Annotated in this window: 48 protein-coding genes and 1 tRNA gene (1 of these 49 only partly in view); 38 read left to right on the top strand and 11 right to left on the bottom strand. The window is 52.8% G+C overall.

All coding sequences use genetic code 11. The features are described from left to right. Positions 1-76 (top strand) — tRNA-Gly (locus OGV74_RS23270). A gap of 269 nt (positions 77-345) precedes the next feature. Here the strand turns inward: OGV74_RS23270 and queG are convergent. Continuing rightward, positions 346-1,485, bottom strand: a complete 1,140-nt coding sequence (gene queG / locus OGV74_RS23265; protein ID WP_003025567.1) for a tRNA epoxyqueuosine(34) reductase QueG — start codon at positions 1,483-1,485, stop codon at positions 346-348. On the opposite strand from queG, the gene nnr reads away from it, so the two are divergent. From nnr to OGV74_RS23160, 21 genes are all read left to right on the top strand, one after another. After that, positions 1,484-3,031 (top strand): bifunctional ADP-dependent NAD(P)H-hydrate dehydratase/NAD(P)H-hydrate epimerase, encoded by a 1,548-nt coding sequence (gene nnr, locus OGV74_RS23260; protein WP_003025569.1) that lies wholly within the window; start codon positions 1,484-1,486, stop codon positions 3,029-3,031. The genes queG and nnr overlap by 2 nt on opposite strands. Further along, positions 3,003-3,464: a tRNA (adenosine(37)-N6)-threonylcarbamoyltransferase complex ATPase subunit type 1 TsaE gene (gene tsaE / locus OGV74_RS23255; RefSeq protein WP_003025570.1), complete on the top strand. Its 462-nt coding sequence runs from the start codon at positions 3,003-3,005 to the stop codon at positions 3,462-3,464. Before nnr ends, tsaE begins: the two co-directional genes overlap by 29 nt. Before the next feature lie 16 nt (positions 3,465-3,480). Further along, complete coding sequence (gene amiB / locus OGV74_RS23250; protein WP_016149446.1) at positions 3,481-4,812, top strand: N-acetylmuramoyl-L-alanine amidase AmiB; 1,332 nt, start codon at positions 3,481-3,483, stop codon at positions 4,810-4,812. A 9-nt stretch (positions 4,813-4,821) separates the two neighbouring features. Next, positions 4,822-6,693, top strand: coding sequence for a DNA mismatch repair endonuclease MutL (gene mutL / locus OGV74_RS23245; protein ID WP_134216341.1), 1,872 nt, complete (start codon positions 4,822-4,824; stop codon positions 6,691-6,693). After that, a complete protein-coding gene (gene miaA / locus OGV74_RS23240; protein WP_003839486.1) occupies positions 6,686-7,636 on the top strand; it encodes a tRNA (adenosine(37)-N6)-dimethylallyltransferase MiaA in 951 nt (316 codons plus the stop codon). The genes mutL and miaA overlap by 8 nt, the downstream gene beginning before the upstream one ends. A gap of 84 nt (positions 7,637-7,720) precedes the next feature. Next, positions 7,721-8,029 (top strand): RNA chaperone Hfq, encoded by a 309-nt coding sequence (gene hfq, locus OGV74_RS23235; RefSeq protein WP_003025584.1) that lies wholly within the window; start codon positions 7,721-7,723, stop codon positions 8,027-8,029. 74 nt (positions 8,030-8,103) lie between these two features. After that, positions 8,104-9,384, top strand: coding sequence for a ribosome rescue GTPase HflX (hflX, locus tag OGV74_RS23230; protein WP_003025589.1), 1,281 nt, complete (start codon positions 8,104-8,106; stop codon positions 9,382-9,384). 189 nt (positions 9,385-9,573) lie between these two features. Further along, on the top strand, positions 9,574-10,827 hold the full coding sequence (hflK, locus tag OGV74_RS23225; protein WP_003025593.1) for an FtsH protease activity modulator HflK: 1,254 nt from the start codon (positions 9,574-9,576) through the stop codon (positions 10,825-10,827). Positions 10,828-10,829: 2 nt separating this feature from the next. Next, positions 10,830-11,834, top strand: coding sequence for a protease modulator HflC (hflC, locus tag OGV74_RS23220; RefSeq protein WP_003025595.1), 1,005 nt, complete (start codon positions 10,830-10,832; stop codon positions 11,832-11,834). 82 nt (positions 11,835-11,916) lie between these two features. Continuing rightward, positions 11,917-12,114 (top strand): DUF2065 domain-containing protein, encoded by a 198-nt coding sequence (locus OGV74_RS23215; RefSeq protein WP_003025602.1) that lies wholly within the window; start codon positions 11,917-11,919, stop codon positions 12,112-12,114. Positions 12,115-12,216: 102 nt separating this feature from the next. After that, positions 12,217-13,515 (top strand): adenylosuccinate synthase, encoded by a 1,299-nt coding sequence (gene purA / locus OGV74_RS23210; protein WP_003025606.1) that lies wholly within the window; start codon positions 12,217-12,219, stop codon positions 13,513-13,515. A 216-nt stretch (positions 13,516-13,731) separates the two neighbouring features. Then, positions 13,732-14,157: a nitric oxide-sensing transcriptional repressor NsrR gene (gene nsrR / locus OGV74_RS23205; RefSeq protein WP_003025609.1), complete on the top strand. Its 426-nt coding sequence runs from the start codon at positions 13,732-13,734 to the stop codon at positions 14,155-14,157. A 156-nt stretch (positions 14,158-14,313) separates the two neighbouring features. Then, positions 14,314-16,776 carry a ribonuclease R gene (rnr, locus tag OGV74_RS23200; RefSeq protein WP_003025612.1) on the top strand — a complete coding sequence of 821 codons (2,463 nt, stop codon included), beginning with the start codon at positions 14,314-14,316 and terminating at the stop codon, positions 16,774-16,776. Between the two features lie 70 nt (positions 16,777-16,846). Further along, positions 16,847-17,578, top strand: coding sequence for a 23S rRNA (guanosine(2251)-2'-O)-methyltransferase RlmB (gene rlmB, locus OGV74_RS23195; protein ID WP_003025615.1), 732 nt, complete (start codon positions 16,847-16,849; stop codon positions 17,576-17,578). 115 nt (positions 17,579-17,693) lie between these two features. After that, positions 17,694-18,098 carry a YjfI family protein gene (locus OGV74_RS23190; RefSeq protein WP_003025618.1) on the top strand — a complete coding sequence of 135 codons (405 nt, stop codon included), beginning with the start codon at positions 17,694-17,696 and terminating at the stop codon, positions 18,096-18,098. A gap of 15 nt (positions 18,099-18,113) precedes the next feature. Continuing rightward, the gene (locus OGV74_RS23185; RefSeq protein WP_086504830.1) at positions 18,114-18,812 is read left to right on the top strand and encodes a PspA/IM30 family protein; all 699 of its coding nucleotides are present in this window, start codon (positions 18,114-18,116) and stop codon (positions 18,810-18,812) included. A gap of 58 nt (positions 18,813-18,870) precedes the next feature. After that, positions 18,871-19,530, top strand: coding sequence for a YjfK family protein (locus OGV74_RS23180; RefSeq protein WP_061547583.1), 660 nt, complete (start codon positions 18,871-18,873; stop codon positions 19,528-19,530). 17 nt (positions 19,531-19,547) lie between these two features. Further along, positions 19,548-19,946, top strand: coding sequence for a DUF350 domain-containing protein (locus OGV74_RS23175; protein ID WP_086504831.1), 399 nt, complete (start codon positions 19,548-19,550; stop codon positions 19,944-19,946). A 9-nt stretch (positions 19,947-19,955) separates the two neighbouring features. Then, positions 19,956-20,597 carry a DUF1190 domain-containing protein gene (locus OGV74_RS23170; RefSeq protein ID WP_086504832.1) on the top strand — a complete coding sequence of 214 codons (642 nt, stop codon included), beginning with the start codon at positions 19,956-19,958 and terminating at the stop codon, positions 20,595-20,597. 2 nt (positions 20,598-20,599) lie between these two features. Then, the gene (locus tag OGV74_RS23165; protein WP_286521626.1) at positions 20,600-21,766 is read left to right on the top strand and encodes a glutathionylspermidine synthase family protein; all 1,167 of its coding nucleotides are present in this window, start codon (positions 20,600-20,602) and stop codon (positions 21,764-21,766) included. Between the two features lie 84 nt (positions 21,767-21,850). Then, complete coding sequence (locus OGV74_RS23160) at positions 21,851-23,473, top strand: isovaleryl-CoA dehydrogenase (protein ID WP_086504834.1); 1,623 nt, start codon at positions 21,851-21,853, stop codon at positions 23,471-23,473. Between the two features lie 85 nt (positions 23,474-23,558). Here OGV74_RS23160 and yjfN read toward each other — a convergent pair whose 3' ends face one another. Both yjfN and bsmA read right to left on the bottom strand, forming a co-directional pair. Then, on the bottom strand, positions 23,559-23,834 hold the full coding sequence (yjfN, locus tag OGV74_RS23155) for a DUF1471 family protease activator YjfN (RefSeq protein ID WP_003839497.1): 276 nt from the start codon (positions 23,832-23,834) through the stop codon (positions 23,559-23,561). Positions 23,835-23,981: 147 nt separating this feature from the next. Beyond that, positions 23,982-24,311, bottom strand: coding sequence for a biofilm peroxide resistance protein BsmA (bsmA, locus tag OGV74_RS23150; RefSeq protein ID WP_003025640.1), 330 nt, complete (start codon positions 24,309-24,311; stop codon positions 23,982-23,984). 181 nt (positions 24,312-24,492) lie between these two features. On the opposite strand from bsmA, the gene yjfP reads away from it, so the two are divergent. Further along, positions 24,493-25,242 carry an esterase gene (gene yjfP, locus OGV74_RS23145; RefSeq protein ID WP_086504836.1) on the top strand — a complete coding sequence of 250 codons (750 nt, stop codon included), beginning with the start codon at positions 24,493-24,495 and terminating at the stop codon, positions 25,240-25,242. Here yjfP and ulaR read toward each other — a convergent pair. Together ulaR and ulaG are read right to left on the bottom strand one after the other, a co-directional pair. Further along, on the bottom strand, positions 25,239-25,994 hold the full coding sequence (ulaR, locus tag OGV74_RS23140; RefSeq protein ID WP_003839504.1) for an HTH-type transcriptional regulator UlaR: 756 nt from the start codon (positions 25,992-25,994) through the stop codon (positions 25,239-25,241). The genes yjfP and ulaR overlap by 4 nt on opposite strands. A gap of 107 nt (positions 25,995-26,101) precedes the next feature. Continuing rightward, positions 26,102-27,166 carry an L-ascorbate 6-phosphate lactonase gene (ulaG, locus tag OGV74_RS23135; protein WP_003025649.1) on the bottom strand — a complete coding sequence of 355 codons (1,065 nt, stop codon included), beginning with the start codon at positions 27,164-27,166 and terminating at the stop codon, positions 26,102-26,104. Between the two features lie 367 nt (positions 27,167-27,533). Here ulaG and ulaA point away from each other — a divergent pair, with 367 nt between their 5' ends. Genes ulaA through OGV74_RS23105 form a run of 6 tightly spaced genes read left to right on the top strand, consistent with a single transcriptional unit; the run spans position 27,534 to position 31,943 of the window. After that, the gene (ulaA, locus tag OGV74_RS23130; protein ID WP_003025652.1) at positions 27,534-28,931 is read left to right on the top strand and encodes a PTS ascorbate transporter subunit IIC; all 1,398 of its coding nucleotides are present in this window, start codon (positions 27,534-27,536) and stop codon (positions 28,929-28,931) included. Positions 28,932-28,946: 15 nt separating this feature from the next. Further along, entirely contained in the window at positions 28,947-29,252 is a 306-nt protein-coding gene (ulaB, locus tag OGV74_RS23125; protein WP_003025655.1) for a PTS ascorbate transporter subunit IIB, read from the top strand. A 10-nt stretch (positions 29,253-29,262) separates the two neighbouring features. Beyond that, on the top strand, positions 29,263-29,730 hold the full coding sequence (gene ulaC / locus OGV74_RS23120; RefSeq protein ID WP_003025658.1) for a PTS ascorbate transporter subunit IIA: 468 nt from the start codon (positions 29,263-29,265) through the stop codon (positions 29,728-29,730). 12 nt (positions 29,731-29,742) lie between these two features. Next, the gene (ulaD, locus tag OGV74_RS23115; protein ID WP_003025660.1) at positions 29,743-30,393 is read left to right on the top strand and encodes a 3-keto-L-gulonate-6-phosphate decarboxylase UlaD; all 651 of its coding nucleotides are present in this window, start codon (positions 29,743-29,745) and stop codon (positions 30,391-30,393) included. Between the two features lie 9 nt (positions 30,394-30,402). Continuing rightward, entirely contained in the window at positions 30,403-31,257 is an 855-nt protein-coding gene (locus OGV74_RS23110; RefSeq protein WP_003025663.1) for an L-ribulose-5-phosphate 3-epimerase, read from the top strand. Next, positions 31,257-31,943 (top strand): L-ribulose-5-phosphate 4-epimerase, encoded by a 687-nt coding sequence (locus tag OGV74_RS23105; RefSeq protein WP_286521622.1) that lies wholly within the window; start codon positions 31,257-31,259, stop codon positions 31,941-31,943. The genes OGV74_RS23110 and OGV74_RS23105 overlap by 1 nt, the downstream gene beginning before the upstream one ends. A gap of 132 nt (positions 31,944-32,075) precedes the next feature. Here OGV74_RS23105 and yjfY read toward each other — a convergent pair whose 3' ends face one another. Beyond that, a complete protein-coding gene (yjfY, locus tag OGV74_RS23100; protein WP_003025668.1) occupies positions 32,076-32,351 on the bottom strand; it encodes a DUF1471 family protein YjfY in 276 nt (91 codons plus the stop codon). 298 nt (positions 32,352-32,649) lie between these two features. Here yjfY and OGV74_RS23095 point away from each other — a divergent pair, with 298 nt between their 5' ends. The 6 genes from OGV74_RS23095 (at position 32,650) to OGV74_RS23070 (ending at position 36,078) form a co-directional block, all read left to right on the top strand. Then, positions 32,650-33,414: a TSUP family transporter gene (locus tag OGV74_RS23095; protein WP_003025670.1), complete on the top strand. Its 765-nt coding sequence runs from the start codon at positions 32,650-32,652 to the stop codon at positions 33,412-33,414. Positions 33,415-33,572: 158 nt separating this feature from the next. After that, positions 33,573-33,968: a 30S ribosomal protein S6 gene (gene rpsF / locus OGV74_RS23090; RefSeq protein ID WP_003025672.1), complete on the top strand. Its 396-nt coding sequence runs from the start codon at positions 33,573-33,575 to the stop codon at positions 33,966-33,968. Between the two features lie 6 nt (positions 33,969-33,974). After that, positions 33,975-34,289, top strand: a complete 315-nt coding sequence (gene priB, locus OGV74_RS23085; RefSeq protein WP_003025674.1) for a primosomal replication protein N — start codon at positions 33,975-33,977, stop codon at positions 34,287-34,289. A gap of 4 nt (positions 34,290-34,293) precedes the next feature. Then, positions 34,294-34,521, top strand: a complete 228-nt coding sequence (gene rpsR / locus OGV74_RS23080; RefSeq protein WP_000135199.1) for a 30S ribosomal protein S18 — start codon at positions 34,294-34,296, stop codon at positions 34,519-34,521. 41 nt (positions 34,522-34,562) lie between these two features. After that, a complete protein-coding gene (gene rplI / locus OGV74_RS23075) occupies positions 34,563-35,012 on the top strand; it encodes a 50S ribosomal protein L9 (protein WP_003025676.1) in 450 nt (149 codons plus the stop codon). Positions 35,013-35,154: 142 nt separating this feature from the next. Next, the gene (locus OGV74_RS23070) at positions 35,155-36,078 is read left to right on the top strand and encodes a DMT family transporter (protein ID WP_003839516.1); all 924 of its coding nucleotides are present in this window, start codon (positions 35,155-35,157) and stop codon (positions 36,076-36,078) included. Positions 36,079-36,107: 29 nt separating this feature from the next. On the opposite strand, the gene OGV74_RS23065 is transcribed toward OGV74_RS23070, so the two are convergent. Further along, complete coding sequence (locus OGV74_RS23065) at positions 36,108-36,758, bottom strand: LysM-like peptidoglycan-binding domain-containing protein (protein WP_003025681.1); 651 nt, start codon at positions 36,756-36,758, stop codon at positions 36,108-36,110. 219 nt (positions 36,759-36,977) lie between these two features. On the opposite strand from OGV74_RS23065, the gene bamJ reads away from it, so the two are divergent. Then, positions 36,978-37,598, top strand: a complete 621-nt coding sequence (gene bamJ, locus OGV74_RS23060) for a BamJ family beta-barrel-assembly machinery protein (RefSeq protein WP_003025685.1) — start codon at positions 36,978-36,980, stop codon at positions 37,596-37,598. 308 nt (positions 37,599-37,906) lie between these two features. Beyond that, positions 37,907-39,316 (top strand): D-serine/D-alanine/glycine transporter, encoded by a 1,410-nt coding sequence (gene cycA / locus OGV74_RS23055; protein ID WP_003025688.1) that lies wholly within the window; start codon positions 37,907-37,909, stop codon positions 39,314-39,316. An 83-nt stretch (positions 39,317-39,399) separates the two neighbouring features. Here the strand turns inward: cycA and ytfE are convergent, their stop codons facing one another. After that, positions 39,400-40,062 (bottom strand): iron-sulfur cluster repair protein YtfE, encoded by a 663-nt coding sequence (gene ytfE / locus OGV74_RS23050; RefSeq protein ID WP_003025690.1) that lies wholly within the window; start codon positions 40,060-40,062, stop codon positions 39,400-39,402. A 245-nt stretch (positions 40,063-40,307) separates the two neighbouring features. On the opposite strand from ytfE, the gene OGV74_RS23045 reads away from it, so the two are divergent. Then, positions 40,308-41,861, top strand: a complete 1,554-nt coding sequence (locus OGV74_RS23045; protein ID WP_003844953.1) for a methyl-accepting chemotaxis protein — start codon at positions 40,308-40,310, stop codon at positions 41,859-41,861. Between the two features lie 63 nt (positions 41,862-41,924). On the opposite strand, the gene OGV74_RS23040 is transcribed toward OGV74_RS23045, so the two are convergent. The 3 genes from OGV74_RS23040 to OGV74_RS23030 form a co-directional block, all read right to left on the bottom strand. Next, positions 41,925-42,890: a DMT family transporter gene (locus OGV74_RS23040; RefSeq protein ID WP_003025693.1), complete on the bottom strand. Its 966-nt coding sequence runs from the start codon at positions 42,888-42,890 to the stop codon at positions 41,925-41,927. Between the two features lie 76 nt (positions 42,891-42,966). Further along, positions 42,967-43,791, bottom strand: a complete 825-nt coding sequence (locus tag OGV74_RS23035) for an AraC family transcriptional regulator (protein WP_286521620.1) — start codon at positions 43,789-43,791, stop codon at positions 42,967-42,969. Positions 43,792-43,872: 81 nt separating this feature from the next. Then, positions 43,873-44,153 carry the 3' end of an SDR family oxidoreductase gene (locus OGV74_RS23030; protein WP_286521618.1) on the bottom strand. The gene runs 568 nt beyond the window's last position, so only the last 281 of its 849 coding nucleotides appear in the window; the start codon falls outside the window, past its right edge — the gene reads right to left on this strand; it ends in the stop codon at positions 43,873-43,875.

The following is a 44,153-nucleotide window of genomic DNA, read 5'->3' as shown; positions in this document are numbered from 1 at the left end:
GCGGGAATAGCTCAGTTGGTAGAGCACGACCTTGCCAAGGTCGGGGTCGCGAGTTCGAGTCTCGTTTCCCGCTCCAAATTCTTACCCCAATAAAAATATCCACAACGAATAATCGCGTTGGGGACGTTTTGTTTCGTCATTGACATACTCTTGTAAACAGACTTATCCACAGGTTCGGGTATTATTCCTGGAATGCAAAAAACTTCGCCGGGTGAATAGTATCATTTTAACTGATTGAAATTATTGGTTTAATTATCATTTCAAATTGTTAATGCGATCACTTGACGATTTTTTCCCTCTTGAATATCAATGTATTTTTATTTTTATACACAAGCTGTGGATGACTTAAGCGTCGCGCGGCAGACCCTTCTCAATGACCCTGACCAAACGTTGTTTCTTCGGTAGCTGCACCTCAACTACGCAGGCATTTCGCTTCTCGATTTGCTGAGCAACCGCCCAGTCTATGTGTTCGTCGAGAAGTGGGTGCTCACCTCTGCGACTTTCCAGCGCGTGAATAACTGCGTTATCCCAGGGGGCATTACCCAACGCAACGGCGATATTTCGCAGCCAGCGCAGGTGGCCAATACGACGAATGGCAGACCCCTCCGTGACTTTTAAAAACCACGCTTCGCTCCAGCTAAACAGCTCTATTAACTCCGGAGCATGAAGCTGCTTGCGCGGGTTGAAGTCATCCTCTGTCGTCAACTGTGAATAGCGGTTCCACGGGCAAATGAGCTGGCAATCGTCGCAGCCGTAAATTCGATTCCCCAACAATGGACGAAACTCTTCCGGGATCGGGCCTTCCAGTTCGATAGTGAGATAAGAGATACAGCGGCGCGCATCTACGGTGTAGGGTTCAACGATGGCCCCGGTGGGACAGATGGTCATGCAGGCGACGCATTTCCCGCATCCTTCTTCTGCTGGTTGGTCGACCGGCAAGGGTAAATCGATCAGTAATTCCCCGAGGAAGAAAAATGAACCGGCTTCGCGATTGAGGATTAATGAGTGCTTACCTGTCCAGCCAAGCCCGGCTTTTTCAGCCAAAGGACGCTCAAGAATGGGCGCAGAATCGACAAAAGGTCTAAAATTCAGCGAAGCGCAGTGCTGTTGAATCATCTCTCCCAGCTTTTTTAAGCGGTTACGTAACAGCTTATGGTAGTCGCGGCCAAGCGCGTAACGGCTGACGTAACCCAGAGAAGGGTTCTTCAACGTGCTGGCAAAGGCCGCTTTGGCAGGAAGATAGTTCATACGTACGCTGATGACGCGTAGCGTACCGGGCAATAATTCGTGGGGGCGGGCGCGCATCATGCCGTGACGGGCCATCCAGTCCATCTCGCCGTGGTATTGTTTATCCAGCCAGGCCTGCAGTTTGGGCTCTGCTTCGCTGAGGTCGGTATCGGCAATACCGACCTGCTGAAAGCCAAGCTCCAGCCCCCACTGCTTAATATTTTGCGCTAACTGATTGAGATCGAGGGGCTCTGACATGACGGACCATACAATGAAGAAAAACCCCGCAAGTATACCACACTCCATCTGGCACGCCGATGACATCAGGCGTATGGAGCGAGAGGCGGCAGACAGTTTAGGGCTGACGTTGTATGAGCTGATGCAACGGGCGGGAGAGGCGGCGTTTCAGGTCACCCGCGAGGCCTATCCGAACGCCCAACACTGGCTGGTGCTATGTGGTCACGGCAACAACGGCGGTGATGGTTACGTGGTGGCAAGACTTGCCAAAGCGCAGGGTTTTAATGTTACGTTGCTGGCGCACGAGGGTGATAAACCGCTCCCCGAGGAAGCGCAGCAGGCGCACGACGCCTGGCTTAACGCCGGTGGCGTTATTCATGCTGCTGATATTAACTGGCCAGACAGCGTGGACGTCATTATCGACGCGCTGTCAGGTACTGGCTTAAAAAACGCGCCGCGTGAACCTCTCCCGGCGTTGATCGAACGTGCCAATAGCCACCCAGCCCCTACAATTGCAATCGACATTCCCTCCGGCCTGCTGGCGCAGACGGGGGCGACGCCGGGGGCAGTCATCAACGCTGCGCATACCGTTACCTTTATTGCGCTCAAGCCAGGTCTGCTCACCGGTAAAGCACGCGATGTCACCGGACGTCTGCATGTTAATGCTCTTGGGCTGGACGACTGGCTGGCGGGGCAGAACGCGCCGCTGCAACGTTTTGATGCTCAACAGCTTGCGCACTGGCTAACGCCGCGTCGGCCCACCTCACACAAAGGCTCCCACGGTCGGCTGGTGATTATCGGCGGCGACTACGGCACGGCAGGTGCAATACGTATGGCCGGTGAAGCGGCGTTGCGTGCGGGAGCCGGGCTGGTCAAAGTATTGACTCGCAGTGAGAACATTGCGCCTGTTCTGACTGCCAGACCAGAACTGATGGTCGATGCGCTGACGCCGCAGACTCTGGAAGAGAGCCTGGCATGGGCGGATGTTGTGGTGATAGGACCAGGTCTTGGTCAGCAGGAGTGGGGCAAAAAAGCGCTGCAAAAAGTGGAGAATTTTCGCAAACCGATGCTCTGGGATGCGGATGCGCTGAACCTGCTGGCAATCAACCCCGATAAACGTCACAATCGCGTGATCACGCCGCATCCAGGTGAAGCCGCGCGACTGCTGGGCTGTTCCATTGCAGAAATTGAAGACGATCGCTTACTTTGTGCACAACGTCTGGTAAAACGGTACGGAGGCGTGGTAGTGCTGAAAGGCGCGGGTACGGTTGTTGCTGCTGAACAGGCTGAGTTAGGTATTATTGATACCGGCAATGCAGGGATGGCCAGCGGCGGAATGGGAGATGTGCTTTCCGGTATTATTGGCGCATTGCTCGGACAGAAGCTTACCCCGTATGATGCAGCATGTGCGGGATGTGTTGCGCACGGAGCGGCGGCGGATGTGCTGGCGGCGCGTTTTGGTACGCGCGGCATGCTGGCGACAGATCTCTTTACCACGCTACAGCGTATTGTTAACCCTGATGTGATTGACGTTTATCATGATGAATCGAGTAATTCCACTACCTGATGAGCAGGCAACTTTAGACCTGGGACTGCGGGTAGCCAAAGCCTGTGACGGCGCGACGGTTATATATTTGTACGGCGACCTGGGGGCGGGTAAAACCACTTTCAGCCGGGGATTTCTGCAGGCGTTAGGTCATAAAGGTAATGTAAAAAGCCCCACCTACACGCTGGTTGAACCCTATTCACTCGATAACTTGATGGTTTATCACTTCGATTTATACCGACTTGCGGACCCGGAGGAGCTGGAATTTATGGGGATCCGCGATTATTTTGCCAATGATGCCATCTGCCTGGTGGAATGGCCGCAACAAGGTAAAGGTGTACTGCCAGACCCGGACGTCGAAATACACATTGAATATCAGGCGCAAGGTCGGGAGGCGCGCGTAAGCGCAGTCTCCTCATCGGGTGAATTATTGCTGGCGCGTTTAGCCGAATAACCTTAAGGGTGGCGGGATGATTTATCGCATCAGAAACTGGCTGATGGCAACCCTGGTCCTGCTGTGCGCGCAGGCAGGGGCCGCCAGCCTCTCCGATCTTCAGGTTTCCAATGGCAATCAACAGGCGCGGATTACGCTGAGCTTTATTGGCGAGCCTGAATACGCCGTGAGCCAGGACGGGAAACGCACCGTCGCGCTGGATATAAAACAAACCGGAGTGATTCAGGGATTACCGCTGCTGTTTAGCGGCAATAATCTGGTGAAATCTATCCGCTCCGGCACGCCAAAAGATGCGCAGTCCTTGCGTCTGGTGGTGGATTTAACCGAGAACGGCAAGGCCGAAGCCGTTAAACGACAGAACGGCGGCAATTATACAGTTGTGTTTACCATCAAAGCTGATGCGCCACCGCCACCGCCTCCACCTCCAGTGGTTGTTAAGCGTGTTGAAACGCCGGTTGTCGCCCCTCGTCCTGCCGAGCCTGCGCGTAACCCGTTTAAAGCAGAGAACGATCGCACCACGATGGTGACCAACAGTAATACCTCCACACGACCTGCGGCGCGCGCCAGCACCGGCAGCGGTGAAAAAGTGGTTATTGCCATTGATGCCGGACACGGCGGGCAGGATCCGGGGGCGATTGGCCCTGGCGGCACGCGTGAGAAAAACGTCACGATTGCCGTGGCGCGTAAACTGCGCAGCTTGCTCAATGATGACCCAATGTTTAAAGGCGTACTCACCCGTGATGGCGATTACTTTATCTCGGTGATGGGGCGTTCAGACGTCGCACGTAAACAAAACGCCAATTTCCTGGTTTCTATTCACGCGGATGCCGCGCCAAACCGTGATGCCACAGGTGCTTCCGTTTGGGTGCTGTCGAACCGTCGGGCGAACAGTGAGATGGCCGGCTGGCTGGAACAGCACGAAAAACAATCGGAGCTGTTGGGCGGCGCGGGCGATGTGCTGGCAAACAGCCAGTCCGATCCTTATCTCAGCCAGGCCGTACTGGATCTGCAGTTCGGTCATTCGCAGCGCGTCGGGTATGATGTGGCGACCAGCATGATCGGCCAGTTAGAACGTATTGGTTCGATGCATAAGCGCCGTCCGGAACACGCCAGTCTTGGCGTACTGCGTTCGCCTGATATCCCGTCTGTGCTGGTTGAAACCGGCTTTATCAGTAACAACAGCGAAGAACGTCTGTTGGCGAGCGATGATTACCAGCAGCAACTGGCTGAGGCGATATACAAAGGATTGCGTAACTATTTCCAGGCGCACCCGATGCAAACCGGACCGCAGGGCGCGCCGGCGCAAACCGCCAGCGCCATATCGCCGGGTAACACGTTAACAAATTAAGGATTAGCCATGCCGATTCAGGTTCTACCGCCACAGCTGGCGAACCAGATTGCCGCAGGCGAGGTGGTAGAACGGCCTGCGTCAGTGGTGAAAGAGCTGGTGGAAAACAGCATCGATGCCGGTGCGACGCGCATTGATATCGATATTGAGCGCGGCGGCGCGAAGCTTATCCGTATTCGTGACAACGGCTGCGGGATTAAAAAAGACGAGCTGGCGCTGGCACTGGCGCGTCATGCCACCAGTAAAATAGCCTCGCTTGACGATCTTGAGGCCATCGTGAGCCTCGGATTTCGTGGCGAAGCGCTGGCAAGTATCAGCTCCGTGTCTCGTTTAACCCTGACATCGCGCACACAAGAGCAGCCTGAGGCCTGGCAAGCCTATGCTGAAGGGCGCGACATGGATGTGACGGTAAAACCTGCTGCGCATCCAGTGGGAACCACACTGGAGGTGTTAGATCTGTTCTACAACACCCCGGCGCGGCGCAAATTTATGCGCACCGAGAAAACTGAATTTAATCATATCGACGAGATTATTCGCCGCATTGCGCTGGCGCGTTTTGATGTGACGATTAATTTGTCTCACAACGGCAAAGTGGTGCGTCAGTACCGGGCAGTGGCCGCGGATGGGCAGAAAGAGCGCCGGCTGGGCGCGATTTGCGGCACGCCGTTTCTGGAGCATGCGCTGGCGATTGAATGGCAGCATGGTGATTTAACGCTGCGCGGCTGGGTGGCCGATCCTAACCACACAACGGCGGCACTGGCAGAAATCCAGTACTGTTATGTGAATGGTCGGATGATGCGAGATCGGCTGATCAACCACGCTATCCGCCAGGCCTGTGAAGATAAGCTGGGAGCCGATCAACAACCCGCTTTTGTGCTGTATCTGGAAATCGATCCGCATCAAGTGGATGTCAACGTACACCCAGCTAAACATGAGGTCCGTTTCCATCAATCCCGCCTGGTGCACGATTTTATTTACCAGGGCGTGTTGAGCGTCCTGCAACAGCAGCTTGAAACGCCGCTGCCGTTGGCTGATGAGGACGAACCTGCTCCAAGGCACATCCCGGAAAACCGTGTTGCTGCCGGACGTAACCATTTTGCCGAGCCTGCCCCCGCGCGTGAACCTGCAACACCGCGGTACTCAGCATCCGCTGGCGCTGGAAACGGCAGTAGTGGCGCAGGCCGTCAGGCGGGGGCCAGTTGGCCTCATGCCCAACCCGGATATCAAAAGCAGCAGGGCGAAATTTATCAGAAACTGATGCAGACGCCGGCTCCAACGCGTAAAACGCCGGTCTCTGAAACATCATCGGCACCTCTGAGTGGCAGCAGTCAGGGCTTTGGCCGGGTGCTAACGATTGTCGGTGCAGACTGTGCGTTACTCGAGTGCGATGGCCATATTCGGTTGCTGGCATTACCGGTGGCTGAGCGTTGGCTGCGTCAGGCGCAATTAACGCCGGACCAGGGGACCGTTTGCGCCCAGCCGTTGCTGATCCCTTTACGGTTAAAAGTCAACGCCGATGAAAAAGCGGCGCTGCAAAAAGGACAGAGCCAACTGGCTGAGCTGGGCATTGAATTTCAACTGGATGCGCAGCATGTGACCATCCGGGCGGTGCCTTTACCCTTACGCCAACAAAATTTACAAATCTTGATTCCTGAACTGATAGGCTACCTGGCGCAGCAATCCGTATTCGAGCCGGGCAATATTGCGCAGTGGATCGCACGTAACCTGATTAGCGAGCATCCACAGTGGAGTATGGCACAGGCGATTACGCTGTTAGCGGATGTTGAGCGGCTCTGCCCACAACTCGTGAAGGCACCGCCGGGTGGTCTGTTACAACCTGTTGATTTACATTCGGTAATGAATGCCCTGAAACATGAGTGATACCCGTAAGGCGAGCCTGCCAAAGGCGATTTTTTTGATGGGGCCAACGGCCTCCGGTAAAACGGCACTCGCAATTGAATTGCGTAAAGTTTTGCCCATAGAGTTGATAAGCGTTGATTCCGCCCTTATTTACAAGGGGATGGATATCGGTACAGCCAAGCCCGATGCAGATGAATTACAGGCCGCGCCGCACCGATTACTGGATATTCGCGATCCGTCGCAAGCGTACTCCGCTGCGGATTTTCGTCGCGATGCGTTAGCCGAGATGGCCGACATCACCGCCGCGGGGCGTATCCCGTTGCTGGTGGGCGGCACAATGTTATATTTCAAAGCCTTGCTTGAAGGGCTGTCGCCGTTACCGTCGGCGGACCCGGAAGTCAGGGCCAGAATTGAGCAGCAGGCGGCAGAGCAGGGTTGGGACGCGTTACACCGACAGCTTCAGGACATCGATCCGGTGGCTGCGGCGCGTATTCATCCAAATGATCCGCAAAGACTTTCCCGGGCACTGGAAGTTTTTTTCATTTCGGGTAAAACTTTAACGGAGCTGACGCAAACGTCAGGAGATGCTTTGCCGTATCAGGTGCATCAGTTTGCAATCGCCCCGGCGAGCCGTGAACTGCTCCATCAGCGAATTGAGCAGCGTTTTCATCAGATGTTAGCTTCAGGTTTTGAAGCAGAAGTCCGGGCGCTTTTTGCCCGTGGAGATTTGCATACGGATTTGCCTTCCATTCGTTGTGTAGGGTATCGCCAGATGTGGTCATACATTGAAGGTGAAATTTCATACGATGAAATGGTTTATAGAGGTGTTTGCGCCACGAGGCAGTTGGCGAAGCGACAGGTAACCTGGTTGCGTGGTTGGGAAGGGGTGCACTGGCTTGACAGTGAAAAGCCTGACCAGGCGCGAAACGAAGTATTACAGGTTGTTGGTGCTATCGCGAACTGAATGTGTACAATTGAAACGTATCGTGCGCAATTTTTCAGAATCGAAAGGTTCAAAGTACAAATAAGCATATAAGGAAAAGAGAGAATGGCTAAGGGGCAATCTTTACAAGATCCGTTCCTGAACGCACTGCGTCGGGAACGTGTTCCAGTTTCTATTTATTTGGTGAATGGTATTAAGCTGCAAGGTCAAATCGAGTCTTTTGATCAGTTCGTGATCCTGTTGAAAAACACGGTCAGCCAGATGGTTTATAAGCACGCGATTTCTACTGTTGTCCCGTCTCGTCCGGTTTCTCATCACAGCAATAATGCCACCGGCGGCACTGGCAGCAACTACCATCACGGTAGCAACGCGCAAGGTTCATCTGCGCAACAGGACAGCGAAGAAACCGAATAAGGTTATTAGCTGTTTTACATACGGGGAGCCAGCGATCCTGCGTTCCCCGTTGATTTATATTAAGGGGTTGACGCTTGTTTGACCGTTATGATGCCGGTGAGCAGGCGGTACTGGTACACATCTATTTTTCGCAAGACAAAGATATGGAAGACCTCCAGGAGTTTGAATCTCTGGTTTCTTCCGCCGGTGTCGAAGCAATGCAGGTGATTACCGGGAGCCGTAAAGCACCGCACCCGAAGTATTTTGTTGGTGAAGGTAAGGCCATCGAAATTGCCGAAGCCGTAAAAGCGACTGGCGCTGCGGTGGTGATTTTTGATCATGCTCTGAGCCCCGCCCAGGAACGTAACCTGGAACAGTTGTGCCAGTGTCTTGTAATCGACAGGACCGGTCTTATTTTAGATATTTTTGCCCAGCGTGCGCGCACCCATGAGGGTAAGTTGCAGGTTGAGCTGGCGCAGTTGCGCCATATGGCTACGCGTCTGGTCCGTGGCTGGACCCACCTTGAAAGGCAAAAGGGCGGGATTGGTTTGCGTGGTCCGGGTGAAACCCAGCTCGAAACCGACCGTCGTTTGCTGCGTAATCGCATTTTGCAAATACAGTCGCGCCTGGAAAAAGTTGAAAAGCAACGTGAGCAGGGGCGGCAGTCGCGCAAGAAAGCGGATGTCCCAACCGTATCACTGGTGGGATATACCAACGCCGGAAAATCCACCCTGTTCAACCAGATCACCGAAGCCCGGGTTTATGCAGCGGACCAGCTGTTTGCGACCCTGGACCCAACGTTGCGCCGCATAGACGTGGCGGACGTGGGTGAGACCGTGCTGGCGGATACCGTAGGGTTTATCCGCCATTTGCCGCACGACCTGGTGGCGGCATTTAAAGCCACCTTGCAGGAAACACGTCAGGCGACATTGCTGCTGCACGTTATTGATGCTGCAGATTTTCGTGTGCAGGAAAACATCGAGGCAGTCGACACGGTGCTCGAAGAGATCGATGCACATGAGATCCCGACCCTGCTGGTGATGAATAAAATCGATATGTTGGATGACTTTGAGCCGCGTATCGATAGAGATGAAGAGAATAAACCCATTCGCGTTTGGGTATCAGCGCAAACGGGGATTGGTATACCACAACTTTTTCAGGCTTTGACTGAGCGACTTTCCGGTGAGGTGGCGCAGCATACGTTGCGTTTGCCGCCGCAGGAAGGGCGTTTGAGAAGCCGGTTTTATCAACTTCAGGCAATAGAAAAAGAGTGGATGGAGGAAGACGGCAGCGTAGGTCTGCAGGTTCGTATGCCGATCGTAGACTGGCGTCGCCTCTGTAAACAAGAACCGGCACTGGAAGACTATGTTGTCTGATCTGACGGATATGGCCTGAAGATTTTTTCGCCTCTATACCTTGTGGATTTTGTGCGGCAGGAAGGCGGCAAGTCCTGAAATCTCCAGGAGCATAGTCAACTATGTGACTGGAGTTGAGGGACGCAGCCAACGCATCGGCAGCGCAAAAGACGCAGGTATAGCATCGCATAACAAATATGGAGCACAAAAATGGCGTGGAATCAGCCCGGTAATAACGGACAAGACCGCGACCCCTGGGGAAGCAGCAAACCTGGCGGCAACCCTGAGGGAAATGGAAACAAAGGTGGTCGCGAGCAGGGGCCTCCCGATCTGGACGATATCTTCCGCAAACTGAGTAAAAAGCTCGGTGGTCTGGGTGGCGGTAAAGGTACTGGTTCTGGCGGCGGTAGTTCATCGCAAGGCCCGCGTCCGCAACTGGGCGGGCGAGTCTTTACTATCGCAGCGGCCGCCATCGTCATTATCTGGGCGGCTAGCGGTTTCTATACCATTAAAGAAGCGGAACGTGGCGTGGTGACACGCTTCGGTAAATTCAGCCATTTGGTTGAACCGGGTCTGAACTGGAAACCGACCTTTATCGATGAAGTGACACCGGTCAACGTTGAAGCCGTGCGTGAACTTGCCGCATCCGGCGTTATGCTGACCTCTGACGAAAACGTCGTGCGCGTCGAAATGAACGTACAGTACCGCGTGACCGATCCGCAGCGTTACCTGTTTAGCGTAACCAGTGCGGATGACAGTCTGCGTCAGGCAACTGACAGCGCCCTGCGTGGGGTTATCGGTAAATACACCATGGACCGTATCCTGACCGAAGGGCGTACCGTTATTCGTAGCGATACCCAGCGGGAACTGGAAGAAACAATCCGTCCGTACAACATGGGTATCACCTTGCTGGACGTCAACTTCCAGGCAGCACGTCCGCCGGAAGAAGTAAAAGCCGCGTTTGACGATGCTATCGCAGCACGTGAAAACGAACAGCAGTACATTCGTGAAGCAGAAGCGTACACCAACGAAGTTCAGCCGCGTGCAAACGGTCAGGCTCAGCGTATTCTGGAAGAAGCGCGTGCGTATAAGACTCAGACCATCCTGGAAGCACAGGGTGAAGTGGCTCGCTTCGCAAAAATTCTGCCGGAATATAAAGCCGCACCGCAAATTACCCGCGAGCGTCTGTATATCGAAACCATGGAAAAAGTGCTGAGCAATACCCGCAAAGTCCTGGTTAACGATAAAGGCAGCAATCTGATGGTTCTGCCGCTGGATCAAATGCTGAAAGGTGGTAGTGCGCCAGCAGCAAAGACTGACAGCAGTTCAAACCTGTTGCGTCTGCCGCCAGCAACGACTTCCAGCACTGGAGCAAGCAATACATCGTCCACCAGTCAGGGCGATATTATGGACCAACGCCGCGCGAATGCGCAGCGTAACGACTACCAGCGTCAGGGGGAATAACGATGCGTAAGTCAGTTATTGCGATTATCATCATCGTTCTGGTAGTTCTGTTCATGTCTGTCTTTGTGGTCAAAGAAGGCGAGCGCGGTATTACTCTGCGCTTTGGTAAAGTTCTGCGTGACGATGAAAACAAGCCGCTGGTCGTTGCACCAGGCCTGCACTTCAAGATTCCGTTTATTGAATCTGTGAAGATGCTCGATGCGCGTATTCAGACCATGGACAACCAGGCCGATCGCTTTGTTACTAAAGAGAAGAAAGACCTGATTGTTGACTCCTACATCAAGTGGCGCATCAGTGACTTTAGCCGTTACTACCTTGCAACGGGCGGTGGCGATGTTTCTCAGGCGGAAGTCCTGCTGAAACGTAAGTTCTCTGACCGTCTGCGTTCTGAAATTGGTCGTCTGGACGTGAAGGACATCGTTACCGATTCCCGCGGTCGTCTGACCCTGGAAGTTCGTGACGCGCTGAACTCCGGGTCTGCTGGCACGGAAGATGAAGTGGCGACTCCGGCAGCAGATAGCGCGATTGCCGAAGCGGCTGAACGTGTTCAGGCTGAAACGAACGGTAAAGTACCGGTCATCAACCCGAACAGTATGGCGGCATTGGGCATCGAAGTGGTTGACGTGCGTATTAAGCAAATCAACCTGCCTGCTGAAGTGTCCGAGGCTATCTACAACCGTATGCGCGCTGAGCGTGAAGCGGTAGCGCGTCGCCATCGTTCACAAGGCCAGGAAGAGGCGGAAAAACTGCGTGCAACGGCGGACTATGAAGTCACTAAAACGCTGGCAGAATCTGAGCGTCAGGGCCGTATCATGCGCGGTGAAGGCGATGCAGAAGCCGCTAAGCTGTTTGCCGATGCATTTAGTCAGGATCCTGACTTCTACGCCTTCATCCGTAGCCTGCGTGCTTACGAGAAGAGCTTCGAAGGCAACCAGGACGTGATGGTCATGAGTCCGGACAGCGATTTCTTCCGCTACATGAAGACACCGAGTTCCGCGACACGCTAATCGCGTTCCAGCGGTTTTAAAGCAGCAAAACCACCGGCATCTCCAGGGATGCGGTGGTTTTCTTTTTATATAAGGGCGATGGATGAATTCAACAATTTTGCTGGCGCTCGCGCTGGTTTTGGTGCTGGAAGGGCTGGGTCCGATGCTTTATCCCAGCGCATGGAAGAAAATGATCTCTGCAATGGCGCAACTTCCCGAAAATATTTTGCGTCGTTTTGGTGGAGGTCTTGTGGTTGCGGGCGTAGTGGTCTACTACATGTTGAGGAAAACGATTGGCTGATTAATAAGTAGACTAATTTGCGGATTTTCGCATGCAAAAAGTGCTGTATATCTGAAAAAGCGGTGGTAGAATCCATTTTTAAGCAAACGGTGATTTTGAAAAATGGGTAACAACGTCGTCGTACTGGGCACCCAATGGGGTGACGAAGGTAAAGGGAAGATCGTCGATCTTCTGACTGAACGGGCTAAATATGTTGTGCGCTACCAGGGTGGTCACAACGCAGGCCATACTCTCGTAATCAACGGTGAAAAAACCGTCCTCCATCTTATTCCATCAGGTATTCTTCGCGAGAATGTCATCAGCATCATCGGTAACGGTGTTGTTCTGTCTCCGTCCGCGCTGATGAAAGAAATGAAAGGACTGGAAGATCGTGGTATCCCGGTTCGCGAGCGCCTGCTGCTGTCTGAAGCTTGTCCGCTGATCCTTGATTATCACGTTGCGTTGGATAACGCTCGTGAGAAAGCGCGTGGCGAGAAAGCGATCGGTACTACCGGTCGTGGTATCGGTCCGGCTTATGAAGACAAAGTAGCTCGTCGCGGTCTGCGTGTTGGCGATCTGTTTGATAAAGCAACCTTCGCTGAAAAACTGAAAGAAGTGATGGAATATCACAACTTCCAGCTGGTGAATTTCTATAAAGTTGAAGCAGTTGACTACCAGAAAGTGCTGGATGATGTGATGGCTATCGCCGACATCCTGACCTCGATGGTTGTTGATGTTTCCGATCTGCTGGACCAGGCGCGTAAGCGTGGCGATTTCGTCATGTTTGAAGGTGCGCAGGGTACGCTGCTGGATATCGACCACGGTACCTATCCGTACGTAACGTCCTCCAACACCACCGCAGGTGGCGTGGCAACCGGCTCCGGCCTGGGCCCACGTTATGTGGACTACGTTCTGGGTATCATCAAAGCTTACTCTACTCGTGTAGGTGCGGGTCCGTTCCCGACTGAACTGTTTGATGACGTTGGCGAGTTCCTGTGCAAACAAGGTAACGAGTATGGCGCGACCACCGGTCGTCGTCGTCGTACCGGCTGGCTGGACTCCGTTGCTGTACGCCGTGCAGTACAGATTAACTCCCTGTCTGGCTTCTGCCTGACCAAACTGGACGTACTGGACGGTTTGAAAGAAGTGAAAATCTGTGTCGCTTACCGTATGCCGGATGGCCGTGAAGTAACGACTACTCCGCTGGCAGCAGACGACTGGAAAGGTATCGAGCCGATTTACGAAACCATGCCGGGCTGGTCTGAATCTACCTTCGGCGTGAAGGAACGTAGCGGTCTGCCGCAGGCTGCACTGAACTACATCAAGCGTATTGAAGAACTGACTGGTGTGCCGATTGATATTATCTCAACTGGCCCAGACCGTACTGAAACCATGATCCTGCGCGACCCGTTCGACGCATAATTCTGGTTATAGCGTGGCGTCGAATGGCGCTGCGCTTGCAATATCTCAAGCCGGATAAGGTGCTTTGCATCAGAATCCGGCTTAAAATCACGTAAGTTCCTCGCTTTTTTCCTTCCTGAACTGAAATAAATTAGCGACCTGGCTGGTGGCTGGTTTATCATCAATATAATTAATACCACCAGGTTTATCCGTTTTATCCCTTTTCCTGAGGTTGATGTGCAGTTAACAAGTTTCACCGATTACGGATTACGTGCGCTAATCTACATGGCGTCACTTCCCGAAGGACGTATGACCAGTATTTCTGAGGTGACAGAAGTCTACGGCGTGTCCCGTAATCATATGGTCAAAATAATCAATCAACTTAGCCGGGCGGGCTTTGTTACTGCTATTCGAGGAAAAAATGGCGGTATCCGCTTGGGTAAACCCGCTAAGGATATTGGTATTGGTGATGTGGTTCGCGAGCTGGAACCCTTATCGTTGGTCAACTGTAGCAGCGAGTTTTGCCACATTACCCCGGCCTGTCGACTCAAACAGGCGCTTTCTAAGGCAGTGCAAAGTTTTCTCACGGAGCTGGACAACTACACACTTGCTGATTTGGTTGAAGAGAATCAACCGCTTTATAAATTATTGCTGGTGGAGTAATGAAGTCCAAAGTATTTCGCGTCGCATCGCGGCGGCAACTGAGCGAGTCGCCAGGAGCTTACAAAAGTAAGTGACTGGTGGGAGCAAAGGCAGCCAACAAAGAGGCGTCGTGAAAGACGAAGGAATTCCATCAGAGCTGACAATGGAGGAACCTCAATGTCACAAGATCCTTTCCAGGAACGCGAAGCTGAAAAATACGCGAATCCTATCCCAAGCCGGGAATTTATCCTCGAACATTTAACTAAACGTGAAAAACCGGCCAACCGCGATGAGCTGGCCGCTGAACTCAACATTGAAGGTGAAGAGCAGCAGGAAGCACTGCGCCGCCGTCTGCGCGCGATGGAGCGTGACGGACAACTGGTCTTCACTCGTCGTCAGTGCTATGCGCTGCCGGAGCGTCTCGACCTGCTGAAAGGTACCGTTATTGGCCACCGTGATGGCTACGGCTTTCTGCGCGTTGAAGGCCGCAAAGATGACCTGTACCTGTCCAGCGAGCAGATGAAAACCTGCATTCATGGCGATCAGGTGCTGGCGCAGCCGCTGGGCGCGGACCGTAAAGGTCGTCGCGAAGCGCGTATTGTGCGCGTACTGGTGCCAAAAACCAGCCAAATTGTCGGTCGCTACTTCACCGATGCTGGCGTTGGGTTTGTCGTCCCTGACGACAGCCGTCTGAGTTTCGATATCCTGATCCCGCCGGAAGAGGTGATGGGCGCTCGTATGGGCTTCGTGGTCGTCGTTGAACTGACCCAACGTCCGACTCGCCGCACCAAAGCGGTGGGTAAAATTGTAGAAGTGCTGGGTGACAACATGGGAACCAGCATGGCCGTTGATATGGCCCTGCGTACTCATGAAATCCCATATATCTGGCCGCAGGCTGTTGAGAAACAGGTCGCCGGGCTGAAAGAAGAAGTGCCGGAAGAGGCGAAAATAGGACGTGTCGATCTGCGCGACCTGCCGTTGGTGACTATCGATGGCGAAGATGCGCGTGACTTCGACGATGCGGTTTACTGCGAGAAGAAACGCGGCGGCGGCTGGCGTTTATGGGTGGCAATTGCCGACGTAAGCTATTACGTTCGCCCGCCGACTCCGCTGGACCAGGAAGCCCGCAGCCGTGGCACATCCGTTTACTTCCCGTCGCAGGTTGTTCCGATGCTGCCGGAAGTGCTGTCTAACGGATTGTGTTCGCTCAACCCGCAGGTGGACAGGTTGTGTATGGTCTGTGAAATGACCATTTCGTCGAAAGGCCGTTTAACCGGCTTTAAATTCTACGAAGCGGTCATGAGTTCCCATGCACGTCTGACCTACACCAAGGTCTGGCACATGCTGCAGGGCGACCAGGAGCTGCGTGAGCAGTACGCACCGCTGGTCAAACACATTGAAGAGCTGCATAACCTCTACAAAGTGCTGGATAAAGCCCGCGAAGAGCGCGGCGGTATCTCGTTTGAAAGTGAAGAGGCGAAGTTTATCTTCAATGCTGAACGCCGTATTGAGCGTATTGAGCAGACGCAGCGTAACGACGCGCACAAGCTGATTGAAGAGTGCATGATCATGGCGAACATCTCAGCGGCGCGATTCGTTGAGAAAGCCAAAGAGCCAGCGCTGTTCCGTATTCACGATAAGCCGACGACCGAAGCGATTAACTCGTTCCGTTCCGTCCTGGCAGAGCTGGGACTGGAGCTGCCAGGAGGCAACAAACCTGAGCCGCGCGATTACGCTGAACTGCTAGAGTCGATTGCTGACCGTCCTGACGCAGAAATGCTGCAAACCATGCTGCTGCGTTCGATGAAGCAGGCGATTTACGATCCGGAAAACCGTGGTCACTTCGGCCTGGCGCTGCAATCTTATGCACACTTTACTTCACCGATCCGTCGTTACCCGGACCTCTCCTTGCACCGGGCGATTAAGTATCTGCTGGCGCAGGAGCAGGGTCATAAAGGCAACACCACGGAAACGGGTGGCTACCATTATTCGATGGAAGAGATGCTGCAACTGGGTCAGCATTGTTCGATGGCCGAGCGCCGTGCTGACGAAGCCACACGCGATGTCTCTGACTGGCTGAAGTGCGACTTCATGCTGGATCAGGTGGGGAATGTCTTCAAAGGCGTGATTGCCAGCGTCACCGGATTTGGTTTCTTTGTCCGTCTTGATGAGCTGTTTATCGACGGTCTGGTGCATGTCTCCTCTCTGGATAACGACTACTATCGTTTCGACCAGGTTGGGCAGCGCCTGACGGGGGAATCCAGCGGTCAGATGTATCGCCTGGGCGATCGCGTGGAAGTTCGCGTGGAAGCAGTCAACATGGACGAGCGTAAGATCGACTTTAGCTTGATCTCCAGCGAACGTGCGCCGCGTAATGAAGGTAAAACTGCGCGCGAAAAAGCCAAAAAAAGCGATGCGGGTAAAAATACCGGTAAACGTCGTCAGATGGGCAAAAAGGTGAATTTCGAGCCGGACAGCGCCTTCCGCGGCGAGAAAAAAGGCAGAGCCAAACCTCAGGCGGAAAAGAATGCGGCTGAGAAGAAAGGCGACAAAAAAGCGAAAAAGCCATCGGCAAAAACGCTTAAAATCGCTGCCGCCACCAAAGCTAAACGTGCGGCGAAAAAGAAAGTCGCACAATAACTGCCATAAACAGTAAGTCGGGCAATCTCGTGTTGCCCGCGTTATGCATAAACTATTAACGAGTACATTCATGAGTGAAATGATTTACGGCATCCATGCGGTGCAGGCTCTGCTGGAACGTGCGCCTGAGCGCTTCCAGGACGTCTTTATTCTCAAAGGTCGTGAAGATAAACGCCTGCTGCCGCTGATCCACGCACTGGAAGCACAGGGTGTTGTCATTCAACTGGCTAACCGTCAGTTTCTGGATGAGAAAAGCGAGGGTGCGGTACATCAGGGGATTATTGCTCGCGTGAAGCCTGGGCGTCAGTATCAGGAAAACGATCTGCCGGATCTGATTGCTACGCTCGATCAGCCGTTCTTTTTGATCCTCGATGGCGTCACCGACCCGCATAACCTGGGGGCATGCCTGCGTAGCGCCGATGCCGCTGGCGTACATGCTGTAATCGTACCGAAGGATCGTTCCGCTCAGTTGAATGCGACGGCGAAAAAAGTGGCCTGCGGTGCGGCAGAAAGCGTACCGCTGATCCGCGTGACCAACCTGGCGCGCACCATGCGTATGCTGCAGGAAGAGAATATCTGGATCGTCGGAACCGCTGGTGAAGCCGACCATACTCTCTACCAGAGCAAAATGACCGGACGTCTGGCGTTGGTGATGGGCGCAGAAGGTGAAGGTATGCGCCGTTTGACCCGTGAACACTGTGACGAACTCATCAGCATCCCGATGGCAGGTAGCGTTTCGTCGCTGAACGTTTCAGTTGCGACGGGCATCTGCCTGTTTGAAGCAGTCCGTCAGCGCAGCTAAGCTTAATTTTCGGAAAAAGCCATCCTGATTCGGATGGCTTTTTTTTATCTTAAACAAGTATGATAAAGGCTGAAAAATGATATTTATTTCTAATTAACTAATATATGGGAAATATATGGCATGGAATCCGCAGGTGCTTGCTGAAGCACTACAAACTCTTCAAGAATTAAATATAGATATTGAAAATAATGAGCGGTCATTAATTATTAAAATGAATGATTATGGCGATTTGCCGCTCAGTGTGTTATTTACATCCCGCCAGATTATTATTGAAACCATTATTTGTCCTGTCAGCAGTATTCATCAGCAAGATGAGTTTAATGTTTTCTTATTGCGTAATCAGAAACTCCTTCCTCTGTCTTCCGTGGGGATTTCACGCGTTCAGCATGATGAATATTACGTCGCATTTGGGGCGCTTTCCCTGAACTCATCGTTGGATGATGTGGTCCTGGAGATGACGACGCTTGCGGATAACGCTCTGGATTTGGCTGAAATCACTGAAGAATACACTCACGAATAACAAGGAACGCTATTTATGGGAATTTTAAAAAGCCTGTTTACCCTCGGCAAGTCCGTACTTTCTCAGGCGGAAGAATCAATTGAAGAAGCGCAGGGTGTGCGGATGCTGGAACAGCATATTCGTGATGCGAAAGGTGAACTGGATAAAGCCGGAAAATCGCGGGTTGACCTGCTGGCACGCGTGAAGATGAGTAATGACAAGTTAAGCGATCTGCGGGCACGCAAATCCAGTCTGGAAACGCGAGTGCTGGAAGCACTGAGTAAAAACGCTAACCCGTCTCTGATTAACGAAGTTGCAGAAGAAATTGCCCGTCTGGAGAATGTCATTACCGCTGAAGAGCAAGTGCTTACTAACCTTGAGGCCTCTCGTGATGGCGTTGAGAAAGCGGTTAGTGCTACCGCTCAACGGATTGCACAGTTCGAGCAGCAACTGGAGGTGGTAAAGGCTACAGAAGCGATGCAGCGCGCCCAGCAGGCCGTGACCACGTCGACCGTGGGCGCGTCTTCCAGCGTGTCTACCGCCGCGGAGTCGCTCAAGCGTTTGCAAATGCGCCAGGCAGAGCGTCAGGCGCGTCTGGATGCTGCCGCACAGCTGGAAAAAGTTGCGGATGGGCGTGACCTTGACGAGAAGCTGGCCGAAGCAGGTATTGGCGCAAGCAATAAAAGTTCTGCTCAGGATGTGCTGGCACGATTGCAGCGCCAGCAAGGCGAGTAATCATACGGCGATATATGCCAGCATCGACCGGAGGCTGGCACATCATTAAGGATAAATGATGACGAGTTTTTTCCAGCGTTTATTTGGTAAAGCGGATGTTGCTGCGCCAGTTCGCGGGCCGTTGGGGTTACATCTGAATGCCGGGTTTACGCTCAATACATTGGCATTTCGCCTTTTAGAAGAGGCTTTATTGATCGAATTGCCCGGTGAGGAGTACACCGTTGCTGCAGTCAGCCACATTGATTTAGGCGGCGGAAGTCAGATTTTCCGCTACTACACGTCCGGAGAAGAGTTTCTGCAAATCAATACCACGGGCGGCGCAGACATGGATGATATCGACGATATCAAATTCTTTGTTTATGAAGAAAGCTACGGGATTTCGCAGAAAAAACACTGGCAGTCTGCGATTAGTCCGGCCGCAATAGGCACACCGACGCTCGCCTGGCAGGAAGCGCGCTGGCAGCGCTTTTTTAACGACGAAGAGCCGGGGAATATAGAGCCAGTTTATATGCTGGAAAAAGTGGAAAACCAGCAGCACGCCACGTGGGAAGTGCATAATTTTACCATGGGCTATCAGCGACAGGTTGCTGATGATACCTGGGAATACCTGCTGTTAAACGGTGAAGAGTCGTTCAATGAGCAGGGCGAGCCTGAGTGGGTATTCTCACGGGCGCTGGGCGTGGATATCCCATTGACGTCACTTAATATTATTGGTTAATTTCAGGGAAGGTTTTAATGCACATACTGAGTTCATTACTGGCTTTTGGCGCCTATTTTTTTATTGGCGCAGCCATGGTGATTGTTTTTCTGGTCATCTACTCAAAAATTACGCCGCACAATGAATGGCAGCTGATTAAAAATAACAATATGGCGGCGTCGCTGGCGTTTAGCGGCACGTTGCTGGGTTACGTCATTCCGTTATCCAGCGCGGCAATTAACGCCGTCAGCATCCCGGATTATTTTGCCTGGGGCGGCATCGCGCTAGTGATACAACTGATCATTTACGGCGGCGTGCGTTTATATATGCCGGCACTGAGTGAAAAAATTATTAATCACAACACCGCAGCGGGACTATCTATGGGAACCGCCGCGCTGGCGGGAGGCATTTTTAACGCCGCCTGCATGACATGGTAATGGACGATCATGGCAAGAAAACGTAAATCCGGAAACAAAAACAGAACATCAGGGCATTCTGCTATCACGCGAATCGATCGCCCGGTTAACCCCTTTGTAAGAAAACGCAGTCGTTACAGCGGAAAGTATCTGACGCTGGCTATTATGGGCGGAGCGGCATTTTTTATCCTCAAGGGGTGTAGTGATGACGCAGGGGCAGACAACGATGGCGACGGTACCTTTTACTCAGCGGTGAGCGATTGTATTGATGATGGCAATAGCGCCGCCGTGTGTGCCGATGGCTGGAACAGCGCTAAATCAGAGTTCTACTCCAACCTGCCTATGCAAATGAGCAGCGAAAGCTGTCAGAAACAGTTTGGTAACTGTTATCTCGACAGTACCGATCACAGCTGGGTGCCGGTGTTTGCAGGATTTTTACTCAGCCGCGTCGTTCGTAAAGATCGCGACGAACAGTATGTTTACCACAGCGGCGGTTCATCCTATGTTTCGCGTCCGGTCTGGCGTACGACTTCCGGGGATTACAGCTGGCGCTCCGGTAGCGGAAAAAACGATACCGCTACCACCCATAGCTATACGACGAAGAAAGCCTCGACGGTTTCTCGTGGCGGCTATGGGCGTTCGTCCAGCGCGCGCGGGCACTGGGGAGGTTAACGATGCTGCGACATGATGTTCCTGTTCGGCAAGATTTGGACAGGATCGCTTACGATCACGGTTTCGATTTTCATATTATCGATAACGAAATCTACTGGGATGAGAGTCGGGCTTACCGCTTTACGCTCAGACAAGTGGAAGAGCAGATCGAAAAACCTACTGCGGAACTGCACCAGATGTGTCTGGATGTCGTCGAACGAGCAGTTAACGACGAACAGATTATGCAGCAACTGGCGATCCCGCCGCTGTACTGGGACGTTATTGCCGAAAGCTGGCGCAATCGCGATCCCTCTCTGTACGGCCGTATGGATTTTGTCTGGTGCGGAAATAAATCGCCGGTCAAGCTGCTGGAGTACAACGCGGATACGCCAACGTCGCTCTATGAGTCAGCGTATTTCCAGTGGTTATGGCTGGAAGATGCGCGTCGCAACGGGGTGATTCCACGCGATGCCGATCAGTACAACGCTATTCAGGAGCGGTTGATCTCCCGTTTTGCTGAGCTTTATAGCCCGGATCCCTTCTATTTCTGCTGCTGTGAAGATACCGATGAAGACCGTACCACGGTGCTGTATTTACAGGATTGCGCACAGCAGGCCGGGCAAGAATCGCGATTTATTTACGTTGAGGATCTGGGGCTTGGCGTTGGCGGCGTTCTCACAGACCTTGACGATAACGTCATTCGTCGCGCCTTTAAGCTCTATCCCCTGGAGTGGATGATGCGAGATGAGAATGGCCCCTTGCTGCGCCATCGCCGCGAACAGTGGGTTGAACCGTTGTGGAAGAGCGTGCTCAGCAATAAAGGGTTGATGCCGTTACTGTGGCGTTTATTTCCCAACCATCCCAACCTGCTGCCCGCCTGGTTTGACGGTGAAACGCCACAAATTGCGCCAGGTGAAAGCTATGTGCGCAAACCGATATTCTCCCGCGAGGGAGGAAACGTCACCATTTTTGATGGTCAGCAGCAGGTCGTTGAGCATGCTGAGGGTGATTACGCCGAAGAGCCGATGATCTATCAGGCATTTCAGCCGTTACCGCACTTTGGCGACAGCTACACGCTGATCGGCAGTTGGATCGTAGATGATGGAGCATGTGGTATGGGGATCCGCGAAGATAATACGTTGATCACTAAAGATACGTCTCGTTTTATTCCTCATTATATTGCGGGCTAACCGTGCTTTTGTGATCTCCTTCCGTCGCGAATTCTGGGGTTCTGACCATACTTAAAGCGACGGCCATTGACGGAGGGAGACACAATGCACTGGCAAACGCATACCGTTTTTAACCAACCTGTACCGCTCAATAACAGTAACTTATATTTGTCCGACGGCGCGCTGTGCGAAGCGGTTATCCGTGAAGGCGCTGGCTGGGATAGCGATCTTCTCGCCAGTATTGGTCAGCAGCTAGGGACTGCCGAGTCGCTCGAACTTGGTCGTCTGGCCAATGCTTTTCCACCTGAACTATTGCGCTACGACCCGCAGGGGCAGCGGCTGGATGATGTGCGTTTTCATCCTGCCTGGCATTTGCTGATGCAGGGATTGTGCGCCAACCGCGTACATAATCTGGCCTGGGAAGAAGACGCGAGGCAGGGAACATTTGTTGCCCGGGCGGCGCGTTTCATGCTGCATGCGCAGGTTGAAGCAGGCACGTTGTGTCCGGTGACCATGACGTTTGCCGCCACGCCGCTGTTACTTCAAATGTTACCCGCCCCCTTTCACGACTGGCTGACGCCGCTGCTAAGCGACCGTTATGACTCGCATTTACTGCCCGGAGGGCAAAAGCGCGGGCTACTGATTGGTATGGGTATGACCGAAAAACAGGGTGGTTCAGATGTGCTGAGCAATACCACTCAGGCAGAACGTCTTGTCGACGGCTCGTATCGGCTGGTGGGACATAAGTGGTTTTTCTCCGTACCGCAAAGCGATGCCCATTTGGTGCTGGCCCAGGCAAAGGGCGGCTTATCCTGCTTTTTTGTACCGCGATTTTTACCTGACGGGCAGCGTAATGCCATCCGTCTTGAACGACTGAAAGATAAGTTAGGCAACCGCTCCAACGCCAGCTGCGAGGTTGAATTCCACGATGCGATTGGCTGGCTATTGGGCGAAGAAGGGGAGGGTATCCGCCATATCCTGAAGATGGGCGGGATGACGCGTTTTGACTGCGCGCTCGGCAGTCACGGCATGATGCGACGTGCTTTTTCCGTCGCGATTTATCATGCGCACCAGCGACAAGTTTTTGGCAAACCATTGATTGAACAGCCGATGATGCGTCAGGTATTAGGCCGGATGGCGCTCCAACTGGAAGGTCAAACGGCGCTACTGTTTCGACTGGCGCGGGCCTGGGACCGTCGTGCTGATGCCAAAGAGGCGCTGTGGGCCAGGTTGTTCACGCCAGCAGCGAAATTCTCCGTTTGCAAGGTCGGTATGCCGTTTGTGGCTGAAGCGATGGAAGTGCTGGGCGGGATTGGCTATTGCGAGGAGAGTGAGCTGCCGCGCCTGTATCGTGAGATGCCGGTAAACAGTATCTGGGAAGGCTCCGGCAACATTATGTGCCTTGATGTATTGCGGGTACTGACAAAACAACCCGGCATCTACGATATGCTCAGCGAAGCCTTTGCGGAGGTGAAGGGGCAAGATCGGCATTACGATCGGATGGTGCGTCAGCTACAGCAGCGTTTACGTAAACCCAGTGAGGCATTGGGACGAGAGATTACGCAGCAGCTTTTCCTGCTCGGTTGCGGGGCGCAGATGTTGCGTTATTCTTCTCCGCCAGTGGCGCAGGCCTGGTGCCAAATGATGCTTGATACGCGGGGTGGACTACGATTGTCTGAACAGGTGCTGAACGATTTGCTCCTGCGGGCAACGGGGGGGTTACGGTAATAACTTGCCTGATGGCGACGCGGGTGCGTCTTATCATGCCTACGCTCAGTCCAGGTCAGATAAGTTTACGCCATCCGGCAATCTGTTACGCATAAAGTATGGCCTGTACGCGCCAGTTGTCGGGCTGCTGGTCTTCGTACATCTGAATGATCCGATACCATGAGGCACCTTGTTCATCCGCTTTTAACGCGATTACACGTTCTACATCCTGCGGATTCCCTGCAATGTTACTGACAGAGATCAGGCCAATTTCGTTCAGGCCAGTAACGCAGTCAGCACTGGCGAATTCGGCAGACTGCGCCGTAGTGCCTGCCAGTCCGGCAGAAAGCAGCAGTGAGGATAAGGCAAGAGATTGTTTCATCGTCAGCTCCATTATTCGTACCCCTACACACGGCAGGGCATTCCATCGCGATAATAAACCTCAAGCTTCCTGCTGTTGGTTTATTGTGCACAGGTAAACGCATAGAGGCGCAAAGCAATGTAAAGCTGACTAAATTTCAACCCAATGTTATTTACGATACAAAATTGCCTGTGAATACCATTGGCCTGTCACGATGGTTTCATCTACTAATAAAACCACGTAGTAATCAGCTTTAGCCGCGACGGCTTTGGCACGGATCTCTGCCAGCGCATCATCCGGAGAGCCTCTAACCAGCGCGCTAACCGTCCCTAATCGCTGTAACCCATTACTCTGGTCACGGCGGATCTCCTGCGGGTGGTCGGCAACGGGCGGTGCGGGTTGCGGCGTTCCCTGTAGCACGCTACAGGCGCTTAAAAACATAACCAGCAACAAAGAGGCAAACCGACGCATAACTCTATCTCGTTTCCTGATAGCCATAGTGTAGTGCCTTATTAATTTCCCTTTAGGGGAATGTTCCCGAATTGTTATCTCTCACGCGATTTTCGAATGAAAATGTTGCGAAAGCGTAACCCAGTTCTCAACATTATGAATCATTACCGAACACATTCGCTTGCGTTAAGTATTGCTGCATGGCATACCAGAAAAAAAGGGGCAACAAATGATAGAAATTGAGACACGACAGTTAGCTGGTATCCCTGTCCTGCATGCCGTTCCGGCTGGTAAACGCGAATGTTCACTCCCTTGTATTCTCTTTTATCACGGGTTTACATCTTCAAGTCTGGTCTACAGTTATTTTGCCGTTGCGCTGGCTCAGGCCGGATTTCGCGTCGTCATGCCAGATGCACCCGATCATGGCGCCCGATTTAACGGTAATGCTCAGGAGCGAATGTTCCGCTTCTGGCATATATTGCAGCAAAACATGCAGGAGTTTACGACGTTACGTGCGGCTCTGGTGGCAGAAAATTGGCTTTCAGATGAGCGGCTTGCCGTCGGTGGGGCATCGATGGGGGGAATGACTGCATTGGGCATAATGGCGCGCCATCCTGAGGTTAAATGTGTAGCCAGCCTGATGGGCTCAGGCTATTTTACCCGGCTTGCGCAGACGCTTTTTCCTCCTTTACAGGTTCAGACCCCAGAGCAACAGGCGGAGTTTGATGCCGTTATCGCCCCGCTTGCCGAATGGGATGTTACGCATCAGTTGCCACGCCTCGCCGACAGGCCGTTGTTGCTGTGGCATGGACAGGATGATGATGTTGTACCGGCAGTTGAAACCTTCCGCTTACAGCAAGCGCTGATTCAGGCAGGTTTGGACAACAATCTGACCTGCCTGTGGGAAGCGGGCGTACGACATCGCATCACGCCAGAAGCGTTGGCCGCAACAGTGACGTTTTTCCGCCAGCACCTTTAAACACGCATAATGCTCACGCCCTGAGCTTCAAGCTGTTGCAGAATCTCAGGGTTTGCATTTTTGCCGGTAATGAGCATATCGATTTGATCGGCGCGACTGAACAGCATTCCCGCACGTTCACCGACTTTACTGCTATCGACCAGCACCACCAGTTTACCCACCACGTTAAGCATCTTCTGCTCGGCCATCGCGGTCAGCATATCGGTTTTATACAGTCCGTCCGCGGTCAACCCTTTGCCGCTGGTAAACATCCAGTGTCCGGCATACAGGCTATTTTCACTGCCTTGCGGGCTAAGCGTGATGGATTGGCTTTTGTTATATTGCCCTCCCATGATGATCACGCTGTCATGTTCCTGGTCGATCAGATAGTTCGCCAGCGGCAAATAATTGGTGATGATCTGCACCGGCTTGCCGCACATTTCGCGACCCAGCAGGAAAGCGGTCGATCCGCAGTTGATCACTACGCTTTCACCCGCATTCACAAGCTGGGATGCTGCCTTGGCAATGCGAACTTTTTCATCGTGGTTCTGCGCCTGGTGCAGATTCATTGGCGTCCAGCGCGGCCGCTGCTGGGTAATAGCTTCTGCGCCGTTGCGTACTTTTTTGAGTTTGCCGCTTTCGTCGAGCTTGTTGATGTCCCGGCGCGCAGTGGCGGGTGAAATCCCCAGACGCTCAACTACGTTCTCAACGGTAACAAAGCCCAACTGCGCCAGCATATCCAGCAATATTTGATGTCTTTGTGCTTCAGTCATGAGCTATTCCGATACAAATTGATTTGAAAAGATGATATTTGAAATAGCCTGGAAATACTAAAGTAAATGGGAAAAAAATGCCGGGATGGCCCGGCATTTTGTGTGGATCACAAGAATGATTTAAACGGTAAATCCGGTTCAATGGTGAAGCAGTCATCAAAGCCGCGCGGATAGTGATATTCAAAGTTATCTTTGTCCAGCGGCCAGGTGAACTTGCCACCTACCTGCCAGATGAATGGCTTAAAGCCATACTTAAGGCGATCTTTTTTCATCTCCCACAGTACGCGGATCTCCTGCGGATCGGCCTGAAAGTTTGACCAGATATCATGATGGAAAGGGATCACCACTTTTGTATTCAGGGCCTCCGCCATACGCAGCATGTCAGAACTGGTCATTTTGTCCGTAATACCCCGTGGGTTCTCACCGTAGGATCCGAGTGCGACGTCGATCTGGTGCTCGTTGCCATGCTTTGCATAGTAGTTGGAGTAGTGTGAGTCGCCGCTATGATAAAGCGTACCGCCCGGCGTTTTGAACAGATAGTTTACGGCGCGGGCATCCATACCATCCGGCAGCACGCCAGCGGCTTTTTGATCGGCGGGCAGGGTGATTAACGCAGTACGATCGAACGCATCAAGCGCATGAATTTCAATATCTTTCACTTTCACCACATCGCCTGGTTTTACCACGATGCAGCGCTCTTTTGGTACACCCCAACCGATCCACAGATCCACACAAGTCTGCGGTCCAATAAACGGCACGTCGTCGGCACAGTTCTGCATGACGGCTGCCGCAACATTTACGTCGATGTGATCGTTATGATCGTGTGTGGCCAGCACCGCATCGATCTGACGAATGGCAAACGGATCAAGAACAAACGGCGTGGTGCGCAGGTTTGGCTGCAGCTTCTTCACCCCTGCCATGCGTTGCATCTGGTGACCGGTTTTCATCAGCGGGTTACCGTGACTCTGTTTGCCCGTGCCGCACCAGAAATCGACGCAGACGTTAGTCCCGCCTTCCGATTTCAGCCAAATTCCGGTACAGCCGAGCCACCACATCGCGAAAGTACCTGGTGCGACCTGTTCCTGCTCGATCTCCTCATTCAGCCAGCTTCCCCACTCCGGGAATGTGCTCAGGATCCATGATTCACGCGTGATGCTTTTTACTTTACTCATCGCAATTACCTTCATGTTTGTTCAAGTTGAATCAAATTTTGATTTGTTTTGATTGATACTGACATCATTTTCTCAAGAAGGCAATGCGTTGATTTTTGGTGTTGAATGAAAAACAGTTAACAAATTACAACATGACAAGATGGTTTATATGAAATGTATTTTTGTATTTTATTGTTTTAAATGGTTTTATTTTGAAGTGAATGAATTCGAAGTAAATCCACTCTGCAAGTAAGAGAATTATTTGCGTACTGCATCACATTTAATCAAATTCAATCTTGTTGTGATTACTTTTGAAAATTAGAGTGAGGGCACAACATCCTGGGCATCTGTAATGAATGTTCAGCAACTTCGTCTACTGGAGATCGTTATGGAGATCCTCTACAACATCTTTACCGTCTTTTTTAATCAGGTCATGACCAATGCACCGTTGCTGTTGGGTATTGTGACCTGCCTCGGCTACATCCTGTTGCGTAAAAGTGTCAGCGTCATTATCAAAGGCACGATCAAAACGATTATCGGTTTTATGTTATTGCAGGCAGGGTCGGGCATTCTGACCAGCACGTTTAAACCGGTAGTGGCGAAGATGTCCGAGGTTTACGGTATCAACGGTGCGATTTCCGATACCTATGCCTCCATGATGGCAACCATCGAACGTATGGGGGATGCCTATAGCTGGGTAGGGTACGCGGTACTGTTGGCGCTGGCGCTAAACATTTGTTACGTGCTGCTACGGCGGATTACCGGTATTCGTACCATCATGCTGACCGGGCACATCATGTTCCAGCAGGCGGGCCTGATCGCCGTCTCTTTCTACATCTTTGGCTATTCCATGTGGACCACCATCATCTGTACCGCGGTGCTGGTGTCGCTCTACTGGGGCATTACCTCCAATATGATGTACAAGCCGACCCAGGAAGTGACCGACGGCTGTGGTTTTTCCATCGGTCACCAGCAGCAGTTCGCCTCCTGGATTGCTTACAAAGTCGCGCCGTATCTGGGTAAGAAAGAGGAGAGCGTAGAAGATCTCAAGCTGCCAGGCTGGCTGAATATCTTCCATGACAATATCGTTTCTACCGCGATTGTGATGACCATCTTCTTCGGGGCGATCCTGCTCTCTTTCGGCATTGATGTGGTTCAGGCGATGGCGGGTAAAACCCACTGGACCGTGTATATCCTGCAAACCGGTTTTTCGTTTGCTGTCGCTATCTTCATCATCACCCAGGGCGTACGTATGTTCGTTGCTGAACTTTCAGAAGCGTTCAACGGTATCTCTCAACGTCTGATCCCGGGCGCGGTACTGGCCATCGACTGCGCGGCGATTTATAGCTTTGCTCCTAATGCGGTGGTCTGGGGCTTTATGTGGGGGACCATCGGACAACTGATTGCGGTGGGCATCCTTGTGGCCTGCGGCTCTTCCATTCTGATTATCCCAGGCTTTATCCCGATGTTCTTCTCGAACGCCACTATCGGCGTATTTGCTAACCACTTTGGCGGTTGGCGCGCAGCGCTCAAGATTTGCCTGGTGATGGGGATGATCGAAATCTTCGGCTGCGTCTGGGCGGTGAAGCTCACCGGTATGAGCGCCTGGATGGGCATGGCGGACTGGTCAATTCTGGCACCGCCGATGATGCAAGGCTTTGCCTCCATCGGCATCGTGTTTATGGCCGTCATTATTCTGATTGCACTGGCTTATATGTTTTTCGCAGGACGCACGTTGCGTGCTGAGGAAGATGCAGAAAAACAACTGGCAGAACACTCTGCTTAATAAGGAGTTCCAATTATGACCGTACGTATTCTGGCTGTGTGTGGCAATGGGCAGGGCAGTTCCATGATCATGAAAATGAAGGTGGACCAGTTTTTAACCCAGTCAAATATTGACCATACGGTAAACAGCTGCGCCGTGGGTGAATACAAAAGTGAACTGAGCGGCGCGGATATTATCATCGCCTCTACGCATATCGCCGGTGAGATTACCGTTTCTGGCAATAAATATGTCGTTGGCGTACGCAACATGCTGTCTCCTGCCGATTTTGGACCAAAACTGCTGGAAGTGATCAAAGCGCATTTTCCGCAGGACGTGAAGTAAGGGGCGGCATATGAAATTACGTGACTCGCTGGCAGACAATAGTTCCATCCTTTTGCAAGCCGAGGCCAGTACCTGGCAGGAAGCGGTAAAGCTTGGCGTGGATCTGCTGGTTAAGGCTGATGTGGTTGAACCACGCTACTACCAGGCCATCCTTGATGGCGTTGAGCAGTTTGGCCCGTACTTTGTGATTGCGCCAGGCCTGGCGATGCCGCACGGCCGTCCGGAGGAAGGGGTCAAGAAAACCGGTTTTGCGCTGGTGACGCTGAAAACGCCGCTGGTGTTTAACCACGAAGATAACGACCCGGTCGATATTCTGATAACGATGGCGGCAGTTGATGCCAACACACATCAGGAAGTGGGCATCATGCAGATCGTGAATCTCTTTGATGACGAAGCCAATTTCGACCGTTTACGCGCCTGCCGCACCGCGCAGGAAGTGTTGGATTTAATTGATAACGCCACTGCGGCGGCTGTTTAAAAGGATACCAAAATGTCATTACCTATGTTGCAGGTTGCGCTGGATAACCAATCAATGTCTTCCGCGTATGAAACGACGCGTCTGATTGCCGAAGAGGTCGATATCATTGAGGTGGGCACTATTCTTTGCGTGGCAGAGGGCGTGCGCGCCGTTCGCGATCTGAAAGCGCTTTACCCACATAAAATTGTACTGGCGGACGCCAAAATTGCCGATGCGGGGAAAATCCTCTCCCGCATGTGTTTCGAAGCCAACGCTGACTGGGTCACCGTCATCTGTTGTGCCGATATCAACACCACCAAGGGTGCGCTGGAGGTGGCGAAAGAATTTAACGGTGATGTACAGATTGAACTGACTGGTTACTGGACCTGGGAGCAGGCGCAAGAGTGGCGTGACGCAGGGATTGGGCAAGTTGTATATCACCGCAGTCGTGATGCGCAGGCGGCGGGCGTGGCGTGGGGAGAAGCGGATATCAGCGCGATCAAGCGTCTGTCCGAGATGGGCTTTAAAGTCACCGTCACCGGCGGTCTGGCGCTGGAAGATCTGCCGCTGTTCCAGGGAATTCCGATTCACGTCTTTATTGCCGGCCGCAGTATTCGCGATGCCGCCTCTCCGGTGGAAGCGGCCCGTCAGTTCAAACGTTCTATCGCCCAACTGTGGGGATAAGGAGCGACTATGTTGTCGAAACAGGTCCCGCTCGGTATTTATGAAAAAGCACTCCCCGGCGGGGAGTGCTGGCTGGAACGCTTGCAACTGGCGAAGGAACTGGGCTTCGACTTTGTCGAAATGTCGGTTGATGAAACCGACACTCGCCTGGCGCGTCTTGACTGGAACCGGGAGCAGCGACTGGCGTTGGTGGCCGCTATCGCCGACACCGGGATACGGGTACCGTCCATGTGCCTGAGCGCTCATCGTCGTTTTCCGCTTGGTAGTGAAGATGATGCGGTACGCGAACAGGGGCTGGAGATCATGCGTAAAGCCATTCAGTTTGCGCAGGATATCGGTATTCGCGTTATTCAACTGGCGGGTTACGACGTTTATTACCAGCAGGCCAATAACGAAACGCGTCGTCGGTTTCGCGATGGGCTGAAAGAGAGCGTAGAGATGGCGAGCCGTGCACAGGTGACGCTGGCGATGGAAATCATGGATTATCCACTGATGAATTCGATCAGTAAGGCGCTGGGATACGCCCACTATCTCAACAATCCGTGGTTCCAGCTGTATCCCGATATTGGCAATTTATCGGCGTGGGATAACGACGTGCAGATGGAGCTGCAGGCGGGAATGGGCCATATAGTTGCCGTACACGTGAAAGATACCAAACCCGGCGTATTCAAAAATGTGCCGTTTGGTGAAGGGGTTGTCGATTTCGAACGTTGTTTTGCGACTCTCAAACAGAGTGGGTATTGCGGGCCATACTTGATTGAGATGTGGAGCGAAACGTCGGACGACCCGGCACGTGAAGTGGCGAAGGCGCGCGACTGGGTGAAAGCGCGTATGGCCAGCGCGGGCCTGGTGGAGGCAGTGTAATGCAAAAACGTAAACAGCAGGTTTTTGAGGCCAACATGGATCTGCAGCGCTACGGTCTGGTGACGTTTACCTGGGGTAACGTCAGCGCCATCGACCGCAAACGCGGGCTGGTGGTGATTAAGCCCAGCGGCGTCGACTACCAAACAATGACAGTGGATGACATGGTGGTTGTGGATCTGCACGGTAATGTGGTGGAGGGACGCTATCGTCCTTCTTCCGATACCGCCACCCATCTGGCGCTGTATCGCCGTTATTCCTCTCTCGGCGGCGTGGTGCATACCCACTCAACCCACGCGACGGCATGGGCGCAGGCAGGTCTGGCAATTCCTGCGCTCGGCACGACGCATGCTGACTACTTCTTTGGCGATATTCCCTGTACCCGGGCTTTAACTGAAGCTGAAGTTCAGGAGGAGTATGAACTTAATACCGGTAGGGTGATTATTGAAACGCTCGGGGAGGTGGAACCTTTACATACGCCTGGCGTAGTGGTGTACCAACATGGCCCGTTTGCCTGGGGCAAAGATGCTCACGACGCGGTACATAACGCTGTGGTGATGGAAGAGGTGGCAAAAATGGCATGGATTGCGCGTGGCATTAATCCGGCGCTCAGCCCCATCGACAGTTACCTGATGAATAAGCACTTCATGCGTAAGCACGGCCCAAATGCCTATTACGGCCAGAAGTAAGAAAAAACGTTCCGGAGCCAACTCTTCATGGGGATGAGATCGGTCTGGCTTCGGGATTGTTTTGCAAAAAAAAGCCCCCAGTGAAGGGGGCAAGTCAAACTGTGGCAATGTTCTCGTTGGTTGTTTCTGGTGCTAGCGATAAATATCTGCACTGGCGTGCATATTTCCGTTACTACCGGGTTCCCTGGTGAGGATCACGTGATAGTAGGTTGCGCCTTGCGCATCGGTTTCTTCATTCAGGGCCTGAGTGGCTTCACTTTCAGTGGCGAAGTTATGATTTATGTAAATAACGCCTAAGCTCTGCACATCATCCATATTCCTGGCCTGATGATTGTCAATTTTGATGGCTGCCGTTGCATTTGCACTGAGCAAAAGTACAGCCAGAAGGGTCAAAACACGGGCTCGCATATGTACCTCCTCGACTGCGGTCTCTGGTTAGCTCTCTCCTGTGAGTGGATAACTTCTGATTTAATTTTAACCGCTGCCGGCGCAGTCGATAGCGACCATTTCTGATGCAGTTGTTCAAAAAATTACCGCAAAGCCATCTTTTCTTTAATTAACAATCAGCTGATGCCTTCCGCTACGGTTAAAAATACCTGCCTTACGCGCATAAGCTCTTACCAAATAGTCAATTTAATCGGGTGAGTACGCCGTTTATAGTGAGCCAGATAATTAATATAACTTTATGATAATTAGGCAAAAACTTATGGATACTTCATTCATGGATTTCAGCTATTTCGTGATTATGTTTATGGTCGCGCTGGTGGCTGGCTTTATTAACGTGGTGTCGGGCGGCGGTGGTTTTCTCTCTATTGGCGCTCTCTTAATTTCTGGTTTACCCCCGGCTAATGCGCTGGCAACCAATAAAATTCAGGCACTGGGTAGCTCGCTAACCTCCGGAATTTACTTTTTACGCCGGGGACATATTAATGTGCAGGAGCACAAATATGTCTTTTTATCTGCCTTTATCGGTTCTGCGATGGGCACAACGCTTATCCAGTTTATTGAACCGGACGTGTTGAAGAAACTGCTGCCGATCCTGATTATCGCGGTCGCTATCTACTTTATTTCTGCGCCTAATCTTAGCGAACCGAAAAGGAAGCAGCAGGTATCCCTGTTTCTCTTCTCGTTGATCTGCGGGGGAGGTATTGGGTTTTATGATGGTTTTCTCGGTGCCGGGGCCGGCTCCTTTTATACGCTCTGCTATATCCTGCTGTGGGGGTACAGTATCGATAAAGCGCAAATTCACTCGAATTTTATCAACCTGGCGTCGAATATTGCCTCGATTCTGTTCTTCATTTTCGGCGGTAAAATGATCTGGTCGCTGGGGCTGGTGATGTTTGCCGGGCAATCCCTTGGCGCACGTCTGGGTGCGACAGTCGTACTGACGCGCGGCAAGAAAGTCATCCGACCCATGATTGTCATCGTCTCTATTTGTATCAGCGTCAAAATGCTGCTGGATATGTATTAATGGCGACATGATAAATAATCGTACAAGCACCTTGAGTTTAACTGCTGACCCCAGTATTATGACGCGTCATTTTTCAGCCGACCTTTAACACGTTCCTTGCCTCCATGGGCCTCGGCTGACCCAGACAGGAGGCTGAATAATCCGTAAGGAGCAATTCGATGCGTCATTACGAAATCGTTTTTATGGTCCATCCTGACCAGAGCGAACAGGTTCCGGGTATGATCGAACGCTACACTGCTGCCATCACTGGTGCAGAAGGCACGATCCACCGTCTGGAAGACTGGGGCCGCCGTCAGCTGGCTTACCCGATCAACAAACTGCACAAAGCTCACTACGTTCTGATGAACGTTGAAGCGCCGCAGGAAGTGATCGATGAGCTGGAAACTACCTTCCGCTTCAACGATGCCGTTATCCGCAGCATGGTTATGCGTACTAAACACGCTGTTACCGAAGCATCTCCGATGGTTAAAGCGAAAGACGAGCGCCGTGAGCGTCGCGATGATTTCGCTAACGAAACCGCAGATGATGCTGAAGCTGGGGATTCTGAAGAGTAATTTCTGATGACCAACCGTCTGGCGTTGTCCGGCACCGTGTGCAGGGCTCCCCTTCGAAAGGTCAGTCCATCAGGAATTCCTCATTGCCAGTTCGTGCTTGAGCATCGTTCTGTGCAGGAGGAAGCCGGGTTTCACCGGCAGGCGTGGTGCCAAATGCCCGTTATTATTAGCGGACACGAAAACCAGGCCATTACTCACAGTATAACGGTCGGTAGCGCAGTGACCGTTCAGGGGTTCATCTCTTGCCACAAGGCAAAGAACGGCCTGAGCAAAATGGTTCTGCATGCCGAGCAGATTGAATTGATAGATTCTGGAGACTAGCCATATGGCACGTTATTTCCGTCGTCGCAAGTTCTGCCGTTTCACCGCGGAAGGCGTTCAAGAGATCGACTATAAAGATATCGCTACGCTGAAAAACTACATCACCGAAAGCGGTAAGATTGTCCCAAGCCGTATCACCGGTACCCGTGCAAAATACCAGCGTCAGCTGGCTCGCGCTATCAAACGCGCTCGCTACCTGTCTCTGCTGCCGTACACTGATCGTCATCAGTAATCGGTCACGGTCCATTAATACGACTTTGAGAGGATAAGGTAATGCAAGTTATTCTGCTTGATAAAGTAGCAAACCTGGGTAGCCTGGGTGATCAGGTTAACGTTAAAGCGGGCTATGCTCGTAACTTCCTGGTACCACAGGGTAAAGCTGTTCCTGCTACCAAGAAAAACGTTGAATTTTTCGAAGCGCGTCGCGCTGAGCTGGAAGCTAAACTGGCTGACGTTCTGTCCGCTGCTGAAGCTCGTGCTGAGAAAATCAACGCACTGGAAACCGTAACCATCGCGTCTAAAGCTGGCGACGAAGGTAAACTGTTCGGTTCCATCGGTACTCGCGACATCGCTGACGCTGTAACTGCAGCTGGCGTTGAAGTAGCTAAGAGCGAAGTTCGTCTGCCGAACGGCGTTCTGCGTACCACTGGTGAGCACGAAGTGAGCTTCCAGGTTCACAGCGAAGTGTTTGCTAAGCTGACTGTAAACGTAGTTGCAGAATAAGTTTTTATTCTGATGACCGCGTAAAAGCGCCGGCCCTGTGCCGGCGTTTTGCTTTTCTGTTCCCCCGCTTTTCTCTCTGGCTATTCTTTATCCTTTTCGGGATAATCACAAAAATAAAACATTATTTCAAAGTGGTGATGGAATGGAACCAACGCACCAACCTCTGTTTGCGCGTAAAAATGTTGTCTATCTGAGCGCGGCGTTCTGCTGCCTGCTGTGGGGGAGCGCCTATCCGGCGATCAAAAGCGGATATGAGATCTTCCAGATTGCCACGGATGACATTCCCTCAAAGATTGTCTTTGCCGGATATCGCTTTCTGTTTGCGGGAATATTGCTGCTAATGCTGGCGCTGGCACAGCGAAAACCGATTGGCCGGTTAAGCCCGCGTCAGTACGGCCAACTCACGCTGTTGGGGCTGACGCAAACCTCGCTGCAATACATCTTCTTCTATATCGGCCTGGCGTTCACCACGGGGGTGAAAGGGTCCATCATGAATGCGACCGGGACCTTCTTCAGCGTGCTGCTGGCCCATTTTATCTACCATAATGACAAATTGAGCTACAACAAAGCGCTGGGCTGTATCCTCGGCTTTGCTGGGGTGATGGTAGTGAACTTTAGCAGCGGAATGGATTTTAGTTTCAGCCTGTTAGGAGACGGTTCAGTAGTGATGGCGGCCTTTATTCTTTCTGCTGCCACGCTATATGGAAAACGTATTTCTCAGACGGTGGATCCGACGGTAATGACAGGGTACCAGTTGGGCGGTGGCGGTCTGGCGTTGGTTATCGGTGGCTACGCTTTTGGCGGCACGCTGACCGTACACGGTGCGTCTTCGGTGGCAATTCTGGGCTACCTGACGTTACTCTCTTCTGTCGCCTTTGCCTTGTGGAGTATTCTGCTCAAGCATAATCGTGTGGGAATGATTGCGCCGTTTAACTTCCTGATCCCGGTTTCGGGGGCGCTGCTGTCGGCGATATTCCTCGGCGAAAACATTCTCGAATGGAAATACGCACTGGCACTGGTGCTGGTCTGTTCGGGGATCTGGTGGGTGAATAAGGTGAAGCGCTGACGCTTCACCTTGATGCCTGATGGCGTCGCTTAACGGGCGCGAATAAAACTGCCGTTTGGCTGGCGGGTGAACAGAACCTGCTGGCCATTCCCGGTATCAATGGTTAATCCCGTCACCACGCCATTGGCATTCTGCCTGATCTGCACCATCTGACCGTCTTTCAGGTTGCTTAGCGGTTTTCCCGCGCCTTCAACCTGCGCCATTGCATACACATCGGTTGGCGGGAGGTTATGGTCACGGAAGACCTGGGCCAGCGTTTTGCCCGAGTCTACGCGATAAGAGCGCCACTGTTGCTCAATTCCGCTATCCTGTTGGAAAGGTTGCGTCTGCGGCTGAGATTGCTGAGCCTGCGGCTGCGCATCAGGTTCTCCTTCCTGGATTGGCTCTGGAGCAACCGGAGCGACCTGGCCGGGATCGTTTTGCGGGGCGACTAACTGTGCCTGTAGCTGAGCCTCGGTTGGTGGCTGCGACTGTGACTGTAAATCCAGCTGGGCAGTACGCGTCACCACAGGGGCATCGCTGGTGTCACTGGAAGGAAGCAGGAAACCTATCACCAGCACGATAGCAGCAATAATAATGCCGCGGCGGTGCATAGGCGGTAGCGGATCCATAATGCGAAAATTGTCCGGTGCATGCCAGATTTTCGCCAGGGTTGGTTTTAATTCAAAGCGCCCGGGCATGGCTTTCCTCCTGCTCCGCGTCTCGTTCCTCGATCATAGAGTATAGATGGCTAACGCTATGATGTTCGTCATATTACCCGCTTTCGTGACGTCAACGCGGGATATTCCTATTGTTTATGTTTCCTCGCGATTTGTCATCTGTTCCCGAGACAAAGTTTTACCGGATGCGGCATGGCTGATATGCTGCCCGCTACTTTACATCCGATGAAAGGAAATATGATGGCTAACCCGACTTTTGACACTATCGAAGCGCAAGCAAGCTACGGCATTGGTTTGCAGGTAGGACAACAGCTGAGCGAATCCGGACTGGAAGGACTGTTGCCTGAAGCGCTGGTAGCGGGTATCGCTGACGCGCTGGAAGGTAAGCACCCGGCAGTACCGGTTGATGTTGTGCATCGCGCGCTGCGTGAAATCCATGAACGCGCTGATGCAGTACGTCGCGAACGCTTCCAGGCTATGGCGGCTGATGGCGTCAAATATCTGGAAGAAAACCGTGAGAAAGAGGGTGTGAACAGCACTGAATCCGGTTTGCAGTTCCGTGTTCTGACTCAGGGCGAAGGGGCTATTCCGGCGCGTACTGACCGCGTTCGCGTGCATTATACCGGTAAACTGATCGACGGTACCGTGTTTGACAGCTCTGTCGCACGTGGCGAACCGGCTGAATTCCCGGTTAACGGCGTAATCCCTGGCTGGATTGAAGCACTGACCCTGATGCCGGTAGGTTCGAAATGGGAACTGACTATTCCTCAGGAACTGGCTTACGGCGAGCGTGGTGCTGGCGCGTCCATTCCTCCGTTCAGCACGCTGGTGTTCGACGTTGAGCTGCTTGAGATCCTGTAAGCAGTGACTTCTGTTCCCCCCGAGGCCGGGGGGAGCAAAAAAATAGCGTGAAAAGCTATAGTTACGTCGTTGTCGATATTTTATCTTGCAAATGCCGCATCAGCGTGTATTTTTGTGAGCTGATTCGCGCTATCAGAGTGATATGACACTCACTTTAAACATTAAATTAACATTATATCTAAATCTTAGTATTCATCCCGCCAATTCTTACCTAATATCGATGAGTCCTGATAACAGGATCGTCGTATCATAGACACACTAAAGGCCGTAGAGCCTGAACAACACAGACAGGTACAGGAAGAAAAAACATGGTAGATCAGGTAAAAGTCGACACCGCTGAAGAGGCGTCGTCTGAACAGTCGCTACGGCGCAATCTCACAAACCGTCATATTCAACTTATTGCTATTGGTGGTGCTATCGGTACTGGCCTGTTTATGGGCTCCGGTAAAACCATCAGTCTCGCCGGACCGTCGATCATCTTTGTATATATGATCATCGGTTTTATGCTGTTTTTCGTGATGCGGGCAATGGGTGAATTGCTGCTCTCGAATCTGGAGTACAAATCGTTTAGTGATTTCGCCTCCGACCTGCTCGGGCCGTGGGCCGGGTATTTTACCGGCTGGACCTACTGGTTCTGCTGGGTCGTTACTGGGATGGCAGACGTTGTCGCGATTACCGCGTATGCGCAATTCTGGTTCCCCGAACTGTCAGACTGGGTCGCCTCGCTGGCGGTGATTGTGCTGCTGCTGAGCCTCAACCTCGCCACCGTAAAAATGTTCGGTGAGATGGAGTTCTGGTTTGCGATGATCAAAATCGTCGCCATCATCGGCCTGATTGTCGTCGGTCTGGTGATGGTGCTGACGCATTTCCAGTCGCCAACCGGCGTTCAGGCATCGTTCACGCATCTGTGGAATGACGGTGGCTGGTTCCCGAAAGGTCTGAGCGGCTTCTTTGCCGGCTTCCAGATAGCGGTGTTCGCGTTTGTGGGTATTGAGCTGGTGGGAACGACCGCTGCGGAAACCAAGGATCCTGAGAAATCTCTGCCGCGCGCCATTAACTCGATTCCAATCCGTATTATCATGTTCTACGTGTTCGCGCTGATCGTGATTATGTCCGTAACGCCGTGGAGCTCGGTAGTACCAACCAAGAGCCCATTCGTTGAACTGTTTGTGCTGGTTGGTCTGCCTGCTGCGGCGAGCCTGATCAACTTTGTGGTTCTGACTTCAGCTGCCTCTTCCGCAAACAGCGGCGTGTTCTCTACCAGCCGTATGCTGTTCGGCCTGGCGCAGGAAGGCGTTGCACCGAAAGCATTTGCCAAGCTGTCTAAACGCGCAGTTCCGGCGAAGGGGTTAACCTTCTCCTGTATCTGTCTGTTGGGCGGCGTGGTGATGCTGTACGTGAACCCGAGCGTGATTGGCGCGTTCACCATGATCACCACCGTGTCGGCGATTCTGTTCATGTTCGTCTGGACCATCATTCTTTGCTCGTACCTGGTGTACCGCAAGCAACGTCCTCACCTGCATGAAAAATCAATCTACAAGATGCCGTTAGGCAAGCTGATGTGCTGGGTATGTATGGCGTTCTTCGTCTTCGTACTGGTACTGCTGACGCTGGAAGATGATACCCGTCAGGCGTTGATGGTGACGCCGCTGTGGTTCATCGCGTTGGGTCTGGGCTGGTTGTTTATCGGTAAGAAACGTATGGCGGGTATGCGTTAAGCGTTGTCATATCGGACACAAAAAAGGCCACATAAGCAGTGGCCGAATTCGGACTTCAGGAAGGCGCTCTCGGGCGCCTTTTTTTATTCACCTGCGAGGGCACGCGGGAACAACACATTGTTTTCCAGGCTGATGTGTTCCATCAGGTCATCGATCATTTCGTTAATGCCGTTATACATGGCTTTCCAGGTGGTGCAGGCTTCTGGCGGCGGCGTCACGTTGTGGGTGATGTGTTTGATCACTTCCACCAGTTCACCCGCATCGTCATGTTCGCTTTCCATCACGCTGATTGGCCCCATCGCCTGACTACCCATGCCCTGTTTGATCATCGGGAACAGGATCTGCTCTTCTTTCATCATGTGGCTGGACAGCTCTTCATGCAGCATGGTCAGGTTTTTCGCCAGACCGCGCGGTACGTTCGGTTTGTCTGCGTGAACGCGTTCAACTTTTGTGGCCTGCAGGATCAGCTCCGGCAGCTGTTCGCGGTGTCTGTCGTGATAACGCACGATGATATGGTCGATGATTTCAGCCAGAGCCACGGTACGCCAGTCTTTCTCCAGCGGCTGTTCAGCCAGCTGCGCAAGCTGCGCCTCAATAACGTCTAAATCCAGCTCTTTACGCGCGGCAGCGCGTGCCAGCGTTTGCTTACCGCCGCAGCAGTAATCCATATCGTATTTACGAAACAGGGCCGAAGCGCGAGGAATAGAGAGCGCCAGTTCACCTAAAGGTTGATCGCGATAAGACATTGCCGTTACCTCATTCTCAATAATATAAGATGTATTTTAAATACAACTTATGGCGAAGGATATAACCCTTTCGGGGTGGGGTGATTTGTGATGAACGTCACGAAAATTTCTTATTTCGTTAAGGTGCTGAATCTTATTGGAAAGGTGAGGGGCGGCGAAAAAAGCGGCACGACAGGATTAAATAAGCGCACGCCGCTGCCGATAGTTAGACCTCAGACAATACCTGCATAATAAAAAGGCTACAGATGTTCAAACGAATCAAAGTGATAACCTTACTTATCACCGTGTTACTCGCCCTGGGCGCAATGCAGCTCATCTCCGCGGGCGTTTTTATTGGCGCACTCAATAACGATAAGCAGAACTTTAACGTGTCTCAACTTTCCAGCCAGAACGTGGCCGAGTTTACCGATGCGTGGATTAGCCTGAACCAGGCTCGCGTCACGCTCAACCGGGGCATGCTGCGTTTACAGGGAACGATGGCCAGCGAGATTAACGGCGGTCAGTTGAAGGAGCTGGTGAACACAGCAAATCGCCTGTTGGCCGAATCGAAAGAGCATTACGATAAATACTACGCTCTACCGGAAACGCCGGGGCTGGATGAGCATCTGGCCGATCGACTGGAAGAACAGTACGGCATCTATTCTGCGACGCTGGCAAAAATGAACGCGCTGCTGGCTGAAGGAAAGCTGGAAGAGATGTTCAAGCAGAATGCCGAGCAAAAGCAAACGGCCATGCAGGAAGTTTATCGGGAATGGCGTAGCGCGCAAACGGCGCTGGCCACTGCCGGAGTGCAGGACAATGAGAGTGACTACCAGAAGATAATCTGGCTGCTGTCCGCGGTGATGTTGATTGTCGTCACCGTGATTATCGCCAGTTGGCTGGCGATGCAGCGAGTGCTGCTCAAGCCGCTCCACGAGGTGATGGGACATATTCGCCATATTGCCGCAGGTGATTTGACTCACCGCATCAACGCCGATGGCAGTAATGAAATGGCGCTGCTGGCAGGCAACGTCCGCGACATGCAGCAGGCGCTGGCGAACACGGTCAGCGTGGTGCGTGACGGGGCTGACACCATCTATACCGGCGCGGGTGAAATTGCCGCTGGCAGTAACGATCTCTCGTCACGTACCGAACAGCAGGCCGCCTCTCTGGAGGAGACCGCAGCCAGCATGGAACAACTTACCGCAACCGTGAGACAGAACGCAGATAACGCGCGTCAGGCGACCAGCCTGGCAAAAAATGCTTCACAGACGGCGCAGAAAGGCGGAACCGTGGTTGATGGCGTGGTGCGTACGATGGATGAAATCGCCACCAGTTCCAGCAAAATTGCGCAAATTACCACTGTTATCGACGGCATTGCTTTCCAGACCAACATCCTGGCGCTGAACGCGGCGGTAGAAGCGGCGCGGGCTGGCGAACAGGGGCGTGGCTTTGCTGTAGTCGCAGGTGAGGTGCGCACGCTGGCGCAGCGTAGCGCTCAGGCGGCAAAAGAAATTAAGGCGTTGATTGATGACTCAGGGAATCGGGTCAATGCCGGTACGGCGCTGGTGCATGAAGCGGGTGAGACGATGGCGGAAATTGTCAGTGCCGTCACCCAGGTAACCGATATTATGGGAGAAATTGCGTCGGCCTCTGATGAACAGAGCCGGGGTATCGATCAGGTCGGTCAGGCGGTGGCTGAGATGGATCGCGTCACGCAGCAAAACGCCTCGCTGGTGGAGGAATCCGCTTCCGCCGCAGCCGCGCTCGAAGAGCAGGCCGCACGGTTGAACCAGACGGTGGCGGTGTTTAAAGTTTAACGTCTGCTCCGGCCTACAAGATATTATCCAGTAGGCCGGATAAGCGGAGCACCATCCGGCACATTATGATTGTGAAACCACCATGACGCTGGGTTTCTGCGGCTTGGCTCTGACGGCTATCACTACCCCAACCATCAGCAGCGTAATACCGCTTACCGTCAGCAACGGTGGAAATTCCTGGCGCAGTATAAAGGTGTACAGCAGGCCAGCCAGCGTTTCGAAGACAATCAACGGGCCGAGGATCACCGTCGGCAGCTTCTGGCTGGCGACGTTCCAGCACAGTGCGCCAACCCAAGAACACAATACCGCAATGGCTATCATCAGGCCGATAAACACGGCTGGACGCGGACCGAAGGGCAGAGCGAAGTCCGGCGTTTGCCCGTTCAGCCACAGGCAGGCGGCAATATAGCCGAGCAGAGAAACAGGCAGCGTTACCAGAGCCTGAGCCGTCGCCCACATCATCGGGTGCTTATCCGGATTCTCGCGCAGCCAGCGGGCATTACGCAGCGCATACCACGCCCAACACACCACCGAAATCAGCGCCAGTGCGATTCCAGAGCCATATCGCCAGCCGCTAAAGTCAGGGAGTCCCTGATTCAGCTCCGAGATATTCACGCACAGCAGGCCTATACCAATCAACACCAGCGCAGGCGACAAACGCCACCATGATAATTTGCCGTCACGCTGGCTGTAGAGGAGGTTAGCGAAGACCGGGATCACCACCGGCAATGTACCAATAATCATCGTGGAGACCGGTGCGCCGGTGCGCTGGATAGCGCTTGCCAGGCAAACGTAATAAATCAGATTCCCCATCATTGTTAGCGTCAGCGCAGTTACCCAGTCTTTCCGCCCGAGTTGACGCAGGCGCACACGTCCCAGCCAGGCAATCGGCAATGCGATCAGCCCCAGCGCCAGATAGCGCCCCATCGACTGCAATACCGCCGGGTATTCCGGTACGATCAGCGGTCCAACAAAAATTAATCCCCACATCAGCCCGGCCAGCAGGGCATACAACACACCGCTAATCATTTTTGATATCCACATCGCTTAACAATACGTCGAGTGTAGGCAGGAAAAATGCCGCCGTATTGTATGAGATTGCTGATCAACGCCGGACGACTTGTTTCTGATAACGCACTGGCGTAATGCCGTAGCGATGGGTAAATGCGCGGGTGAGATGCGACTGGTCGGTGAGGCCGGTTGCGGCGGCGACCTCTGCGGCGGGCATACCGCAAGTGAGAAAACCTTTGGCTCGCCACAGGCGGATCGCCATCAACATCTGGTGCGGCGTGACGTGGAAATGAGATTTAAACTGGCGCTGAAAATGCCAGGGACTCAGCGATGCAACCCGCGCCAGCTCGTCGAGCGTGACCGGATGCATATAATTGTCGTGCAGATACTCGCGTACTCGTTCAAAGCGATGCGCCCCCTCCGGCAGTACCGGTGCATGGCGGGCCAGCGGCTGGAACGTATCGATCAGATCGAGCAATAGTCCTTTTTGCGCCAGCGGATCTTCCGTGTTCCACAGGCCGTGGATCAGCGAGCAGATCTGGCGCGAGCGCAGCGGATCGAGACGCGTTACGTCATGAAACCACCAGTGGCGGATCCCAGTGACCTCTTCCAGAAGATCGGGCTCAAGATAAATCATCCGATAGCGCCAGCCATCGGCGGTTTCGGCCTCGCCGGTGTGCAGCTCATCGGGATTCATGGTTACGACGGAGTGGGCGGGGGCCACGTACTGCGTGCCGCGATAACGAAAACGTTCGGCTCCGGCTTCTATCGCGCCAATGCCGAATGCTTCATGTGTGTGCGGCTCAAAGGCGTAACGTGAGATGTGCGCATGATACAGCTCTACGCCCGGCACCTGCGCCAGATGGCGAAAGCGGGCGCTGTCTTTCTCATCAATAAACTGCTCAGGTACACCTTGCACGTTTTCTCTCCCCACGCATCATCCTGTCATTATCAGAGAGGATGCGCGGGGATGCCACCACAATTAACTAATTTTTAACACTTACAAGATGCCTTTGACGCTGTCAGCCAGCGGGGTGGTCGGGCGACCAATCAGTTTGCTCAGCGTATGGCTGTCGTCGAACAGACCGCCTTTGGAGGCGCCAGTGTCTGAGTCAGCCAGCATGTCCGCCAGTCCGGCAGGCAGACCTACACCTTTTAGCGCGGCGGCAAAATCAGCTTCGCTCAGGTTCTGATACACCACTTTTTTACCACTCTGTTTTGCCAGCTCGGCAGCCAACTGGCTCAGGGTCCAGCCTGCGTCGCCCGCCAGCTCATAGGTTT

It is taken from the genome of Citrobacter sp. Cf116 (assembly GCF_030336505.1).
GTDB lineage: Bacteria > Pseudomonadota > Gammaproteobacteria > Enterobacterales > Enterobacteriaceae > Citrobacter > Citrobacter freundii.
Note: the sequence above shows the minus strand (reverse complement) of the source record. Positions and strands in the feature narration are given on the sequence as shown.

Coding starts and splice junctions, on each gene's coding strand:
- nnr (WP_003025569.1), top strand. CDS start 1,484: ATGACGGACCATACAATGAAGAAAAACCCCGCAAGTATACCACACTCC.
- queG (WP_003025567.1), bottom strand. CDS start 1,485: ATGTCAGAGCCCCTCGATCTCAATCAGTTAGCGCAAAATATTAAGCAG.
- tsaE (WP_003025570.1), top strand. CDS start 3,003: ATGATGAATCGAGTAATTCCACTACCTGATGAGCAGGCAACTTTAGAC.
- amiB (WP_016149446.1), top strand. CDS start 3,481: ATGATTTATCGCATCAGAAACTGGCTGATGGCAACCCTGGTCCTGCTG.
- mutL (WP_134216341.1), top strand. CDS start 4,822: ATGCCGATTCAGGTTCTACCGCCACAGCTGGCGAACCAGATTGCCGCA.
- miaA (WP_003839486.1), top strand. CDS start 6,686: ATGAGTGATACCCGTAAGGCGAGCCTGCCAAAGGCGATTTTTTTGATG.
- hfq (WP_003025584.1), top strand. CDS start 7,721: ATGGCTAAGGGGCAATCTTTACAAGATCCGTTCCTGAACGCACTGCGT.
- hflK (WP_003025593.1), top strand. CDS start 9,574: ATGGCGTGGAATCAGCCCGGTAATAACGGACAAGACCGCGACCCCTGG.
- hflC (WP_003025595.1), top strand. CDS start 10,830: ATGCGTAAGTCAGTTATTGCGATTATCATCATCGTTCTGGTAGTTCTG.
- OGV74_RS23215 (WP_003025602.1), top strand. CDS start 11,917: ATGAATTCAACAATTTTGCTGGCGCTCGCGCTGGTTTTGGTGCTGGAA.
- purA (WP_003025606.1), top strand. CDS start 12,217: ATGGGTAACAACGTCGTCGTACTGGGCACCCAATGGGGTGACGAAGGT.
- rnr (WP_003025612.1), top strand. CDS start 14,314: ATGTCACAAGATCCTTTCCAGGAACGCGAAGCTGAAAAATACGCGAAT.
- rlmB (WP_003025615.1), top strand. CDS start 16,847: ATGAGTGAAATGATTTACGGCATCCATGCGGTGCAGGCTCTGCTGGAA.
- OGV74_RS23190 (WP_003025618.1), top strand. CDS start 17,694: ATGGCATGGAATCCGCAGGTGCTTGCTGAAGCACTACAAACTCTTCAA.
- OGV74_RS23185 (WP_086504830.1), top strand. CDS start 18,114: ATGGGAATTTTAAAAAGCCTGTTTACCCTCGGCAAGTCCGTACTTTCT.
- OGV74_RS23180 (WP_061547583.1), top strand. CDS start 18,871: ATGACGAGTTTTTTCCAGCGTTTATTTGGTAAAGCGGATGTTGCTGCG.
- OGV74_RS23175 (WP_086504831.1), top strand. CDS start 19,548: ATGCACATACTGAGTTCATTACTGGCTTTTGGCGCCTATTTTTTTATT.
- OGV74_RS23170 (WP_086504832.1), top strand. CDS start 19,956: ATGGCAAGAAAACGTAAATCCGGAAACAAAAACAGAACATCAGGGCAT.
- OGV74_RS23165 (WP_286521626.1), top strand. CDS start 20,600: ATGCTGCGACATGATGTTCCTGTTCGGCAAGATTTGGACAGGATCGCT.
- OGV74_RS23160 (WP_086504834.1), top strand. CDS start 21,851: ATGCACTGGCAAACGCATACCGTTTTTAACCAACCTGTACCGCTCAAT.
- yjfN (WP_003839497.1), bottom strand. CDS start 23,834: ATGAAACAATCTCTTGCCTTATCCTCACTGCTGCTTTCTGCCGGACTG.
- bsmA (WP_003025640.1), bottom strand. CDS start 24,311: ATGGCTATCAGGAAACGAGATAGAGTTATGCGTCGGTTTGCCTCTTTG.
- yjfP (WP_086504836.1), top strand. CDS start 24,493: ATGATAGAAATTGAGACACGACAGTTAGCTGGTATCCCTGTCCTGCAT.
- ulaR (WP_003839504.1), bottom strand. CDS start 25,994: ATGACTGAAGCACAAAGACATCAAATATTGCTGGATATGCTGGCGCAG.
- ulaG (WP_003025649.1), bottom strand. CDS start 27,166: ATGAGTAAAGTAAAAAGCATCACGCGTGAATCATGGATCCTGAGCACA.
- ulaA (WP_003025652.1), top strand. CDS start 27,534: ATGGAGATCCTCTACAACATCTTTACCGTCTTTTTTAATCAGGTCATG.
- ulaB (WP_003025655.1), top strand. CDS start 28,947: ATGACCGTACGTATTCTGGCTGTGTGTGGCAATGGGCAGGGCAGTTCC.
- ulaC (WP_003025658.1), top strand. CDS start 29,263: ATGAAATTACGTGACTCGCTGGCAGACAATAGTTCCATCCTTTTGCAA.
- ulaD (WP_003025660.1), top strand. CDS start 29,743: ATGTCATTACCTATGTTGCAGGTTGCGCTGGATAACCAATCAATGTCT.
- OGV74_RS23110 (WP_003025663.1), top strand. CDS start 30,403: ATGTTGTCGAAACAGGTCCCGCTCGGTATTTATGAAAAAGCACTCCCC.
- OGV74_RS23105 (WP_286521622.1), top strand. CDS start 31,257: ATGCAAAAACGTAAACAGCAGGTTTTTGAGGCCAACATGGATCTGCAG.
- yjfY (WP_003025668.1), bottom strand. CDS start 32,351: ATGCGAGCCCGTGTTTTGACCCTTCTGGCTGTACTTTTGCTCAGTGCA.
- OGV74_RS23095 (WP_003025670.1), top strand. CDS start 32,650: ATGGATACTTCATTCATGGATTTCAGCTATTTCGTGATTATGTTTATG.
- rpsF (WP_003025672.1), top strand. CDS start 33,573: ATGCGTCATTACGAAATCGTTTTTATGGTCCATCCTGACCAGAGCGAA.
- priB (WP_003025674.1), top strand. CDS start 33,975: ATGACCAACCGTCTGGCGTTGTCCGGCACCGTGTGCAGGGCTCCCCTT.
- rpsR (WP_000135199.1), top strand. CDS start 34,294: ATGGCACGTTATTTCCGTCGTCGCAAGTTCTGCCGTTTCACCGCGGAA.
- rplI (WP_003025676.1), top strand. CDS start 34,563: ATGCAAGTTATTCTGCTTGATAAAGTAGCAAACCTGGGTAGCCTGGGT.
- OGV74_RS23070 (WP_003839516.1), top strand. CDS start 35,155: ATGGAACCAACGCACCAACCTCTGTTTGCGCGTAAAAATGTTGTCTAT.
- OGV74_RS23065 (WP_003025681.1), bottom strand. CDS start 36,758: ATGCCCGGGCGCTTTGAATTAAAACCAACCCTGGCGAAAATCTGGCAT.
- bamJ (WP_003025685.1), top strand. CDS start 36,978: ATGGCTAACCCGACTTTTGACACTATCGAAGCGCAAGCAAGCTACGGC.
- cycA (WP_003025688.1), top strand. CDS start 37,907: ATGGTAGATCAGGTAAAAGTCGACACCGCTGAAGAGGCGTCGTCTGAA.
- ytfE (WP_003025690.1), bottom strand. CDS start 40,062: ATGTCTTATCGCGATCAACCTTTAGGTGAACTGGCGCTCTCTATTCCT.
- OGV74_RS23045 (WP_003844953.1), top strand. CDS start 40,308: ATGTTCAAACGAATCAAAGTGATAACCTTACTTATCACCGTGTTACTC.
- OGV74_RS23040 (WP_003025693.1), bottom strand. CDS start 42,890: ATGATTAGCGGTGTGTTGTATGCCCTGCTGGCCGGGCTGATGTGGGGA.